Annotated in this window: 31 protein-coding genes and 1 rRNA gene; 8 read left to right on the forward strand and 24 right to left on the reverse strand. The window is 34.9% G+C overall.

The annotated features are described in order from the left end of the window. The 6 genes from BT156_RS20130 to rpsA form a co-directional block, all read right to left on the reverse strand. Positions 1–271 (reverse strand): ISAon1 family transposase N-terminal region protein (locus tag BT156_RS20130; RefSeq protein WP_072412566.1); only part of this gene is annotated, 271 nt, incomplete at its 3' end. A 279-nt stretch (positions 272–550) separates the two neighbouring features. Next, entirely contained in the window at positions 551–1,546 is a 996-nt protein-coding gene (locus BT156_RS20135) for an alpha/beta fold hydrolase (RefSeq protein ID WP_072412726.1), read from the reverse strand. A gap of 84 nt (positions 1,547–1,630) precedes the next feature. Then, positions 1,631–2,611 (reverse strand): EamA family transporter, encoded by a 981-nt coding sequence (locus tag BT156_RS20140; protein ID WP_072412727.1) that lies wholly within the window; start codon positions 2,609–2,611, stop codon positions 1,631–1,633. Positions 2,612–2,741: 130 nt separating this feature from the next. After that, positions 2,742–5,351, reverse strand: a complete 2,610-nt coding sequence (locus tag BT156_RS20145; RefSeq protein ID WP_072412728.1) for a T9SS-dependent M36 family metallopeptidase — start codon at positions 5,349–5,351, stop codon at positions 2,742–2,744. Positions 5,352–5,540: 189 nt separating this feature from the next. After that, positions 5,541–5,780 carry a T9SS type A sorting domain-containing protein gene (locus BT156_RS20150; protein WP_083582421.1) on the reverse strand — a complete coding sequence of 80 codons (240 nt, stop codon included), beginning with the start codon at positions 5,778–5,780 and terminating at the stop codon, positions 5,541–5,543. A gap of 143 nt (positions 5,781–5,923) precedes the next feature. Beyond that, positions 5,924–7,726: a 30S ribosomal protein S1 gene (rpsA, locus tag BT156_RS20155; RefSeq protein WP_072412729.1), complete on the reverse strand. Its 1,803-nt coding sequence runs from the start codon at positions 7,724–7,726 to the stop codon at positions 5,924–5,926. Positions 7,727–8,412: 686 nt separating this feature from the next. Here rpsA and BT156_RS20160 point away from each other — a divergent pair. Further along, a complete protein-coding gene (locus tag BT156_RS20160) occupies positions 8,413–9,720 on the forward strand; it encodes a DEAD/DEAH box helicase (protein ID WP_072412730.1) in 1,308 nt (435 codons plus the stop codon). Positions 9,721–9,859: 139 nt separating this feature from the next. Here the strand turns inward: BT156_RS20160 and BT156_RS20165 are convergent, their stop codons facing one another. Continuing rightward, on the reverse strand, positions 9,860–10,753 hold the full coding sequence (locus BT156_RS20165; protein ID WP_072412731.1) for an SMP-30/gluconolactonase/LRE family protein: 894 nt from the start codon (positions 10,751–10,753) through the stop codon (positions 9,860–9,862). Between the two features lie 258 nt (positions 10,754–11,011). Between BT156_RS20165 and ccoG the strand changes: the two genes are divergently transcribed. Further along, positions 11,012–12,454: a cytochrome c oxidase accessory protein CcoG gene (ccoG, locus tag BT156_RS20170; RefSeq protein ID WP_072412732.1), complete on the forward strand. Its 1,443-nt coding sequence runs from the start codon at positions 11,012–11,014 to the stop codon at positions 12,452–12,454. A gap of 86 nt (positions 12,455–12,540) precedes the next feature. On the opposite strand, the gene BT156_RS20175 is transcribed toward ccoG, so the two are convergent. Next, positions 12,541–13,422 carry an AraC family transcriptional regulator gene (locus BT156_RS20175; RefSeq protein WP_072412733.1) on the reverse strand — a complete coding sequence of 294 codons (882 nt, stop codon included), beginning with the start codon at positions 13,420–13,422 and terminating at the stop codon, positions 12,541–12,543. 150 nt (positions 13,423–13,572) lie between these two features. Here BT156_RS20175 and BT156_RS20180 point away from each other — a divergent pair, with 150 nt between their 5' ends. Beyond that, positions 13,573–13,914 (forward strand): MerR family transcriptional regulator, encoded by a 342-nt coding sequence (locus BT156_RS20180; RefSeq protein ID WP_066750800.1) that lies wholly within the window; start codon positions 13,573–13,575, stop codon positions 13,912–13,914. 137 nt (positions 13,915–14,051) lie between these two features. Beyond that, positions 14,052–15,350 carry a ComEA family DNA-binding protein gene (locus tag BT156_RS20185; protein WP_072412734.1) on the forward strand — a complete coding sequence of 433 codons (1,299 nt, stop codon included), beginning with the start codon at positions 14,052–14,054 and terminating at the stop codon, positions 15,348–15,350. Between the two features lie 154 nt (positions 15,351–15,504). On the opposite strand, the gene rluF is transcribed toward BT156_RS20185, so the two are convergent. The 5 genes from rluF to BT156_RS20210 all read right to left on the reverse strand — a co-directional run bounded on the left by rluF (position 15,505) and on the right by BT156_RS20210 (position 19,094). Beyond that, positions 15,505–16,230, reverse strand: coding sequence for a 23S rRNA pseudouridine(2604) synthase RluF (gene rluF, locus BT156_RS20190; RefSeq protein ID WP_072412735.1), 726 nt, complete (start codon positions 16,228–16,230; stop codon positions 15,505–15,507). A gap of 11 nt (positions 16,231–16,241) precedes the next feature. Next, positions 16,242–16,940, reverse strand: a complete 699-nt coding sequence (gene truB, locus BT156_RS20195) for a tRNA pseudouridine(55) synthase TruB (RefSeq protein ID WP_072412736.1) — start codon at positions 16,938–16,940, stop codon at positions 16,242–16,244. 47 nt (positions 16,941–16,987) lie between these two features. After that, on the reverse strand, positions 16,988–17,806 hold the full coding sequence (locus tag BT156_RS20200) for an undecaprenyl-diphosphate phosphatase (RefSeq protein WP_072412737.1): 819 nt from the start codon (positions 17,804–17,806) through the stop codon (positions 16,988–16,990). A gap of 89 nt (positions 17,807–17,895) precedes the next feature. Then, the gene (locus BT156_RS20205; RefSeq protein WP_072412738.1) at positions 17,896–18,192 is read right to left on the reverse strand and encodes a DUF3098 domain-containing protein; all 297 of its coding nucleotides are present in this window, start codon (positions 18,190–18,192) and stop codon (positions 17,896–17,898) included. Between the two features lie 2 nt (positions 18,193–18,194). Beyond that, entirely contained in the window at positions 18,195–19,094 is a 900-nt protein-coding gene (locus BT156_RS20210) for a cell division protein FtsX (protein WP_072412739.1), read from the reverse strand. Between the two features lie 91 nt (positions 19,095–19,185). Between BT156_RS20210 and rsmA the strand changes: the two genes are divergently transcribed. Then, positions 19,186–19,956 (forward strand): 16S rRNA (adenine(1518)-N(6)/adenine(1519)-N(6))-dimethyltransferase RsmA, encoded by a 771-nt coding sequence (gene rsmA / locus BT156_RS20215; RefSeq protein WP_072412740.1) that lies wholly within the window; start codon positions 19,186–19,188, stop codon positions 19,954–19,956. Positions 19,957–20,026: 70 nt separating this feature from the next. On the opposite strand, the gene BT156_RS20220 is transcribed toward rsmA, so the two are convergent. The 8 genes from BT156_RS20220 to BT156_RS20255 form a co-directional block, all read right to left on the reverse strand. Further along, positions 20,027–22,378, reverse strand: a complete 2,352-nt coding sequence (locus tag BT156_RS20220; RefSeq protein ID WP_072412741.1) for a choice-of-anchor L domain-containing protein — start codon at positions 22,376–22,378, stop codon at positions 20,027–20,029. A 124-nt stretch (positions 22,379–22,502) separates the two neighbouring features. Continuing rightward, positions 22,503–26,078 carry a choice-of-anchor L domain-containing protein gene (locus tag BT156_RS20225; RefSeq protein WP_072412742.1) on the reverse strand — a complete coding sequence of 1,192 codons (3,576 nt, stop codon included), beginning with the start codon at positions 26,076–26,078 and terminating at the stop codon, positions 22,503–22,505. Positions 26,079–26,236: 158 nt separating this feature from the next. After that, the gene (locus BT156_RS20230; RefSeq protein ID WP_072412743.1) at positions 26,237–28,609 is read right to left on the reverse strand and encodes a choice-of-anchor L domain-containing protein; all 2,373 of its coding nucleotides are present in this window, start codon (positions 28,607–28,609) and stop codon (positions 26,237–26,239) included. Positions 28,610–28,807: 198 nt separating this feature from the next. Beyond that, positions 28,808–29,347: a DUF1003 domain-containing protein gene (locus BT156_RS20235; RefSeq protein ID WP_072412744.1), complete on the reverse strand. Its 540-nt coding sequence runs from the start codon at positions 29,345–29,347 to the stop codon at positions 28,808–28,810. Between the two features lie 9 nt (positions 29,348–29,356). Continuing rightward, positions 29,357–30,127, reverse strand: a complete 771-nt coding sequence (locus BT156_RS20240) for a TIGR02757 family protein (protein WP_072412751.1) — start codon at positions 30,125–30,127, stop codon at positions 29,357–29,359. A 7-nt stretch (positions 30,128–30,134) separates the two neighbouring features. Beyond that, positions 30,135–31,049, reverse strand: coding sequence for a ribonuclease Z (locus BT156_RS20245; RefSeq protein ID WP_072412745.1), 915 nt, complete (start codon positions 31,047–31,049; stop codon positions 30,135–30,137). A gap of 158 nt (positions 31,050–31,207) precedes the next feature. Beyond that, positions 31,208–31,783 carry an RdgB/HAM1 family non-canonical purine NTP pyrophosphatase gene (gene rdgB / locus BT156_RS20250; protein ID WP_072412752.1) on the reverse strand — a complete coding sequence of 192 codons (576 nt, stop codon included), beginning with the start codon at positions 31,781–31,783 and terminating at the stop codon, positions 31,208–31,210. Between the two features lie 126 nt (positions 31,784–31,909). Further along, positions 31,910–32,740, reverse strand: coding sequence for a CPBP family intramembrane glutamic endopeptidase (locus tag BT156_RS20255; protein ID WP_072412746.1), 831 nt, complete (start codon positions 32,738–32,740; stop codon positions 31,910–31,912). Between the two features lie 442 nt (positions 32,741–33,182). Between BT156_RS20255 and BT156_RS20260 the strand changes: the two genes are divergently transcribed. Continuing rightward, positions 33,183–34,778, forward strand: a complete 1,596-nt coding sequence (locus BT156_RS20260) for a peptide chain release factor 3 (protein WP_072412753.1) — start codon at positions 33,183–33,185, stop codon at positions 34,776–34,778. 229 nt (positions 34,779–35,007) lie between these two features. Then, positions 35,008–35,946 (forward strand): DUF4349 domain-containing protein, encoded by a 939-nt coding sequence (locus BT156_RS20265; protein WP_072412747.1) that lies wholly within the window; start codon positions 35,008–35,010, stop codon positions 35,944–35,946. A 209-nt stretch (positions 35,947–36,155) separates the two neighbouring features. On the opposite strand, the gene BT156_RS20270 is transcribed toward BT156_RS20265, so the two are convergent. After that, entirely contained in the window at positions 36,156–36,521 is a 366-nt protein-coding gene (locus tag BT156_RS20270; protein ID WP_072412748.1) for a hypothetical protein, read from the reverse strand. Positions 36,522–36,545: 24 nt separating this feature from the next. Further along, entirely contained in the window at positions 36,546–37,685 is a 1,140-nt protein-coding gene (locus tag BT156_RS20275; RefSeq protein WP_072412749.1) for an acyl-CoA dehydrogenase, read from the reverse strand. 253 nt (positions 37,686–37,938) lie between these two features. Between BT156_RS20275 and BT156_RS20280 the strand changes: the two genes are divergently transcribed. After that, entirely contained in the window at positions 37,939–39,717 is a 1,779-nt protein-coding gene (locus BT156_RS20280; RefSeq protein WP_072412750.1) for an AMP-dependent synthetase/ligase, read from the forward strand. Positions 39,718–40,263: 546 nt separating this feature from the next. Here the strand turns inward: BT156_RS20280 and rrf are convergent. Further along, positions 40,264–40,371 (reverse strand): 5S ribosomal RNA (rrf, locus tag BT156_RS20285). Positions 40,372–40,467: the final 96 nt, after the last annotated feature.

The raw sequence follows: 40,467 nt of genomic DNA on the forward strand, positions 1-40,467 counted from the left end.
GGATGATATTACCGGTTTTCGTATCGGTCCATCTTCTGCGTTTGATGTGGAGTTTTACTGTTTTTCCACGAAGAGGAAAATCGTCAACGCTAATTTCCGGAACAAAACCTTTTGACTGCAATAACAGAGACGAAAACTCTTTCGGAGCTGTATTTTTCTCGTCAAAATAGATGTGGAGGATTTTATTTTCTTCCTCAAATTTTACAATCTCAAAATGCTCAATCAAGAGTTCAGGTAAAAATAATTTGAGGAGTTCGGCATCGTTTAACATTCCACAAAATTAGCAATATTTTTTTCCTCCCCAACTTTTGAGATTGATCCATGGTGGCTTCGGGAGCCTCAGCCACCAGGGAAATTTTCTCGTTCTTTCTAAGTATAGCTTTAAAACTTAACTACAATATTTGTCATCCCGGAGGAATCTAAACATAGATTATCACAATTGGATCTCTACAAAATGAGCCTAGACTCCTCCGGGATGACAAACTGAATGGTTAAATTATATTATTCTCTATGCTGTAAACTTCCAACTTCCCTCTTCCAGCTCCCTTCTTTACTTAATAAAATCATACAAAGCATTCCAGAATTTATCATAGACTTCGATGTGCGGAAGATGGCCTACATTTTCAATTTCAACTAATTTTGATCCTGCAATTTGTTGTTGAGTCTTTTTTCCTAATTCCTGATATTGCCCCATTTTTGGCTGTAATTCTTTAGGAGCTCTATCCTTTCCTATCGCTGTTCTGTCTCTTGTCCCGATAATTAATAAAGTAGGCGTTTTAATATTTTTAAACTCATAGCAAACAGGTTGATTGTAAATCATATCTGATGTCAAAGCTGCATCCCAAGCCACTTTAGGATAATCGGAATGTAAAGTCCAGCCCGCGATCAAATCAAGCCAGGGTTGATATTCTGCTTTCCATTTATTGTCATAGTAGAACTTTAACTGATAATTTTTATACGTTTCTGCCGTATTTTTTAACTCTGACTGATACCCCTGATCTATAGTCTGGTAACCTGCAAAAGTTTTATAATCTTCAAGCCCAATCGGGTTTTCGAGAATTAATTTCTGAACTTTTTCAGGATATAACAATGTAAATCTTGTTGCAACCATTCCGCCCATTGAATGTCCCAAAACGATTGTTTTATCAATTTTCAGTTCATCCAAAATAGCTTTTGTATTTTCCGCTAATTGAGAAAATGAAAACTGATAACTTTGAGGTTTTGACGACTTTCCAAATCCTATCTGATCCGGTATAATTACTCTGAAACCTTTATCCGAAAGGTCTTTTGCCGTCTGTTTCCAATATGCTCCGTTAAAATTTTTACCATGAAGAAGCAGTATTGTTTTTCCGTTTGAAGTTTTTGGCTTTACGTCCATATAAGCCATTTTCAGATCGTTGTTTTGAGATTTTAAATTAATGAAATGAACTTCATAAGGATATTCATAATTCGTAAGATCTGCATCCAATGGTTTTACCTGAGAAAAAAGTAAAGTTGGCGCAATCGATAGCATTATAACAGCAACAGCATTTTTAAAATATTTCATGAAATCTTATTTAAGTATAAAAGTAAAAAAACCGCTTCAAAAGAAACGGTTTATACTTGTTATTTTTAGTTTAATTAAGATTTTTTATGATACTTCGGCAACAGCAATTTCCTTTTTCGAAGGTAAGTTCATCAAAACAATAGCAAAAAGAATCAATACAATTCCCAGCCATTGAATCAATTCTACTCTTTCACCCAATAAAACAAAAGCCATTGTTACAGAAACCGGAAGTTCCAATGATGAAACAATACTTCCTAAACCTAATCCCGCATTCGGGAAACCTATATTAAATAAAATCGGCGGAATGATTGTCCCAAACAGAGCCAGCGCAAAACCATACGTCCATAAAATTGAATAATTAAAAGAATGGATATGCTCTGTATTGTCTGTGAAATTCAAATAAAAGGATCTTAAGCCATCAGAATACATTGGTCCGATCTGAGCAAAAAATAAGAATGCAAATATTACAATTGAGCCACCAGCAAGCATCACAATACTTTTTCTCAAAACCGGCAAATGGGTAGCTAAAGTATTGGATGTAAACATTGTCAGCGTGTAAGATGCCGCAGCCAATAATCCCCAGAAGATACCGTGCCAGTCTAGCTCGATCTCCATATTGATAAGGTTTGTAGCCAAAACAGTTCCTAATAGAACGATAACTACGGATACTATTTTTCTGGCATTCGGCAATTTTTTAGTTAAGAAACTTTCAACTACCACACTAAACCAAACAGACTGCATCAACAATACAATCGCAATAGAAACCGCGATGTACTGAACCGCAATATAATAGAATAAGCTTGTGCAACCCAAAGAAGTACCGGCCAACATCAGCATTTTGATTTCTTTACCGCTTGGTGAAGATAATTTTTGTTTTGATGTTATTGTCTGAGTAAAATTTAAAATCAACAGACCTACCAATCCCAACACGAATTGCGACGTTGTAACTTCTGAAGTTGTATATCCGTCATGATAAGCCATTTTAACAAATGTTGCTAACATACCATATATACTGGCTCCAATCCCGACAAATAAAACTCCTTTTAGTATATTTTTCTTCTTCATAATCTTTTTTAAACAGCCGGCAAAGTTACGACATAATAATCAAATTTGTCGGAAGGTGATTAGTATCATAGATAAATAAAATCGCCGCAAGCTTTGCTTGCGGCGATTCATAATATTACTAAATTAAAAACTATTTTTTAATGATAACTTTAGAAGAAGCATCAAAACCTAGTCCTTTTATCTTCACCATATACACTCCGTTTACCAATCTATCTGTAGAAATTGCTTTTTTAGCATCAGGAGAGATCTTATCTTCTGAAGAAACTAATTTCCCGGACATATCATAAATTTCAACACTTACTTTACCAATAGTATTACTTGGGAAGTTGATAAAGAACTCATTTTTAGCAGGGTTTGGATAGATTGAAATTGTATTCTTAACAGCTTTCACTTCATTCGTTGCCAATACGTTACATTCAGCAGGCACCGTAAGATCCTGTACCTGATCGTTGATATTGGTTTTAGATCCAGCACTGGCATTTACTCCTAAACCTCTTTTTGCAAAAACATTCCAGATCATACATTTGTCGACACCTCCTGTTGTAGCTAATTCAGCAGCTAATATTGCATTTCTTCCGTCAATAAATGTAGGGTTACAAGCCTGAAGTTTCAATGCATCAGTAACCAATTGTAATACTCTTGAGCTACCATTAGTTGTATTAGCCGTTACATCAGAAGAATATCCATATTTCTCAACATACTTCCAGTGCAGATCCCAAAGCATTGTCGCCCAAACAAAACCAATTGAATGTACATCCGGAACGATAGCAGTTCCATTATTGTATTCCATCCCGTTGGTATCGACATAAGTGAAATCATTAATAGCAAAATTAGGAGAATATTTTGCAGGTCTTATACCACCTCCTGTAATATCCTGTCCTTGCACATAAGTCCCCATTCCCCTTGCTACTGTTGCGTTGTCTCCCGCTTTGTTTGTCAACATTAAAGCGAAGAAATCTGACCAACCCTCACCCATTTGCTCTTTGTCGGCAGATGAGCTTAAACATCCGTAGCCTGTACCTGTTAATCTGTTTGAAATTCCGTGTCCATATTCATGAGTAACAATACCATTATCAAAATCTCCATCAGGAGTTATACTTGTTGCAGGATCATTTTTCAAAGTTACATTTACCGCTCCCGTAGCAAGTTGAGTTTTAATATATTCACCCTCAGCATTAGTGATTAATACGGAAGGAATAGTAACTGTTGCATCAACTCCGGACATATTTCCGATAGTAGAACCATTAGCTGTATTGTTATAAATAATAGCACCCAATGCTCCGGCATCCTGTAAATTCTTTGTTTTAACAACGAATGAACATGTTCCTCTTTCTACCAAACCAATCTTCTCAATAAGTGAATTGGCAGGTAAAGGCGTACATCCGTCTAATACTGATGATAACTGTACACTCCCTGTAACTCCGGCAGCGGTTAAAGCCTGTCCAAACTGCGCTGTTCCAGCCCTGGGCGTACGTGGAATTGCAGCTCCGGGAGCATTATAAAAGAATAGTCTGTTAACCGCAGACCACAAATACATTTGCATCTTTGGATTGTAATAATCCGGAGGTGAATTGAAATTAGCATTATTCAGACCTCCTCCATCTTGGGCTTCAGCAAAAACTCCATCGTCGTCTAAACCTCCTTTTCCAAAGTTATTCCATTGGAAATTTCTGGCAGATTCTGTAAAGCCGAATGTATAAAATACATCGTGAATTCTATTATTTAAATAAAATAAATTGGTAATTGCCGCGCTTTGATTAGCAGCAGATGTTCCATTTATACTAAAAGGAAAGTCAAAGTTTCTTGAAGCTCCTCCATCGGGAGAAAATCCGGGGTTATTTGTCGCTGCTGTATCTTCATATGCATACACATTATTTCCTCTTGTAGTAGTATAGTGCGTGGTAACATCAGAATGCCAGCCTTCCGGTGAAGCTGCAAGTATCCAAGGATTTGTAATGGTAGATCTTGAACCGAATGTTGGTGATTCTATCGGTAATGGAAATACATTGTATGAAGCATTATCGGGAGCAAAGAAAACAAAATTCTGTTGCATTTTATTTTCTGCACCAACTAACTGATGTGAATTATCTGCAAAATGTTCATGGGAAAGATCCGAAGAATAAGCATCCTGTGTAAAATTACACGATAATGTCAAGTTATTTTTTTCAATAATTTTACCATCATTTGCATCAACTAAAATATTCCAATAGTTTGCAGACTTGGGTTCCTCTAAAATATATTCGTAGGCTAAACGAAGATTTCCATTGCTATCATTAGCGTATACAAGTCTTTGTTTTGCTGTATTTTTAGCCTTGCCGGCTTTTTCAAAGAAACCAAGAATAGGAAAAGCAGAAACATCTGTATTCCCAAGCTCATCAGCAATTTTTTGCAGAGCCGTACTTTTGTTTATTATTGCATTACTCGGTGTAGATGCAGTGTAATCTTTAATAAAATTATCTAAGTAATAAACAACTTTATTATCCTTAATAAGTACTGTTCCTACAGCACTATATACCGGTAGACCATTGTAAGTCTGTTGAAACTTTACAATATTCCCATTTAGAGATTTCGAATTATCAACATTATCAATAATGAAATTTGTAAGATCTGATTTTTTATAATCTCTAATTTTGTTTTGAGAAATATAATCTTTAATCAACTTCTCATTATCTTGTCCGAATAAAGCAGAAGGAAGTACTGCGAATGCAGCAAATAAAAGAGGTAGAGTTATCTTTTTCATATACACTAATAAAGGCGCTAATTTACAAATAATTCATAATTAGAAAATATTTTATTTATATTTTTTATAAAATAATAAGCATATGATTAATTATTTTCAATCAAACCTTAATTAACAACCTCTCAAAAGACTTACCCAACAAAAAAAAGACCGCCAAAAAGGAGTCTCTTTTCAATTATTTTATCATAATTATTTTTTAATCAATTTTTCAGAATATGTTTCATTTTTATCTGAAGTTACTCTTACAATATAAATTCCTTGGTTTTGAGAATGTATATCAACTTCAATGTCTTTTTGATCTTTAAATGATGTTTTGTAAACTGTATTCCAGCTAACATCTTTAACCATTAATGATCCTGCTGTAATATCTTTATCTAAAATTACCTTAAATACACCGTTTGTAGGATTTGGAGTAAGTTTATTTGTTATTTAATTTCGACCAAAAATAATATTTTTTTCTACAAATAGTGATATATTGTGGAAATAATTTATTATTAATGCGAAATCTTAAAATTTTAACCATAAAAAAAGCCACTCAAACGAGTGGCTCATATTCAGAAATGGTTTAGGGATTATTTACCTTCTTCCATTTTTCTTTTCAATTCTGCTAATGCATCGATATCACCAAGAGTTGATCTTTCTTCGTTGTTTGAAGAAGACGATGTATTGTTAGATCTGTTGTTGTTAGAGTTATCTCTTACGTTTTTCTTCTCTTCGTCTCTGAAGATACCTGTATGAGAAACTACTACTCTCTTGAATTCTTTGTTGAATTCAATTACTTTGAATTGAGCATCTTCACCTTTTTTGATTTTAGATCCATCTTCTTTCTCTAATAATCTTGAAGGACAGAATGCTTCAACTTCAGCATCTTCGAATTGTACAGAAGCTCCTTTATCGTGAACGTCTACCGCTTTACCAGCGTGGATAGTTCCCTCAGCATACTTCGTTTCGAATTTATCCCATGGGTTCTCAGTCAATTGCTTGTGACCTAGAGATAATCTTCTAGCTTGGATATCTAATTCCAGAACTACAACATCTAATTTATCACCTACTGCACAGAACTCAGATGGGTGCTTGATTTTCTTAGTCCAAGAAAGATCAGAGATGTAAATTAAACCGTCGATACCTTCTTCTAACTCAACGAATACTCCGAAGTTAGTAAAGTTTCTTACAGTTCCTACATGCTTAGATCCTACCGGATACTTAGTTTCGATGTTTTCCCATGGATCTTTAGACAATTGCTTGATACCAAGAGAGATTTTTCTGTCTTCTCTATCTAAAGTTAATACTTCAGCTTCAACTTCATCACCTACTTTCACAAAATCACCTGCAGATCTTAAGTGAGTAGACCAAGACATTTCAGAAACGTGGATTAATCCTTCTACACCTGGAGCGATTTCTACGAATGCACCATAGTCAGCAAGAACTACTACTTTTCCTTTTACTTTATCTCCAACTTTCATGTCAGCAGAAAGAGCATCCCAAGGATGAGCTTCTAATTGCTTCATACCTAATTGGATTCTTGTTTTCTCGTCATCAAAATCAAGGATAACAACTTTTACAGTCTGTCCGTCCTCAAGAATTTCAGATGGGTGGTTCACTCTAGACCAAGAAAGGTCTGTAATGTGGATCAATCCATCAACACCTCCTAAGTCAATGAATACACCGTAAGAAGTAATATTCTTAACAGTACCTTCAAGAACCTGACCTTTTTCAAGCTGAGCGATGATTTCTTTTTTCTGACCTTCGATATCTGCTTCGATCAATGCTTTGTGAGATACAACTACGTTTTTGAACTCAGGGTTGATTTTCACAACTTTGAACTCCATAGTTTTACCTACGAACTGATCGTAATCTTTAATTGGCTTAACGTCAATTTGAGAACCTGGTAAGAATGCTTCGATTCCGTGAACGTCAACGATCATACCTCCTTTAGTTCTAGACTTAACAAAACCGTTAACGATTTCTCCAGTTTCGTGAAGTTCGTTTACTCTATCCCAAGCTTTAAGCGTTCTAGCTTTTCTGTGAGACAACTGTAACTGTCCTGTTTTGTCTTCTCTTCTGTCTACCATTACTTCAACATCATCACCTACTTTTAGGCCTGGGTTGTAACGGAATTCGTTAAGAGAAATAACACCTTCTGATTTGAAGTCGATGTCTACGATAGCTTCTTTATCAGTTAATCTTACAACTTTACCAGTGATAACGTCGTTATCGTTTAAACTGCTAAGAGATCCGTTGTAGATTTCCTCTAAATCGCTTTTTTCTTTTCTCGCATCTGCATCAAGACCTGATTCGAAAGAATCCCAATCAAATTGTTCTGGTGCTACGTTTTGGTTTAAAATAACCTCTGCTGAATTTGTCTCTTTTGACATTTTCTAATAAAATTTGTATTCCTTCTTTTTTAATGGTTTGAATAAATGTGGATTTAAAAAATACGGAAGTAATTAATTTATAATAATTTACCTTTTCAAACCTTACCCACAAAAAGTGGTGCAAAGATATGAAATTTATTTATAATGAACAATTCTTTTAAAGCTATTCAGTTGAATTATAACTTACTAATAATCAAGTAATAAATATTTTGTCATTGCGAGGAGCGAAGCGACGAAGCAATCTCATTGAAGCATTAAAACATAAAAATAGCAAGTTTAAACACAAAGTTTGTCATCCTGGAAGGATCTAAACAATAAAAAATACATTATTAAAGATAGAGATTGCTTCGTCGCTTCGCTCCTCGCAATGACAAAATGTGTTGCCGATAATGTTATTAAGATCCTTCCTGGTTGACAAACGGAATGTTGAATTGATTGTGATAAAATGATGAAAATGACCAATACCCTAGCCCCGATTGTAGAGGAAATCCTTTTTTGAAAAAAAAGATTGCAACGGAAAGCGGGAAAAAGCTACAAAAAAGAAAGGAAGTGGGAAGAGGGAGGATGGAAGTTTTAAATTATTGAGATAAAGATTCTTCACTCCTCTTCGCTACGCTCAAAATGACAGTCGCACAAACTAAGCCCTAAATCCTAATTCCTCCTCACTAAATTATTATCTTTGCAAAATGGAATTAGAATCAATATATCAAAAACTGCAGATTCAGGATATGAATCAGATGCAGAAATCTACATACAAGACCACTGAAAACAATACTGATGTTGTTTTACTTTCTCCTACAGGTTCAGGGAAAACGCTTGCTTTTTTGTTTCCTGTTCTTCGAAATCTGAAAAAAGATGTTTCCGGAATTCAGGCTTTAATTTTAGTTCCTGCAAGAGAATTGGCATTGCAGATTGAGCAGGTTTTCAAATCTATGGGAACGGATTTTAAAGTTTCTGTTTGCTATGGAGGTCATGATAAAAAAATAGAGGTCAATAATTTAATTGAAGCTCCGGCTGTTTTGATCGGAACTCCGGGAAGAGTTACTTATCATTTAAGAAATAACAATTTCGATCCAAAAACGATCAAGACTTTGGTGTTGGATGAGTTTGATAAAGCGTTGGAATTAGGTTTCCATGAAGATATGGAATTCATTTCCAATTCTCTGAGAGGTCTTTCTCAAAGGATTTTAACTTCTGCTACTGCGATGGATGAAATTCCGGAGTTCACAGGGTTGAAAAATGAGAAGATCATCGATTTCTTGAAATTAGCCGATGCAAAACCGGATATTCAATTGCGAAAAGTAATGACTATTTCTGAGGAAAAATTAGATACTTTGTTTAATTTGATCTGTAAAATCGGAAACAAAAGAACATTGATTTTCTGTAACCACCGTGAGGCTGTAGACCGTATTTCTGACCTTTTAGCTGAAAAAGGAATCGACAGAGAAACTTTCCACGGCGGAATGGAACAGGACGAAAGAGAACGAGCTTTACTGAAATTCCGAAATGATTCTGCAAGAATTTTAATTACAACCGACTTAGCTTCAAGAGGCTTGGACGTTCCGGAAGTTGAATCGATCGTTCATTATCAATTACCTTATAAAGAAGATGCTTTTATTCACAGAAACGGTCGTACCGCGAGAATGAACGCTAAAGGTTTTGCTTACCTGATCATGACTGCGGAAGAAAATTTTCCATTTATTAAAAATGATACTCCTGAAGAAAGCGTTGAAGGATTCAATACATTTCCTGAAAAAACACCTTTTCAAACGGTTTACATCAGTGCCGGAAAAAAAGACAAAGTGAATAAAGTGGATATCGTGGGTTATCTGATTAAAAAAGGACAACTTAGAAAAGAAGATATTGGCTTAATTGAAGTAAAAGATACGACTTCTTATGTTGCCGTTTCAAGAAATAAAGTTAAAACATTATTGGATACATTGAGCGCTGAAAAACTGAAAGGTAAGAAGGTGAAGATGGAGGTTGCTTATTAAATTTGAACCATTAATGAACAAAAAATTGTCATTGCGAACCGAAGGTGAAGCAATCTCAAAAATACAAATAAGTTTTGTAAATTTAGTTGAGATTGCTTCGTCGTTTCACTCCTCGCAATGATATTTTTGTGAATAAATATTATCTCACTCCCTTTACCTTTGTCGGTAAAGTATACACAGATTTTGAAGCTGTGATGAATAAAATCTCGTTATTCTTTCCTCCGAAAGTAACGTTGGAAGTCCATTCTTCATCAATTGGAATTTGATACATCTTTCTTCCGTCGCGATTAAAAATGGTTACTCCTTTTCCTGTTAAATAAAGATTCCCGTGCTTGTCGAGCGTCATTCCGTCTGAACCCATTTCGCAGAATAATCTTTTCTCAGATAATTTTCCTTCGCCTAAAATATCATAAACGTAGGTTTTTCCGGCATCAATATCTGAAACATAAAGTTTCTTATATTTTTCACTTCCGACAATTCCGTTGGGTTGAGTGAAAGTTTCAAGTTTCGTTATTTTTCCATCTTTATTTCTGTAATACAAACTTTTATGCGGAATTTCCTGTTTGAAATTCACCCAATAATCCCTTTTATACAAAGGATCGGTGAAGTACATTCCGCCAAATTCGTCGTTCCAGACATCGTTAGGCCCATTCAGCCTTTTTCCTTCAAAACCTTTTGATAAAACCTGTATTTTTTTATCTTTTGATATCTTCCAGATTTCGCCATTGTCATCCGAACAAGTGATCAGATTATCATCTTTATCAAAATGTGTTCCGTTGGCTCTCCCCGATTTATCCAAGAAAACAATTACCTGGTTGGTCTTCCAGTCCCAATAATAGATCTTATCATTGGGTTGGTCTGTAAAATATACATTCCCCTCTCTATCCGAAGACGGGCCTTCCGTAAAACTGAATTTATCAGAAACCCTTTCCGGCTTTACACCATCATAAAACATATTACTATAATTTACTGATTTACAATTTACTAATGCGAAAACCAAACCAATCAGGCTGATTCTAAAGATATTTTTCATTCTCCATTTTTTAACGGTTACAATTTACGATATCAGGAATAAGATTCAAAGTTTATTTTATCACTTTGAGATATTAAAATATAAAATTAAAATGTCCCAATTATCCTATTTTGTAAGTAGATGGTATTAGTAATTAATTGGTTTAATCCAGAGCTTTGCAGTAATCTAATCAAAAGATTTTTTCTTCGTTATCTGATACGTAAAATGAGAAATAAATCAAGTTTGATATGACGTTTCAAATTAAAAACAATCTAAGCGATGAGCATACAATCCGGCGATATTAAAACTTCAGATACTGAAAATGAAGCTTTTAGAAATTCGGTAGGCACGATGGATGAAACCGGAAGCCGAAAATGGGTTTTCCCACGAAAGCCAAAAGGAAAATACACGAACTATAGGAATTATGTAAGTTACTTCCTACTAGCTCTATTCTTTGGATTACCTTTTGTAAAGATCAACAATAATCCTTTTTTATTGATCAATGTTATCGACAGGCGGTTTTTCATATTTGGGCAGCCGTTCTATCTTCAGGATTTCTTTATTCTGGCTTTAGGAGCCGTTACTTCAGTCATTTTTGTCATGTTATTTACCGTAGTTTTCGGTAGAATATTCTGTGGCTGGCTTTGTCCACAAACCATTTTTATGGAAGGTGTTTTCAGAAAAATCGACTATTGGATCGAGGGCGACAGAAACAAACAGATGAAGCTCGACAGACAGGAATGGGACGCTGAAAAGATCAGAAAAAGAGTAACAAAATGGTCAATTTTCATTTTGATCTCTGTGATTATTTCACATTTCATGTTCATGTATATCGTTGGTTATGAAGAAGTCTTTAAGATCATGACAGAAGGTCCTGCTGACCATTCTTTGAAATTCATAGGAATGATTGGCTTTGCAATGACTTTTTATTTTGTTTTTGCATGGCTTAGGGAGCAGGTCTGCACCTTGGTTTGTCCATACGGAAGACTTCAGGGCGTATTGATTGACAAACAGACCGTGAACGTTTATTACGATTTCAAAAGAGGTGAAAACCGTTCAAAATGGAGAAACGGAGAAGATAGAAAAGCTACAGACAAAGGAGATTGTATTGATTGTCAGCAATGTGTAGTTGTCTGCCCAACAGGAATTGACATCAGAAACGGACAGCAATTAGAATGCATCAATTGTACAGCCTGTATCGATGCCTGTGATGAAATCATGGAGAAAGTAGGTCTCCCAAAAGGATTGGTGCGATATGCAACAGAAGCTGAGATTGAAAATCAGGAGAAGTTTAAATTTACTTCAAGAATGAAAGCTACGACTTTATTTCTTGCTATATTGATCGGCTTCCTTGGATTTTTGATGTACGATCGAGGTTCTATGGAAGCTAAATTCATCAAACCGGCAGGATCAACTTTTTTCATTAAAAACGGAAAAATAACGAATACATTTATCTACACTCTTCTCAATAAAACGAACGAAAAAAAGACGTTAACCATAAAAGTAATGAATCCTAAAAATGCAGAAATAACATTCTTTGGTTCAGAAAAAATCATTTTAAAAGGTGATGAAATTTTAAAAGGAAATATCAACATCACTTTCCCTGAAGAGGATATTAAATTTTCAAAACAAAACATGACGATCGGCGTCTTCGATGAGAGCGGAAAAATGCTCGATTCTTTTGATACTAATTTTGAAGGACCCTTTAAGTTATTGTTATAAATAAGTTGGAGAGTTTTAGCGTTTGAGAGTTTATGAGTATAGATTAAACTAGGAACTAGGAACTAAAAACCAACAACCAGAAACTATTAAGCCTTATATTTCTTTATAAATTGCGTGGGAGTCATTCCGGAGCCTTTTCGGAAGACTCTCACAAAATAAGAATACTCTTCATAGCCGAGACGAAAAGCGATTTCTACTAAACTTTCATCAAGATACATCAACATTCTTTTTGCTTCCAAAATTACCCTCTCGGTAATCACTTGTGTTGCTGTTTTCTGAACAACAGTTTGTGTAATTCTGTTTAAATGTTTTGGTGAAATTTCCATCACAGAAGCATAATAGGCAATTGATTTTTGACCTGTAAAATATTGTTCAACCAAATTCTCGAAATCCTGATAATGTTTAAAGTAAGAAATACTTGTCGGTGAACTTATTTCATCAAAATTTTTAGAGAACTGCCTTGTTGTATTGATATAAATCTGAGACATAAGAGAAAGAATCAAATCATCTTTCATCATATTCTGAGTATGATACTCTTCCTCTATTTCCTGAAATAAATTAATTATTTTTAATGCATCTTCAGATTCAAACTGAAACTTTCTCGGAAAAGTTGATGAACTGAAAAAAGGAAAACTCCTCAATTTCCTGTTCACATAATGCATATCGTAATATTCCTGCGAACAGAAGAAAATATAACCATCCGTATCTTCCGAAAGTTCCCAACTGTGAACCTGCCCGGGAGACAAAAAGAAAATACTTCCCGCAGAAACTTCATATTTCTGGAAATCTATCTCGTGAATTCCTTTTCCTTTCGTAAAAAGTACGGTAACATAAAAATCGTGACGATGCGGTTTCTCAATATGTTTATGACTGGAAACCAAATGATCTTTCATCGTATTAAAATAAAAATCAGAAACATTTTTCCCAGACTGAAAAAGATCGATATGTAAGACTGAGATAGAATTCATCCTAATTTATTTTACCTCAAAAATAAAGAAAAATTTTACAGTTCCTAAATGACTTTACACATGATTTATACTACAAAAACAAACATTTCGTGTTATGGATTTGTTACAAGCTTTAAAAAATATTTATCTTTGAGTTTTAGGATTTGTAAAATGAAGATAAATTTATCAGATAAACTGTATTATTCTATTGGAGAAGTAGCCAAAGCCTTTGATGTAAACACTTCATTAATACGTTATTGGGAGCAGGAATTCCCTATCATTAAACCTAAAAAAAATAAAAAAGGGAACCGATATTTCACTCCTGAAGACATTAAAAATCTACAGATCATTTACCATTTGGTAAAAGAAAAAGGCTACACGCTGGACGGAGCCCGAATTGCTTTGACAACCAATTCTAAAATCTCTGAAACTGTTACCATTATCGACCGATTAGAATTTGTAAAAGCGGAATTATTGAAGCTTAAAGAATCTTTGGCGGATAATCCGGAATAGCTTTCTTTAAAATATTTTCAAAAATTATCTTTCAGATTTAAATTGACAATCTTACTCATCAAATTATATTACAAAAAATAGTATTTTTAGTTTAGTCATTGCCTCGTACTTAAATTTCTTATTAAGTTTACAGCAAGATGAAAAAAAACTATTACCAAAGACTGGCATTCATGGGAATGCTGTTGATTATTCTGTTCACATTTCAAAAATATACGAGCAAGGAAAAAGAAGATTTTTCTGATGTAAAATTTGTTACTGAAAGTGCAGTTCCTTTAAATTTATTCGAATTTGAACCGAATGACCTTGACGAAAAACAGTGGCAAAATCTGGGCTTTACTGAAAAACAGATTACAACCATTTTAAACTATAAAAAGATTATTGGAGGAAGATTTGCATCAAAAGAGCAATTCAAAAAATGCTATGCAGTTTCACCGGAAAAGTTTGCAGAGTTGAAATCCTATATTTTACTTCCAGAAACGAATAAAGAAGCTAAATCTGCTCATTTTAAAAGCTTTGAGAAGAAAAGCATCAGTATTTCAGGGAAATTCAATCCGGATCATTATTCAGTGAATGATTGGACGAAAATGGGTTTCAGTGAGAGACAGGCAGAAGCTATTTTAAAATATAAAAGTTATTTGGGCGGAAGTTTTGTCAGCAAGGAAAAGTTTAAAGAATGTTTTATCATTAATGATGAAAATTATGAAAAACTTGAACCTTATTTGATCCTACCTGCAAAAACTCCTGAAAATTTTAAAAATTTTGCTAAAAACTTTACTACCGGAAAAACTAAAATTCACTATCATTCTTTTGATCCCAATACTATGAATATTGATGGCTGGAAAGCTTTTGGATTTTCTGAAAAACAAGCCAATACAATTGTCAATTATCGTGACCGAAACCTGAAAGGCAGTTTTAAAAATTTAGAAGATATTCAAAAATGTTTTGTGATTTCCGCTGAAAAGTTTGAAGAATTAAGACCTTATATTAAGCTTAATCCATCAAATTTAGCAAAGGCTGACGAAAAGAAACTGGAAATCAAACAGGAAAAAACAGATTTTTCAAAAGTAGATCTCAATTCAATTACTTTTAAACAGCTTTTAGAGTTCGGAATGGATGAAAGAGCTGCGGGTTCAATAATAGGTTTTAGAAAAAAGCTAGGTGGTTTTGTGAATAAAGACCAAATTCTGACAACTTATAATATTGATAAAGATTTAACTCAAAAACTGCTTGCAATTGCTCCGTTAAATTCTTCAAATGTGGTAAAATATACATTAATTGATGCGCCCGAAGAATGGCTGAAAAATCATCCTTATTTTAAATATTCTGCGGATAAAATTATTTTCTATCGAATAAGCGAACATGATGAAAAGAAAATCTGGAAATTATTGAAAGTAAAACCTGAGTACGAGGCGAGAATGAGGCTGTATTTGAAATAGTGATATTTTGAATTTTTTATCCTTAATGCTTCGACTCCGCTCAGCATGACATTTCTAATACTAACAGTTTTATCTTAACAGTAAACTTTTAGCGATGTCATGCTGAGCCAAGTCGAAGCATCTGTATATTTATTGTAAACCAAAAAAATTCTAGCTATTCTACCGTTTTGCTAGAATCTCCAAGCAAATCATTTAAAGTAGAAAGTTCTACATCCGTTAAATCTCTCCATTTTCCAACGGGAAGATCCAGTTTTATGTTCATGATACGGATCCTTTTTAGCTTTTTTACTTCGTAGCCAAGGTATTCGCACATTCTACGGATCTGCCTGTTCAAGCCTTGTGTAAGAACGATTCTGAAAGTCATATCATCTATTTTTTCAACTTCACATTTTTTTGTGACTGTGTCCAAAATAGGAACTCCATTTCGCATTTTATCTAAGAATTTCGGATTGGTAGGTTTGTCTACTCGTACCAAATATTCTTTTTCGTGATTGTTTCTGGCTCTTAGAATTTTATTAACGATATCCCCGTCGTTGGTTAAAAGAATCAATCCCTCACTTGGCTTATCTAATCTTCCGATAGGGAAAATTCTTTTCGGATGGTTGATATACTCAATAATATTATCTATTTCACGCTTGGTATCTGTTGTACAAACGATGCCTACAGGTTTATTGAAAGCAATGTAAATCGGCTCATCCTCAGATTCACGGATTGGTTTGCCGTCTACTTCCACAATATCTTCATCAGAAACTTTAGTTCCCATTTCAGGAACCTTTCCGTTGATCGTAATTCTGCCTTCTTCCAAAAGCTTATCTGCAGCTCTTCGCGAGCAGTATCCGGCTTCTGATAAATATTTATTGATACGTGTTTTCTCCTGCATAGGTTTAGTTTTTAATTATTATCAAATCTAAAATCATTGTCTAAAAACTGAGTCGTTGCGTCTTCAATTTTATAGTCCCCAATTTTTGTACGTCTTAATTGTGTTAAATAAGCACCAACACCCAATTCCTTCCCAATATCATGAGCCAGGCTTCGGATATAAGTTCCTTTAGAACAGCCTACTGTAAAGCTTACCAAAGGGAGATCTATTTTGATGTCTTCAATATAAAGAATCGTAGTTTTTCTGGATTTCATTTCTACTTCCTCTCCTGCCCTGGCCAGATTATAGGCTCTTTTTCCATCAATTTTTATTGCTGAAAAAACAGGCGGTGTCTGATCTATTTCTCCTATGAACTTCATTACAGCTTCATTTATCTGTTGTTCTGAAACGTGTGAATAATCATGCTGAAGGATTTCGGGTTTTTCGGTGTCGTAAGATTCTGTTTGTACGCCAATTTTAATTTCAGTCCAATATTCTTTTGGCGCATCCTGTATTTCAGGGATTTTTTTAGTGAATTTCCCGCAACAAACAATCAGAAGTCCCGTTGCCCTCGGATCTAACGTTCCGGCGTGGCCAATTTTAAATTTCTTAGGAAGGTTAAACTCTCTTTTGAGTTTATATTTCATTTTATTAACTGCCTGAAAAGAAGTCCAATCCAGAGGTTTGTCTAATAAAAATACGTGTCCTGATTGCAGTTCTTCAGCTGTCATGAATGGTGAGTAATATGTAATTGGTAATCAGTAATTTTTTAACCTGATTATTTAAAAAAATAAAAATAAATCAACAAAGCCAATCCAACAAAAATACGGTACCATCCCCAAGGTTTGAAACCATATTTATTTAAAACTCCGATGAAAGCTTTAATAGCGATTAATGCGACAATAAATGCCACAACATTTCCAATCACGAAGATCATTATGTGGTCGTTTGATGCCATAATCATTTCGTATCCTTTTTGAGGATTGGGTGTTTCCTTTCCCCATGTTTTAACAAAAACAGAGTAAACAGTAACTGCCAACATCGTAGGAACTGCCAGGAAGAAAGAGAATTCTGCAGCAGCTTTTCTCGTTAATCCCTGAGTCATTCCTCCAATAATGGAAGCCGCACTTCTACTCGTTCCGGGCATCATCGCAAGACATTGCCAGAATCCGATTGTGATTGCTTTTTTTACGGTAATTCCCTTTTCATCATCGATGGTTGGATTTTTAAACCATTTATCAGCAAACAATAAAACAACTCCGCCAAGTACTAAAACAGACGAGATTGCAATCTGATTTCCAAGAATAGCTTCAATTTTATCATCAAATAAATATCCTAACGCCAAGGCAGGTACAACTGCATAAGCCAACTTAAAATAAAACTTGATATTGTTGAAGTCAAAGAATTTTTTCCAATATGCCACCACAACAGACAAGATCGCTCCAAACTGAATGGAAACCTGAAACATTTTTAAAAATTCATCTTCCTGCAAGCCCATTAAATTGGCTGCAAAACCCATGTGTGCGGTAGAAGAGATTGGCAAATATTCTGTCAGCCCTTCAATAATGGCAATAACGATTGCTTTGATTAAATCCATAGTTTATATAAAAATTTAAAGATTAAGAGATATTGAAATCTAGAATCATCTAAATCTCGCTATTTCTTAATCTTTAAAATAAAAATTAATTATTTTCTTTTTAAAATCGCGTACCCTTCGATCACAAACCCTATTACAATGAACAGAGGTGCAATTCTTATTCTTCTGATAGAAAATATGTCTTCATTCCAGGAATTAGGATCAAATTTTCCGTCAATGGTATTAGCGTCATGTCCCATCATTAATAAAAATCCGACAACGATAAATGCTAACCCAATAAGCATCCATCTGAAATTTTGCTGTCCGAAATAGAACGTGTTTTCCTGTGTAGCCTCAGTTTCTTTACCGAAATCTGCAGCAGAAAATTTATTTGTTTTTTTGCTCATTTTTAAGAATAATATAAATCGTCAACGTTAGATTTCAAGAATCTCCATGTTGCGATGATTGTACTTAGAACCGTAATTAAAACTCCAACTCCCAATACAAGAACGATCAACCAAAAATACTGCTGATTATCCTGTACGAATGATGAACCGATCTGGCTCGTGAAATAATACCACACACCACATAAAGCAGCAAGCCCGATAAAAGATCCAATAGCTCCTAAAACAACAGCTTCTATGATAAAAGGCTTTAAGATAAATCTCCTTTTTGCCCCTACCAACTGCATGGTTTTGATAATAAATCTTTTTGAAAATATTTTCAGACGGATAGAGTTATTAATTAAAACTACCGCCAACACCAAAAACAATAGAGAAAAACCAAAAATCCATTTTAAAATTCTACTTAGATTGTTGTACACATCTACCATTAAGGTACTGTCGTTTTTCACGTCTACAATTCCCTGAACGGATTTGATGATTTTTATAGCTTCATCAATTTTTGCAGGGTCTACATATTCAGGTTTCAGAGCAATTTCTATAGAAGAAGGGAAAATATTTTCCTCGAAAAGTGCATCACTATCGATTCCCATACTTTTTTTCGCTTCAATTGCAGCCGCAGCTCTCGAAATGTAAGTCGCCTTTTTTACAGGTGCCAAAGTCTGTACTTTCTTTAAAGTTTCTTCTTCAAATTTTGCAATTTTTACAGAGTCTTTCGCGTCATAGTTTTCATCAAAGTAGGCATTGACAACCAATTGTTCCTTGATATAGTCGGAATATTTCTGGGCATTGATCAAAATAAGTCCCATTAATCCTAACAAAAATAACACTAAGGCAATACTTATTACGACAGTAATATTGCTCGATCGAAGTCTCTTTTTATTAAATTCATCTACAGATTTAGCCATTAATATTAAAATTTTTGGCTAAATTAGAAAAAAACTTCCGAAATTTGGGACGAAATAGAGAAAATCATTGTTAATAAAATCATAAAAAAACTTGAGTGTAAAAGCAAAAAAGCATCTTGGTCAACACTTTTTGACAGATGAAAATATCGCAAGAAAAATCGTAGAAGGTCTTAGTTTTGAGAACTATAAGAATATCATGGAAATAGGTCCGGGAACGGGAGTCCTTACCAAATATCTTCTCGAAAAAGAACAAAATCTTTATCTTGCTGAAATAGATACCGAATCTATAGAGTACCTGAAAAACACCTATCCTAAGATTACAGAAGAGATCTTTGTAGGAGATTTTCTGAAACAGGATTTCAATTTTATTAATAACGATCAAATTGCTATTATTGGAAACTTTCCTTATAATATTTCGTCACAGATCCTTTTCAAAATCATAGATCACTATGAATTGGTTCCGGAAATGGTAGGAATGTTCCAAAAAGAAGTGGCAGAAAGAACAGCATCTGTCCCGAGAACGAAGGAGTATGGTATCCTGTCTGTTTTGGTTCAGGCATACTACGATGTCACTTATCTGTTTACGGTGCATGAAAACGTGTTCAATCCTCCTCCAAAGGTAAAGTCGGGAGTTATTAAATTAACCCGAAACCCAAAAGAAGGATTGGCAGGAAATGAAGTTCTTTTCAAACAAATCGTAAAAGCAGGTTTTAATCAAAGGAGAAAAAAATTATCCAACTCTTTAAAAGTATTGGAAATTCCTGAAGAATTGAAAACACATGAGTTTATGGATAAAAGAGCAGAAGAATTAAGTGTTGGTGACTTTATCAATTTCACTAAACTCTGGAAAGAAAACCGATAAAATCTTACAAATAAAAAAGCCTTTCAAATTAAATTGAAAGGCTTTTTTTGATATTTGCATTATCTATTTATTATTCTCTATTCTTTAGTAAGATCCAACCAGACCAATTCATCTGAGCTTTTGATTTTGGATAATCAAAGTTGAACTTGTACCAATAAGTAGCTGTCGGCAATCTCTTACCTGCTACCGTACCATTCCAGATAGGATTTTGTTTTGAGAATCTGAACATTTCAACTCCATATCTGTCGTAGATAGAACCTGTGAAGTTTTTAAATTCTCCAAGTGATGTAAGATCCAGCACATCGTTTACACCATCCTGATTAGGTGTAATAATGTTTGAAATCTGCAATGTAAAGAACTCAAGCGCTCCCACACAATGCGTACCTACTACCCTCACCTGAATGTTGTATGTCGTATTACTCTGTAATCCTGTAAATATATTCGATTGCTGCCAATTAATACCTCCGTCAACAGAATATTCTAAAACTCCCTGAATATTATTAATCGGTGGATTTTCAGCAGTGATCGTCAATGTTCCATTTCCATAATTGATATTAGAAACAAAAGGCGAAGCTGCTCCCATTACTTTCACAGGGAATATTTTCTTACAAATTCCGTTATCAATTTCAACTGTGTAAATTCCCCATTCATCTACTGAAATTGTCTGTGTTGTAGCACCCGTACTCCATAAATATTTATAATTAGGACCTGTTCCTGCATCTAAAATCACTCTGTCTCCAAGACACATTTCTACATCTTTCAATGGAGTTACAATCTCAGGAACCACTTCTACAGTTATGGTTGCCGGCTGTAATGATTTACATCCTTTAACTCCGATAGCATATACCGTAAATGTTGTTGTATTAAATAAAGTAACAGTCTGAGTTGGTCCTGTACCCAGGAAATTATTCCATAAGTAGGTATTACCTCCCGTAGCTGTTAAATTCACTGATTCTCCGGGACAAATTTTAATTCTGGTGGATACCAAAGTTGCTTTTGGGGTAACTTCTTTTAATAATTTAAGTTCAATCATTTTACTACAGAATCCTCCGTTTGAAACTACCACATATAGAATCTGCCCGTCAGTTCCATTATAGTTTAATGGAGTTGTAATAAAATTATTGTTTTGAGCGATTGCATCCGCCTGATTTTGATAAAAATGGAATATTGCACCCGGTGTTGTACTTATTGCCGGCATTATTGTCGACAAGTCGAAAGTAGTAATATCCGGAGTGGTACAGAGAAGCAAAGTTGCATCCTGAGCAGCCGGCGTCGTTCCTCCATGAATTTGAATTGATGCTTTCCCCGGACAAGGATTACCAGGAACACTTACTTCAATCGTATAACTTCCCGGCTGTGTAGCCGTGATTGTATTTGTTGTAGCTCCGTTAATAGCTACTCCGTTAAAGAACCACTGATATAATAAATTAGGATCACTCACAGAAGCTGTGATCACTTGCGGTACACCATCACAAACATTAATATCTGAAGGTAAAGTAGCTCCCGAAGGATCTAATAAATCTACCCCAATTTTAAAAGATCCACCTTCCAAAAATACCGCTGAATCAAAAGCAGTATCTCCTGCATCAGCAATTACCATTTTAAAATGATATTGCTGTCCTGCAACTACAGTTGCTGTAGCAGTAAGAGGAACTGTTCTACCATTAAGGTTGGTGTCACCAATTGGAGGGTTATACCCTGCAAAGTATTGTTCATTTACGGCAGCACATCCCCCAAAACCTGTAATTGCTGGGTGAATATTTGTAATACTTACAGGACCTCCAGCATTCGGCAATACAGCCATATTGGTATATGGCCCTCCTGAAGTGGGTCTAATTAATAAAGCGAATGAATCTGCAAAACTACAGGGATAACTGCCTGTATATTCCTCAGAAGCCATTATATAATTAAACTTAACCTGAGATGAAGTAGGAACAAAATCAAACTCTAGGATTACTGCATCATTTAAAGGCTTACTAGGATTGGTTGCTGCTACTAAGTCTGGGTCGCTACCCGTCCCGACAGCATCACTAAGACCTGTTTCAGGAACATTTCCTGTACGGTTAGCTTTTCCGGTTACCAATACAATCCCGTCTTTAAAAGGAAAGTTACTTGTTGATTTATGAAAATAACCCCAAGCTCTATTTGCATTAGTGGCCGGTAAATTTGGAGTTACAACAACATTCGAAACACTGGGGGTAATACACGAATTGGTTCCTGATGATATTAATACATCCTTCACCAATTGTTCCATCGTAAAACTCGATTCATTATATCCAGGAGCATTTACATCAATAAGAGCCCCTGCTTTGGCAGTTGCCGAAAGCTTTTTTATTTGAGGTTTTCTAGGTGGTGCATTTTGCGAGAATAAAGATGTCGAACTGAATAAAAAAAAGAAAAAAAACGGTAGATATCTCTTCATAATACTTTTTGTTTTAACAAATTTAATTTTTTTTTAAATATATCGCATATATATTTGTCTTTTTTATTAATAAAAATAAAAACCTCCAAAATAGGAGGTTTTTATTTTTATTTTGATTTTATTGCTAATTTCTATTTTTTAATAAGATCCAGCCTGTTCTTAGTTCAAGCTTTTTACTTGCAGGATTATCCCACTGAACCCTATACCAATAAGTAGCGGTAGGTACATTAAGATCCTTGATTGTTCCTCTCCAAATAGCATCAGACTTAGTCGCTTTAAACAACTCCTGACCGTATCTGTTGAAAACAGAAGCTGCAAAATTATTATATTTACTGATTCCTGAGAAATCTATAAAGTCATTCTTACCATCCGAATTTGGTGTAATTACATTGCTGATAACAAATGTATAATATTCTAATGTAGTGCTACATTTCGCATCCTTAACTCTAACCATCAAGGTATAATTGCTGTTATTTAAAACATTATAGAATATATTAGAATTCTGCCATGTTACCCCTCCATCAATAGAAAATTCTAAAACTCCTCCCGTAGGATTGCTAGAGGTAAGAGTAAGAACATGATTTTCAAAAGTCACATTCGTAAACTGAGGCAATACCGGGTTTAACAATTGTGCTGTAAAAACTTTAGAACAAACTCCATTACTTATTGTAACTGAATAAGTTCCCACAACATTTGTAGATATCGTCTGTGTAGTAGCACCATTACTCCATAAGTAAGTATAGTTAGGACCAGCTCCGGCATCTAAAATACCTGTATCTCCGACACAGACAAATACATCTTGCAATGTAGAGACAATCGCCGGAACAACCTCAATTTTAATTGTTGCAGGATTTACAGAGCTACATCCGTTTCCTCCTAATGCAAATACAGAATATGTAGTGGTAACTGTAGGAGAAACAACCTGAGTATTTCCGTTTCCGGTCAATCCGACCCAGTTATAAGTAATACCTCCTGTAGCTGTTAAAGTAACAGATTCTCCGGCACATATCTTTGTTTTATTAGCTGAAATCCCCGCTGTTGGAGGACCAACTATAACTGTAACCGTTGCAGGAGTTGCAGAGATACATCCGTTTGCTCCTATCGCAAAAACGGTATATACAGTCGTCGTCGTAGGCGAAACAACCTGAGTATTTCCACTACCCGGAAGGGTTCCCCAATTATAAGTAGCTCCACCCGTAGCTGTTAAAGTAACGGATTCTCCAACACAAATCTGAGCAACTGATGATGTTAAACCTGCCACCGGAATTGTTTTATTTTCAATCACGGTAACTGTCGCTGTATATGTACATGTTAAGTTTCCGGGTTGCGTTACATTTGAAACTGTTAAAGTATAAGTCCCTCCTGCATTTACTGCAGGTGTCAAAGTATTAGCTCCGGAAACGATATTTCCACCTGCTGTTGTCCACGTAATGGTAGAACCCGCGGGAATTACAGATGCTCCGGCATTTATCGTAACCTGATTCGTCGTACACGTTATTGTTTGCGGAGTAGCTATTGTTAATGTTGTTTCTGCAGTCCTTACTAATTGCAATGTCACAACATAGCTACACCCTCCATTTTTAACCAACACATAAATTGTCTGGTTTGCAGCACTTGGATATGCTGTAGGAGTAGGAATTGTATTCGTATTTCCTGCATTAGCATCTGCTTGAAGCAAATAATAAGCAAAAGTTGCTGTACCGGCAGACGTTATTTGTGGTTGCGCTGATGTTAGATCATAAATAATATTTCCCGGTTGGTAACATTTTAGTAATAATGCATTTTGCACAGTGATCGGCTGAGAGACCACAACCGTAATTGTAGCCGGATTTTGAGATACACAACCATTGGCACCAACAGCAGTTACTGTATAGGTTGTTGTTGTAGCAGGCGTTACAATTTGCGTATTCCCGGTACCCGGTAAACCGCCTTGCCAGTTGTATGTAGCTCCTCCTGTAGCTGTTAAAGTAACAGATTCTCCGGCGCAGATCAAAATTTTAGTGGCAGTTAATCCCGTTGCAGGTGGCGCGCTGTCCCCTGTTACAGTTACCGTTGCCGTAGCTGTACAATCAAGATTTCCGGGCTGGTAATTTTTTGTAATCGTTAAAGTATACGTTCCCGCGGTGTTAATAACTGGTGTTAATGTATTTCCGCCAGAGACAATATTTCCGCCAACTGTTGTCCAGTTGAATGTAGAACCTGTAGGATATACTGATGTAGAAGCGTTTAATGTAATTTGTGAATTTGTACAAGTTAAAACTGTTGGAGGTGCAATTGTTGCCGTCATTTGAGCTGCCTTTACCAACTGTAATTCAGCCACTTTTGCGCAAAAACCTGTTTTCACCTGAACATATACTGTACCTCCGGCACTTGGATAAGCTGTGGGAGTAGGAATTGTGTTTGCATTTCCGGCATTGGCATCAGCCAACGTTGTATAATAAGCAAATGTAGCTCCCGGTGTTGTACTTATTGATGCTTGAGCTGAGGTTAAATTAAATATTGCATTTCCCGGCTCATAACATGCCGTTAATGTTGCATTCTGCACTGTTGGAGATGTTCCTCCAACAATTGTTACACTGGCTGTTCCCGGACATGAATTGCCTGGTATAAAAACCTGAACGGTGTATATTCCCGGCTGAGTTGCCGTATAACTTATAGATGTAGCTCCAGGAATAGGTGTGGTTCCTAATAACCACACATAAGTAGCCCCCGGAATATTTGCAGATGCCGTAAGAACCGTTGGTGTGTTATCACAAACATTGATAGATCCGGGAAGCGCAACGCCCGCAGGATCTAAAATTTTAACTCCAATATCAAAAGATCCGGCTTCCAAGAAAACCCCTGAATCAAAATTTCTATCCTGATAATCTGCCAATACCATTTTAAAATGATACGTCTGCCCCGGAATTACCGTTGCAGTAGCAGTTAACGGAACTGTACGCCCATTAAAGTTGGTTTGTATCTGAGGATTATTTAAACCTCCAAAATACGCTTCATTCTTTGGTCCGCAAGGTAAGCTTGACGGAATAATATTCGTAACACTTACAGGAGTTCCGTTGGGAAGAAGTGCAAGGTTGGTATAAGTAGGATCGGTTGATTTTTTTAATAATAAAGCAAAACCATCAGAAATATTACATGTAAAATTGTCAAAATATTCTTTTGAAGCAAAAATGTATCTAAATTTAACTTCGGTAGAAGTCGGAACAAAATCAAATTCAATAAAAGTAGCATCGTTCAATTGTGAATTTGGTACTCCTAAGGCATTGGCGAGATCTACATCTCCTCCAGTTGTCAGATGGTCACTTAATGTTCCCTGAAAATCATTTCCGGCTCTTCTCGCATAACCTGTTGTAAGAACAATCCCTTTTGCAAATGGAAAATTGGTTGTGCCTTTGTTAAAATATCCCCAGCTTCTGTTTAGGTCACTGACTGATAAGTTTGGAGAAACTACGACATTACTAACATTTGCTGTAGAACACGTCGATCCTCCTGCTATTAAAACATCTTTTACAAGCTGCTCAACACTAAAGTTTGTCTCAGGATATCCTGCAGCATTTATATCTATAAATGCTCCTGCCTTCATTGATACCGATGTAGGATTTTTCGCTTTTTCTATTCTTTTATTCTGAGAGAAAGCGGAATTGCCAATAAGTATTAAAAGTAAAGCAAAAAATAAACTTCTTGTCCTCCAATTTAACATTTTATATTATTTTAAACAAAAATACTATTTTTTTTGATTGAAATTCAATTCTGAATAATTTACATTACTATGAATACAATTTTATTCATTACCAAATATAAATTTCGCTTTAATAAAAAAGACTAACGCATTGTTAGTCTTTTTTTATGTTTTATGTATTATTCAATATTTTTCAAGAGAATCCAGCCTGTTTTTACAGTCAGTTGCTTGCTTGCAGGATCTTCAAAAGTAACCTGATACCAATAAGATGCAGTTGGCAAACGTTTACCCTGGAAGTAACCGTCCCAGTATGGTCTTATTTTTTCAGCTTTATATACTTCACGTCCGTAACGATCGAAGACACTTGCTTTGAAATCTTTGTAGCTGCTTACTCCACGGAAATCAATTTTATCATTAAGATTATCTCCGTTTGGTGTAATTACGTTTTGCATTACAAATGTGAAATATTCTATAAATGTCTCACAACTTGTTTTCTTCACTCTTACTCTGATAGAAATTAACGAATTTTTAGGAACATTCGTAAACATATTAGAATCCTGCCAAGTGATTCCGTTATCCACAGAATATTCCATCTGACCATTTGTAGCTGTTGCTGTAATGATCATTGTTCCGTTATCATTGTAATTAATATTTTTGATTTCAGGAACTGTAGCCTGAATTACTTCTGCAGTAAATATTTTAGTACACACACCATTCGTGATCGTCACAGTATAAATACCTGGCGTACCTACTGAAATTGTCTGTGTAGTTGCTGCATTACTCCAAATATAGCTGTAATTAGGGCCTACTCCGGCGTCTAAAGTAATTTTATCACCTATACAGATAATTCCTCCTTTAAGACTAGACGTAATAGCTGGAACCACTTCTACTGTTATGGTAGCAGGCTGAAGCGATTTACATCCCTGTGCTCCTATTGCATATACAGAATATGTAGTTGTCTGACTTGGGCTTACAGTTTGTACTGCACCCGTACCTGACATACCGCTCCATTGGTATGTTACTCCTCCTGAGGCTGTTAATGTAACAGATTCTCCATTACAGATTTTCACCCTTGAAGCGCCAAGTACTGCCGTCGGAGTAGTTTCTTTTCTTAAAGTTAAAGTAACAATCTTGCTACAAAATGCGCCATTGGAAACAAGAACGTATAAAACCTGTCCATCTGTCCCGTTATAACTCGCCAAATTAGCAGTAGGAATATTTGTAGTGTCTTGAGCCTGTGCCCCAGCCTGAGTTGGATAAAAACGAAATACAGCACCTTGAGTTGTACTTATTAACGGTTTAGCTGTATTTAAATCAAATGTACTGTTTGTAGGAGTTGAGCAAAGCTTTAATGTAGCATTTTGTGCTACCGGAGTTGTACCACCAACGATAGTTATGCTTGCTTCTGCCGGACAGGTATTTCCCGGAACAACAACCTTAATAGTATAAATACCCGGTGCAGTTGCAACATAGGTTGCAGTCGTTGCTCCCGGTATTGCTATTGTAGTTGTACCATTATTATAATACCATTGATAAGTAGCTCCCGTAATTCCTGAAACCTGAGCCACTAAAGTCTGAGGAACGTTATCACATACGTTTAAAGATGCAGGTAATGTAGCTCCGGCACTGTCAACAAGTTTAATACCTATATCAAAAGATCCACCTTCAAGAAACACAGCAGAACCATAGCTACTGTCTCTGGCATCAGCAACGACCATTTTTATGTGGTAAGATTGTCCCGGAATCACAGTCGCTTCCGCTGTAAGCTTTGCCGTAATACCATTGTAGTTGGTAGCGTTGGGAAATAAAGATCCAAAATATTGTCCATTAACCGGCCCGCAAGAAAAACTTGCAGGAAGAATATTTGGAACAGATACTGGCCCGGCACCCGCCGGTAAAACCGCTAAATTTGTATATGTAGAACCTGGCGTATTAGGTTTTAGCAATAAAGCAAAAGCATCATCATACTGAAATGGCGGACAAGGAAAGCTGCCCGTATATTCTTCAGAAGCAAAAATGTAATTAAATTTCATTTGAGCACTGGATGGAACAAAGTCAAATTCTAAAACAGCAGCATTGGAGATTGTTGTTGTTACACCTGTAGCTGCAATAAGATCGGCATCACTTCCTCCAGTGTTTCCGTCACTTAAAATATTGCTTTCCAAAACATTTCCGGCTTTTCTGGCAAAACCTGTTGTTAAAACGATTCCCTTCTGAAAAGGAAAATTTGAGGTGCCTTTATTAAAATACCCCCAAAACCTATTGTTATTGGTGACCGGCTGACTAGGGCTAACCGTAACATTTGAAATATTCGGGACAGAACAACCTGCGTTATTCCCCACCAATACTTCGGTAACCAATTGTGTAGCGGTATAATTACTTTCCGGATAAGGCGCAACGTTTACATCAATGAATGTTCCGGCTTTAGCACCAACAGGAAATTTTTTCTTTGCAGGAGGTCTTGTTTTCTGTACGTTCTGAGAAAATCCAGAAGCAGAAACTAATAACAATACCAATAATAAAAAGTAGTTTTTCAGTCTATAATTTAACATTTTGTTGTTGTTTGTTCAAAAATACTATTTTTTTTGATTAAATCTCCATCTGGGTTGAATTATTAACAATAATAATTAACTTACCATCAAATATTAATTTCGATTCAAATTTTATTATAAACAACAAAAAAACGACTAATAAAAATTAGTCGTTTTTATAAATTTAGCTAAAAAAATTCTTTCAATTTTCAAAAAACATCAACCTTTTTTAAGCTGATCAATCATATTTTGAAGCTCTGAAATTTGATCTTTCAAAGCTTTTATTTCATTTTTATTAGAATTTACATGACTTTTAAGCATAACGTTCTTAGCGCGTTCGTTGTGATCTTCATCTTCCTCATCTTCATTGATCTCCTCGATATCTTCCTGAATATCCTCAATATCTTCATTAATTTCTTCGATATCCTCACTAATCTCTTCAATATCTTCACTGATTTCCTCAATATCTTCTTGGATATCTTCAATATCCTCGCTGATTTCTTCAATTTTTTCGTGACTCTTATTTACTGACATCTGGATAAAAATTGCCAGATAAATTGCCTCCAAAGAAACTACTGTTGTAAGAATTAGAAGCATTTTATCAAATTCAACAATTTTCAGGGCAGGAAGAAGAAACGAAGTCATAAAAAACAAAGTGTGGACGATAAGTGAAGGTATAGAACCAATCCACCAGGTAATTCCATTGGCGATTTTTTCTAAAACTTCTATCTTCTCTTTTCTTTCATTTTGTGCTTCCATCTTTATATTTTATAATAATTCTTTCGTTACGCCTAATCCAAACAATGCAAAATCATATTTTGCGGGATCTTTTTCATCAAACTTTCTGATGATAAGATCTAGTTCTTCAACAGTTTTCCAATCGTTTTGGGTTCTTGAGATCAATCCTAATTTTCTGGAAATATTTCCGGTATGAACATCCAAAGGAATTGACAAATATTTTTGATCAATATTCTTCCAAATGCCAAAATCTACGCCACGTTTGTCCTGACGAACCATCCAACGTAAAAACATGATGATCCTTTTGGTGGAAGAGTTTTTATAAGGCGAACTTACGTGTTTGTGCGTTCTGTGCTTTTCAATTCCAAGGAATTGTGTCCTGAATCTTTCAATGGCATGAGAAAAATTGGTTTCGGAATTTTTAATTAAAAATAAATCTTCCAGACTCTTATTTTCATTATAAATTCTGTTGAATTGCTTGATAAAATAAGTAAAATCCTGTCCGTTAAAAGTTCTGTGAATACTTTTATCCTGAATAGATTCTAAGTCTTTTTCAGAATAATTCATAACAAAATCATAAGGAGAATTCCCCATAATATCGAGCATTTTTTCCGCTGATTTAATGATCGCCTTTCTGTTTCCCCAGGAAATTGTAGCCGATAAAAAACCTGTGATTTCAATATCCTGTTTCAAAGAAAAACGGTGCGGAATCTGTATCGGATCATTTTCAATAAAGTCTGGATTATTGTATTGGTCGGCTTTTTCGTCTAAAAAGCTTTTTAGCTCTTCAAAATTCAACATTTCCATTTTAAATTTTTACAATTTCTAAAGCTTTTGGTAAAAATGTATTGGTGAAAATAGTTCTCGCTTCATCTGTGAAAACCGTTAAATCTGCATATCTGTTAGAAAAATGTCCTAAAATAAGCTTTCCAACTTCTGCTTTCTGAGCAATTGTTGCCGCTTCCAAAGCGGTTGAATGTCCTGTATAATCGGCCATTTCTTTTAAATCATGCAAAAATGTAGATTCATGATACAAAACCGTTACATTTTTAATGATCGGAATCACACTTTCAAGATATCTTGTATCGCTGCAGAATGCATAAGATACACAAGGAGAAGGATCAATCGTCAATAGTTCGTTTTTAAGAACATAACCATCACTCAATACAACATCTTTTCCTGCTTTTATGTTATGGTAGTCACATGTTTCTATTTCGTTGTATTTTGCAATTTCCTTCATATTGAGATGCCTGTCTTTAGGTTTTTCTTTAAAAAGATAACCATTACAGTAAATTCTGTGATCTAAAGGAATTGTATAAACCTCTACCCTAGCATCTTCATAAATCTTTTCTGAATAATCTTTATCTAATTCATGATAAACAACCTCAAATCCTCGGTGTGTTTCGGTAATAGTAAAGATCGTATCAAGCATCTTTTTAATCCCTTTCGGACCATAAACATGCAAAGGAGTGTCACGTCCTAACAACCTGAAAGACGCAATAAGCCCTGGAAGACCAAAACAATGATCCCCGTGAAGATGCGAAATAAAAATATGATTGATCTTTGAAAATCTCGCTTTTGCTTTCCTTAATTGTACCTGCGTACCCTCACCACAATCTATCAGGAAGCATCTTTCTTCCATTTCTAAAAGCTGAGATGTGGGTGATGTATTCACTGTGGGAATCGCTGAATTAAAGCCTAATATCGTTAAATAAGTACTCAAAACAATAGTTTATTATGCTGACAAATGTACGACAGATTTTTAACTTAGCCGCTGTCATTCTGAATGTAACAAAGTGAAATGAAGAATCTATTTAATATGTAGAGATTCTTCCTTCGTCAGAATGACAAACTTACTGTAAAACTTTTTTGGTTAAAAAATTAATCCGTCACTTTCAAAAAATCCAAGAACAGATCAAGTGCCTGTTTACGGTGACTGATCTTGTTTTTATCTTCCGGATTCATTTCTGCGAAAGTTCTGTTGTAGCCTTCAGGAACGAAAATCGGATCATATCCGAAGCCTTTGAAACCTTTATTCTCTGTCAGTAAATTTCCGTAAACTCGGCCGTCAAAGTATTTTGCACCATTTTCATCATAATAACACAAAACTGTGATGAAATAAGCTTTTCTGTTTTCAACCCCTTCCATTTCGCTCAATACCTTTTCAATATTTTTAGCAAAATCGTGATCTCCTGCATAACGTGCTGAGAAAATTCCCGGTCTTCCGTCTAAAGATTCTACCACCAAACCACTGTCGTCTCCCAAACTTGGAATCCCCGTTTTTTCGAAGCAGTACTTGGCTTTAATTAAAGCGTTGGCATTGAAAGAATCTCCGTCTTCTACAATTTCTTCGTGAATATTATAATCAGTCAGGCTTTTTACGACAAATTCGCTTCCTAATATCTGCTGAATTTCTTCTTTTTTATGTTCGTTGTGGGTGGCTACCAGTAATTCCATATTCAATTTCATTTTTTAAATTCTATTTTTTTGTTTAAACACAAAAGGAACGAATAATTTTCACGAATAACACGAATCTCATTTGTGAAATTTGTGCTTAAAAATTAGTGTTACTTGTGTTTAGATCTAAATTTCAGAATAATGCACTTTATATTTCTTCATGAATAAATAGTAAAATAAAGAAAAAAGTACAATTCCGATGGCTAATATGATCCATTCAGAAACTTTAAAAGCTTCTGCAAAACTTTCATTTTTGGTGTAAGTAATTAATAATGATGAGCATAAATTATTAAAGCCATGCAACAACATTGGCAACAGTAAAGATTTAGTTTTATAATACACCAAGCCAAGCACGCATCCTAATAAAACCGCACCTACAAACTGCCACGGATTCGCATGAACTATTCCAAAAATAATGGAAGAAAGCAAAATGGCTTTCCAGGGTTCTACCCCTTTATTCATCAAACCTTTTTGAATAATTCCACGGAAAATAATTTCTTCAAAGATCGGCGCCATAATAACGGCTGTGATAATCATTACAACAGGATCATCCGTTAATTGATTCATTAACTCAGAGAAAAATTCATAATATTTTCCAAAGAAAGGGCCTGTTGTTGGAATTTGAGCTGCAATAAATTCTGCGATAAACATCATCCCAATCATTAATGGAAAAATCAATAAATAAGTATAAAAATTGGTAGGTGAAAAGTTGAAATTAAGCTTCTTTTTCGTTGTTGGTCTTACAATGAAAAAATCAAAAAAAGCAATTGCAGTAAGGAAACCAATCGCATTGGAAGCCATAAAGAACCAATCTTTATACTGTAGATTTTCTTTAAAGGTAAACATCCAGAAAACATTGAAAAAGGAAATCAACATTGTTCCGGCGAATAATCCACCCAATAAAACAACTCCTCCGAACCATGTGAACGTAAACTTTGGATATTTGCTGTTTTCCATGCTTTTTAACTAAAAATTTTATAGAAACAAAGATAGCTGATTTTATGGAATGGTAAATGTTTATTGAGATTTTGAATGACAAATATTACCTTTTTAATAGTGCGATTAGTCTGATAAGCTGTTTTTATGAATTAACTTTGTCCTTCATTTTTTTCAACATTGATAGTTTAGTAAATCGGTCAGAGAATGTTAATTTATCCTTGATTAGTTATCTATCTTTTACGTTCATAGAATATTTTATTATAGGGTTGTCTCTGTCTGTTCTTCCGATTTTTATTAGTAAAAGTTTAGGTTTTAGTTTGGTTGTTGCCGGATTGGTGTAATCTTTTTGATTAAAATAATCAGTTTAAAATATTCTATTTGCATTAAATTTCAATATGCTTTAAAAACAGATTTTCAAATTCCATTAAAAATCACGATTTTTGCAACTTCAAAATACGATATGTCAGACTTAATCAAAGAAATAGAAAAAAGAAAAACTTTCGGGATTATCTCTCACCCCGATGCCGGAAAAACCACTCTTACAGAAAAGTTACTGCTTTTCGGGGGTGCAATTCAGGAAGCTGGTGCGGTAAAATCCAACAAAATAAAAAAAGGAGCTACCTCCGACTTTATGGAAATTGAAAGACAGAGAGGGATCTCTGTAGCGACTTCCGTATTGGCTTTTGAATATAAAGGTCACAAAATCAATATTCTTGATACACCCGGTCACAAAGATTTCGCAGAAGACACTTACAGAACGTTAACTGCCGTTGACTCTGTAATCGTTGTAATTGACGTTGCAAAAGGAGTTGAGGAACAAACTGAAAAATTGGTTCAGGTTTGTAGAATGAGAAACATTCCGATGTTGGTTTTCATTAATAAATTAGACCGTGAAGGTAAAGATGCCTTTGATCTTTTGGATGAGGTTGAGCAAAAATTAGGATTAAGAGTTGTTCCACTTTCTGTTCCGATCGGGATGGGAGCTGATTTTCAGGGAATTTATAATATCTGGGAAAACAATATTCAATTATTCTTAGAAGAGAAAAAGCAGAGAGTTGGTGAGGCTATCAAATTTGATGACATCAATGATCCAACAATTGATGAAATTATAGGTGAAAAAGCAGCACAAAATTTACGTGAAGAACTTGATCTGATACAATCTGTTTATCCTGAATTCAGCCGTGATGAATACATGAGCGGTGATCTTCAGCCTGTTTTCTTTGGTTCAGCTTTAAATAATTTTGGAGTTCGTGAACTATTGGATGCTTTCATTGAAATTGCACCAATGCCACAGCCAAAAGAAAGCGATACCCGTATCGTAAAACCTGAAGAAAATACGTTCACAGGATTTGTTTTCAAGATTCACGCAAATATGGATCCAAAGCACAGAGACCGTTTGGCTTTCGTGAAAATTGTTTCAGGAGTTTTTAAAAGAAACGAAAATTATTTATTGGTAAGAGAGAATAAAAAGATGAAGTTTTCTTCACCAAACGCCTTTTTTGCCGATAAAAAAGAAGTTGTGGACGAAAGTTTCCCTGGAGATATTGTTGGCCTTCATGATACCGGAAGTTTCAGAATCGGAGATACTTTAACGGGCGGCGAAAAATTAAGCTTTAAAGGAATTCCAAACTTCTCCCCGGAACATTTCAGATATATTAATAATAGTGATCCGTTAAAAGCGAAGCAATTGGCTAAAGGTATCGACCAGTTAATGGATGAAGGTGTTGCCCAGCTATTTACGCTTGAAATGAATAACAGAAAAATCATCGGAACAGTTGGAGCGCTTCAATATGAAGTTATTCAATATCGTCTGGAGCATGAGTATGGTGCAAAATGTACTTACGAACCACTTTCCATGCATAAAGCGTGTTGGGTTGAAGCAGATGAAAAATCTGATGAATTCAAAGAATTTGCAAGATTAAAACAAAGATTCCTGGCGAGAGACAAATACAATCAATTGGTATTTTTGGCAGATTCATCTTTCACCATTCACATGACGCAGGAAAAATTCCCAAATGTGAAACTGCATTTTATTAGTGAATTTAAGCAAGATTAATCAGTCATTAAATATAAAATATATAATCCGTGAAAGTTTTTCACGGATTTTTTGTTTCTTATGAAGGGTTAATTCTTTTTAATAAAAAAAAACATTTGTAAAACTTTTGTAAAATAAAAATAAATTACTGATTTATAAAAACTTACAAATTTACCAACATAATACATTCCTTTTACAAACGCTACAAGAACTTCACCGTTAATTTTACTTCATCAAAAAAATTAATGTTATGAAAAAGTTCATTTTACTGGTTGCTGTTTCAAGCACTTTCATTATGTGTAAAAAAGGCGAAGCTGCACAATCTCAATTTGAAAAAGCTGTAAATACTGCCGATAGTGCGGCAACGGTTGCGTCTGAAACTATTAATTCTGTTAATAATTCGGCGAACGCGGTTTTAGATTCTGCCAATGTTAAAATAAAAGAATTTGAAGACACCAAAAACGGAGTAAAAGAAAAAATTGAAGCTACTTCAAAAATCGTAGACTCATTATCAGATAAAATTACTTCCACAAAATTGGAATCAAAAATCGAAAAGAAAGATTCCTTAAATAAAAAATCAGAAAAAATTGTAGTCAATGTTCCCGCTCCAAAAGTAATCAAGGAAACGAAAATTATATACAAAGACAAACCAAAAAATGAAAATTATGAACTGAATGTCCCTAAAAACAAAATGGTAAAAACAGGAACTTTGGAGCTTACCGTAAATGATGCAGAAACTGCAAAAGAAATCGTAAAAGAAGAAGTAAAAAAATATGATGGTTTTATAAGAAGTGAAAACATTTCATTAAATAACAACGAAAATAAAACGGCTTACATCAAAGTAAAAGTTCCGATTCAAAAGTTTGAATATTTGATGGATGAATTAAGTAACAACAACATCGGAAAAGTTGAAAATAAAACAATTGAAGTTTCAGGGCAGGATTTTGCTCAAAATACGATGTGCGAATTAGATATCACTCTTTATGGAACCGAAGACGCTTATATTAAAGGTGAAGATACGGACACTTTCGGCGGAAAATCTTTAGCAGCAATCTCTTCAGGCTGGAATGTCATCACGTCTATTTTCCTATTCATTCTTCCTTTATGGCCTATGTTTTTGATCGCAGGAATTGGATATTATTTCTATAAAAAGAAAAACAAAAATCTCCCAAATAACGATTCTAAATAAATTACTACAATCCATCCTCGCGATGGATTTTTATTTTAATAATATTTTAATGAAAATATTACGTAATACATACTATTTATTTCTACCTTTATTAATATCGGTTTTAGATAAATATTTTTGTTCCCCGGAATGAAATGCTAAAAATATTATATTAAAGTGATGTGATTCGTGAAGTAAAAAGGCTCCCAAATTAAATTGAGAGCCTTTTACTATTTCATATTCACTATTTTATCTACGACATACGTTGTATTTCCTCTCCATGGCAGAGCGCCATTGTACTCTTTGTAATGAAGATCGAAAGATTTTCCGCTATTCAGCTCCAATTGCTTAAAAACTTCGGGATCCGAAACAGAAAACTCAAACTCATAACTTGTAATACTTCCGGTTTTACCCCTTCCGAAACCTTCCTGAATCAATTTGCCTTCATAGGTTTTGAAAACATACCCTTTTTTGATGGCATAATTCAGATAACCAGATTTTACACCTTCCCCAAAAACAAAGAAATATTTATACCAGACAAATACTCCTAAAAGTAGTAAAACTACTCCGATGGTGATCCACAAAGATTTTTTCATAGTAATATAGTGTTTTAAAAAGTTTTATTTTGCAATACTTCTCGAAATCACAATTTTCTGGATTTCTGAAGTTCCTTCATAGATCTGAGTGATCTTCGCATCACGCATCATTCTTTCAACATGATATTCTTTTACGTAACCATATCCACCGTGAATTTGCACTGCTTCAATAGTCGTATCCATTGCCACCTGAGAAGAATAAAGTTTTGCCATAGCTCCAATTTCAGAAATATCTTTTCCAGCGTCTTTATCAACAGCAGCTTTGTAGCAAAGCATTCTTGCAGCCGTGATCTGAGTCGCCATATCAGCCAATTTGAAAGCAATCGCCTGGTGGTTGATAATTTCAGTTTTGAAAGCTTTTCTTGTTTTAGCATACTTTAGAGCCAATTCGTAAGCTCCTGAAGCAATTCCTAAAGCCTGAGAAGCAATACCAATTCTACCTCCGTTTAATACAGCCATTGCAAAATTGAATCCAAAACCATCTTCCCCGATTCTGTTCTCTTTCGGTACTTTTACGTTATTAAAGATCAAAGAATGCGTATCACTTCCTCTGATTCCTAATTTGTCTTCTTTTGGTCCGATCTCAAAACCTTCCCAACCTCTTTCTACGATAAACGCGTTGATACCTTTATGCTTTTTCTCAGGATCCGTCTGTGCAATTACAACATAGTAAGATGCAGTTCCACCGTTTGTGATCCAGTTTTTAATACCATTTAAAAGATAATAATCTCCTTTGTCTTCTGCAGTCGTTTTTTGAGAAGTGGCATCAGAACCTGCTTCAGGCTCAGATAAAGCAAAAGCTCCGATCACCTGACCGCTAGCCAAAGGTGTAAGATATTTTACTTTTTGTTCTTCAGACGCGAATTTTTCAAGACCCGCACAAACTAATGAATTGTTTACAGACATAACAACAGCCGCAGAAGCATCGATTTTTGCGATCTCCTCCATTGCCAAAACGTAAGAAACGCTATCCATACCTGCTCCCCCGTATTTTGGGTCTACCATCATTCCTAAAAGTCCCATTTCTCCCATTTTCTTCACCTGCTCCGTAGGAAACTTCTGATCTCTGTCTCTCTCGATAACTTCAGGTAAAAGCTCTGTTTGTGCAAAATCTCTTGCAGCCTGCTGAATCATCAGCTGTTCTTCTGATAAATTAAAGTCCATAAAAATTTAATAATTAGATGGTCGTAAATTTACACTTTTTAACCAAACCTGAAAATAGAATTGCAAATTAGAATCTAGTAATTAGAGGTTTGTCACATTATAATGATTTTTAAATTTTAAGAACCTAAAGTTTTAGTATGAATTATTCAATATTATGCCATACATTTTATTAATTTCTAACTTCTTGTTTCTAATTTCTGAAATTAAAAAAAATGCTTATATTTAGAATTCTTTATAAAATTTATAGAAAATCATGACGATCAAAAGATTATTCGATATACCTCACTATGCTTTAGAAAAATATCCTAAGGCTGATATGTTTGTGACGAAATATCATGGCGAATGGAAAAAAACTTCTACCCAAGAGTTTATCAATGAAGGAAATAAGATATCAAGAGGACTTTTAAAACTGGGCATAAAACCCGGAGATAAAATCGCTTTAATCACCACAAATTCCCGGACAGAATGGGCAATTATGGATCTCGGACTTTCCCAGATTGGAGTTGTTTCTGTCCCTGTTTACCCCAGTATTTCCCCGGAAGACTATGAATTTATTTTCAATAATGCTGAAATAAAGTACTGTTTTGTTTCCGATAAGGATCTTTTGGGTAAGGTAATGAAGGTAAAACATAATATTTCTTCCTTACAGGGTGTTTTTACGTTTGACAATATAAGCGGTGCTGCCAATTGGAGAGAAATTTTAGACCTCGGAGAAGATGATTCTACCCAAATTGAGGTTGAAGATTTGTCTAATGCTATCAATTCCGAAGATCTTGCTACGATAATTTACACATCCGGAACCACAGGAAGGCCAAAAGGAGTATTGCTTACTCACCATAATATTGTTTCCAATGTATTGGGGTCAAATCCGAGAATTCCGAAGAGAAAAAGCTTAGATTATAAAGATACGCGAGTGTTAAGCTTCTTACCGATCTGCCATATTTTTGAAAGGATGCTTTTTTATCTTTTCCAATATAATGGTTTCTCTGTTTATTTCGCCGAAAGCATTGATAAAATGGGCGAAAATGTAAAAGAAATAAAACCTCACTACATGAGTGTTGTGCCTAGATTGGTTGAAAAAGTTTACGATAAAATCTATAATACTGGGTCTTCCGCAGGAGGATTAAAATCAAAAATATTTTTCTGGGCGTTAAATTTAATTCAGAAAAAGAAAGAAGTTTCGAAACCGTCCGGATTACAGGAAATCATTGCGGATAAATTGGTATTTAAAAAATGGAGAGAAGGCTTAGGAGGCGAAATTATCACTTTAGTTTCAGGTTCTGCTGCTTTGTCTACAAGATTGAATTTAATGTTCCAAAACGCGGGAATTTCCATTTTAGAAGGTTATGGCTTAACGGAAACTTCTCCCGTAATTTCTGTCAACAGTTTTGATAAAATGAAAGTAGGAACTGTTGGATTACCTCTCGATAATCTGACTGTAAAAATTCAGGAGGATGGCGAAATTACAGTAAAAGGACCTTCTATTTTTAAAGGTTATTTTAAAAATGATGAAATGACCAAAGAAGCGTTCACAGAAGACGGATATTTTAAAACCGGAGACATTGGGCATATAGACAGTGACGGATTTTTACAGATCACTGACCGTAAAAAGGAAATGTTTAAAACATCCGGCGGAAAATATATTGCACCGCAAACGATTGAAAACTTAGCAAAAGCTTCAAAATTCATCGAGCAAATCATGGTTGTGGGTGATGGTGAAAAAATGCCTTGTGCATTTGTTCAGCCAGATTTTGAATTTGCAAAAAACTGGGCAATGAGAAATAATTTAAGTATTGGCTCGACTCCTCAGGAAATTGCAAAAAGCCCCGAATTAAAAGCCAGAATAGAAAAAGAACTCGAAGGAATCAACGAACATCTCGGAAACTGGGAAAAGATCAAAAAGATTGAGCTGACACCCGAAGTTTGGAGCATCGATGCAGGACTTTTAACTCCAACTTTAAAGTTAAAAAGAAAAGCAATAAAAGAAAAATTTATTGATCTTTACAATAAAATGTATGAGCATCATAACTAAAAATTAAAACCGTTTCTTCAGTTGAAACGGTTTTTTTATTTCCTTTTTTCTTACAAAATCAGTGTGAGTTTTGTATCTATTATTAATGCTTTAAAGAGATTACCTTACCTAAAACTTAAGTCATTTTTTACTTATTACAAATAATATCTATTTTTTATTGCAAGGCTAGACAAAGAATAATTTAATTATGAAAATTACATACGCTAAACCAAGATGTAAATTTATCCAAGGAATACAAGTTTACAATATAATAGGTGATTAAGAATGATGATAATAATCTGTCACTTATCTAAACAGAGAAAGCAGATTTTTAAATAAATTAAAAAAATTGTTTAGATCCTTCGGGGATGACAAAGAGAGCGGGAGAGTTAAAGGGTTTAAGAGTTGGAGGCTTGATTGCTTCGCTTCTCGCAATGACGCAACAGTGCGCTTCTAGCTTCTATGAAAAATACTAAATCATTTATCAATGATGATTGATGATTGATTTCTTCCTGTATAGACATAAAAAAAGTCTCATTCAAATTAATGAATGAGACTTTTAATAAAAACTGGCGGCGACCTACTCTCCCGCTTTCGCAGTACCATCGGCGCTGGTGGGCTTAACTTCTGTGTTCGGAATGGGAACAGGTGAGCCCCACCGCTAAAACCACCCTAAAGGCGTTATATAAGGTTCGAGGGTTTAGGAGTTAGGGCTTAGTATTACACTAAATCCTGATACCTGGTTCCTGATACCTATTTTTAATCGATAAA

This window comes from Chryseobacterium limigenitum, assembly GCF_900114875.1.
Lineage (GTDB): Bacteria > Bacteroidota > Bacteroidia > Flavobacteriales > Weeksellaceae > Chryseobacterium > Chryseobacterium limigenitum.

What these genes read in the sequence shown, in the direction of transcription:
- BT156_RS20135 (WP_072412726.1), bottom strand. Translation starts at nt 1,546, where the DNA reads ATGAAATATTTTAAAAATGCTGTTGCTGTTATAATGCTATCGATTGCG.
- BT156_RS20140 (WP_072412727.1), bottom strand. Translation starts at nt 2,611, where the DNA reads ATGAAGAAGAAAAATATACTAAAAGGAGTTTTATTTGTCGGGATTGGA.
- BT156_RS20145 (WP_072412728.1), bottom strand. Translation starts at nt 5,351, where the DNA reads ATGAAAAAGATAACTCTACCTCTTTTATTTGCTGCATTCGCAGTACTT.
- rpsA (WP_072412729.1), bottom strand. Translation starts at nt 7,726, where the DNA reads ATGTCAAAAGAGACAAATTCAGCAGAGGTTATTTTAAACCAAAACGTA.
- BT156_RS20160 (WP_072412730.1), top strand. Translation starts at nt 8,413, where the DNA reads ATGGAATTAGAATCAATATATCAAAAACTGCAGATTCAGGATATGAAT.
- BT156_RS20165 (WP_072412731.1), bottom strand. Translation starts at nt 10,753, where the DNA reads ATGAAAAATATCTTTAGAATCAGCCTGATTGGTTTGGTTTTCGCATTA.
- ccoG (WP_072412732.1), top strand. Translation starts at nt 11,012, where the DNA reads ATGAGCATACAATCCGGCGATATTAAAACTTCAGATACTGAAAATGAA.
- BT156_RS20175 (WP_072412733.1), bottom strand. Translation starts at nt 13,422, where the DNA reads ATGAATTCTATCTCAGTCTTACATATCGATCTTTTTCAGTCTGGGAAA.
- BT156_RS20180 (WP_066750800.1), top strand. Translation starts at nt 13,573, where the DNA reads ATGAAGATAAATTTATCAGATAAACTGTATTATTCTATTGGAGAAGTA.
- BT156_RS20185 (WP_072412734.1), top strand. Translation starts at nt 14,052, where the DNA reads ATGAAAAAAAACTATTACCAAAGACTGGCATTCATGGGAATGCTGTTG.
- rluF (WP_072412735.1), bottom strand. Translation starts at nt 16,230, where the DNA reads ATGCAGGAGAAAACACGTATCAATAAATATTTATCAGAAGCCGGATAC.
- truB (WP_072412736.1), bottom strand. Translation starts at nt 16,940, where the DNA reads ATGACAGCTGAAGAACTGCAATCAGGACACGTATTTTTATTAGACAAA.
- BT156_RS20200 (WP_072412737.1), bottom strand. Translation starts at nt 17,806, where the DNA reads ATGGATTTAATCAAAGCAATCGTTATTGCCATTATTGAAGGGCTGACA.
- BT156_RS20205 (WP_072412738.1), bottom strand. Translation starts at nt 18,192, where the DNA reads ATGAGCAAAAAAACAAATAAATTTTCTGCTGCAGATTTCGGTAAAGAA.
- BT156_RS20210 (WP_072412739.1), bottom strand. Translation starts at nt 19,094, where the DNA reads ATGGCTAAATCTGTAGATGAATTTAATAAAAAGAGACTTCGATCGAGC.
- BT156_RS20220 (WP_072412741.1), bottom strand. Translation starts at nt 22,378, where the DNA reads ATGAAGAGATATCTACCGTTTTTTTTCTTTTTTTTATTCAGTTCGACA.
- BT156_RS20225 (WP_072412742.1), bottom strand. Translation starts at nt 26,078, where the DNA reads ATGTTAAATTGGAGGACAAGAAGTTTATTTTTTGCTTTACTTTTAATA.
- BT156_RS20230 (WP_072412743.1), bottom strand. Translation starts at nt 28,609, where the DNA reads ATGTTAAATTATAGACTGAAAAACTACTTTTTATTATTGGTATTGTTA.
- BT156_RS20235 (WP_072412744.1), bottom strand. Translation starts at nt 29,347, where the DNA reads ATGGAAGCACAAAATGAAAGAAAAGAGAAGATAGAAGTTTTAGAAAAA.
- BT156_RS20240 (WP_072412751.1), bottom strand. Translation starts at nt 30,127, where the DNA reads ATGTTGAATTTTGAAGAGCTAAAAAGCTTTTTAGACGAAAAAGCCGAC.
- rdgB (WP_072412752.1), bottom strand. Translation starts at nt 31,783, where the DNA reads ATGGAATTACTGGTAGCCACCCACAACGAACATAAAAAAGAAGAAATT.
- BT156_RS20255 (WP_072412746.1), bottom strand. Translation starts at nt 32,740, where the DNA reads ATGGAAAACAGCAAATATCCAAAGTTTACGTTCACATGGTTCGGAGGA.
- BT156_RS20260 (WP_072412753.1), top strand. Translation starts at nt 33,183, where the DNA reads ATGTCAGACTTAATCAAAGAAATAGAAAAAAGAAAAACTTTCGGGATT.
- BT156_RS20265 (WP_072412747.1), top strand. Translation starts at nt 35,008, where the DNA reads ATGAAAAAGTTCATTTTACTGGTTGCTGTTTCAAGCACTTTCATTATG.
- BT156_RS20270 (WP_072412748.1), bottom strand. Translation starts at nt 36,521, where the DNA reads ATGAAAAAATCTTTGTGGATCACCATCGGAGTAGTTTTACTACTTTTA.
- BT156_RS20275 (WP_072412749.1), bottom strand. Translation starts at nt 37,685, where the DNA reads ATGGACTTTAATTTATCAGAAGAACAGCTGATGATTCAGCAGGCTGCA.
- BT156_RS20280 (WP_072412750.1), top strand. Translation starts at nt 37,939, where the DNA reads ATGACGATCAAAAGATTATTCGATATACCTCACTATGCTTTAGAAAAA.